Source organism: Photorhabdus heterorhabditis (assembly GCF_001280945.1).
Taxonomy (GTDB): Bacteria; Pseudomonadota; Gammaproteobacteria; order Enterobacterales; family Enterobacteriaceae; genus Photorhabdus; species Photorhabdus heterorhabditis.
Map to the genome: position 1 here is coordinate 1 of NZ_LJCS01000030.1, position 53,651 is coordinate 53,651.

Sequence of the window (53,651 nt, forward strand, 5' to 3'; positions counted from 1 at the left end):
ATTATCATATTCGATTATGAAAAAATGAATTTCTTTATTGAAATCGGGCGAGACTATAATTTAATTAATTGATTTATACCCTTCATCTTTCAGGCTGCTGCTTTGTTGGCTGCGTTCACTTACCCCAGTCACATCGTTATCTATGCTCCTGGGGATGCGTTCTCTTGCCGCCGCACTGCAACTTGAAATCTAATGATGATATTTATAATAAATTGCTTAATTAACCATATAACGCATCATAATTAATGAATATATTAGCCTAATCTTACTATTATGCTGGCAAGTTTTTTACTACATTTTAAATATTTTTATATCAGCCAATACCTTGGTTTTATATAAAAATATCTTATTTTACTTCGACACGTAACTTATCACCCAGATACAACCCAAAAGTAGTGGCTATCTACGAAAATCCTAATTTTTATATTTAAAGGTGGTACTTTGATCTGACTATTACCACCCTTAAAAATTAAATTATACTAAATTGCGTATTCGTCCTGTTCACCAGTACGAATACGGACAACACGGGCAACATCGAATACAAAGATTTTACCATCACCGATTTTTCCGGTCTGTGCTGTCTGCATAATGGTTTCAACACAGGTATCGACAATATCATCTGGCACAACAATTTCAATTTTTACTTTTGGCAGAAAATCTACCATATATTCTGCACCGCGATATAATTCTGTATGCCCTTTTTGACGTCCGAAACCTTTCACCTCTGTGACAGTCATTCCAGTGATACCCACATCAGCCAGAGCTTCACGCACATCATCCAATTTGAAAGGTTTGATAATCGCATCGATCTTTTTCATGAAGTTTTCCTGTTGTTACCAGTTTTTACGACCGAAACCAGAGGTAATCGGGTAGCGTCTGTCTTTACCAAAATTACGTGGCGTAATACGCGGGCCAACCGGAGCCTGACGACGTTTATATTCGTTAATATCAACCAGACGAATAACTTTGCGTACCACCTCTTCATCAAAACCCGCAACCACCAGCTCATCTACCGATTTATCCTGTTCCACATACCCCTCCAGAATAGCATCCAGAATGTCATAGGGTGGTAAACTGTCCTGGTCAAGCTGTCCAGGTGCCAATTCTGCCGATGGTGGACGCTCAATGACTCTTTGAGGTATCGCCAGAGAAACCATATTACGATATTTTGCCAATTCAAATACCAATGTTTTCGGTACATCTTTCAGCGCATTAAAACCACCGGCCATATCACCATATAATGTGGAATATCCCACAGCCGATTCGCTTTTATTACTAGTCGTCAGCACCAAACGATGGCGCTTATTAGACATCGCCATCAGAATAACGGCGCGGCAACGCGCTTGTAAATTTTCTTCGGTGGTATCTTTGGCAGTACCGGCAAACATAGGTTCAAATTGTGTCATAAATGCATCAAATATCGGCTCTATCGACACGACATTAAACTCAACACCCAACATATCAGCCTGTTCTTTGGCATCTTCTATACTCATTTCAGATGTATAGCGGAACGGCATCATCACTGCCTGAACATGCTCTTTACCTAACGCATCAACAGCAATTGCCAACGTCAGGCCAGAATCAATTCCCCCAGATAAGCCTAACAGAACACCTTTAAAGCCATTCTTACGCACATAATCACGTACTGAAAGTACTAATGCTTGATACACCTGCTGCAATGGCGGTAATTCAGGAGCCGGATTAACCATAGGTTCAATCTTTAATTCATCAAAGCAGCATTGCTGGATTTGTTCATTAAATGCAGCCAACCGGTGAGTGATTTCACCATTTGCATTAAAAACTTTAGAACAGCCATCGAAAATCAATTCATCCTGACCACCAACCTGATTGAGATAGATCATGGGTAAATCTGTACGTTGGCAATGTTCTCTAATCAGTTCATAACGTATATAGGGTTTTTCACGGTTATATGGAGAAGCATTAATAGAAAGAATTAAATCCGCACCAGCCTGTTGCAAAGCATCAATCGGTTCATCAAACCATAAATCTTCACAAATCAGCAACCCAAGATTATAGCCCTTAAATGGCACAACGCAGCTTTGATAGCCCGCGTTAAAATAGCGTTTTTCATCGAAAACACCATAATTTGGCAACCGTTGTTTAAAATAACGAGCCAAGATTTCCCCTCGCCAGAACAAGGAAAGCGCGTTGTAAATTTCCCCATCCTGCTCCCAAGGATGACCAACCAAAATAGCCGTTTGGCAACTGGCCGCCTGTAAACGCACCAGTTGCTCACGGCAACGTTGATGAAAATCAGTACGGAATAATAGATCTTCTGGAGAATAACCGGATAATGCCAGTTCAGAGAACATGACCAAATCAGCATTTTGCTGCTGCTGTTCCTGCACTGTCTGCAACATGCGTTCACAGTTGCCTTCAATGTCACCAATCATCCAATTTAGCTGTGCAAGGGCAATATTAAGAGTACGACTCATACAATTTGGCTCTCCCAAGCCATCAATCTTTAACCAGTGTAAAAACTTCCTGAACAGCGGAAAAGTTATTCTTTAAAATCATTTGCATCTAACTCATGACGCGCCAGTAACTTGTAGAATTCAGTCCGGTTACGCCCTGCCATACGCGCTGCATGAGTCACATTACCTTTGGTCATTTGCAGTAATTTACGCAGGTAATTCAGTTCAAACTGATTTCTAGCTTCGGCAAAAGTAGGTAACGCTGTATTCTCCCCTTCCAACGCCTGCGTAACCAGAGCTTCACTAATAACAGGTGCAGTAGTCAACGCAACACATTGTTCAATCACGTTAACAAGTTGGCGCACGTTTCCAGGCCAGCTTGCCGACATCAAACATTTCATTGCATCAGCAGAGAAACTGCGGACAAAAGGTTTATGGCGCTTCGCCGATTCACGTAACAAATGATTCGCCAGCAAAGGAATATCTTCAGCTCTTCCATTCAGGGCAGGAATCTTCAGATTAACCACATTCAGGCGATAATAGAGGTCTTCCCGAAATTCATTTTTTGCCATTGCCTTTGGTAAATCGCGGTGAGTAGCAGAAATAATCCGCACATCAATATCCAAATCACGGTTACTGCCTAGTGGACGTACTTTACGTTCCTGTAATACCCGCAACAATTTAACCTGCAAAGCCAGCGGCATATCACCGATTTCATCAAGAAACAGCGTCCCTCCCTGTGCAGTAAGAAACAACCCTTCACGGCTGCTGACCGCACCGGTAAATGCTCCTTTGGCATGACCAAACAGTTCCGACTCAAGCAGTTGTTCCGGCAAAGCACCACAATTAATGGCAATAAATGGTTTTTTCGCTCGTGGACTGGCACGATGAATTGCCTGAGCTAATACTTCCTTCCCTGTACCACTCTGACCATTTATCAACACACTCACATCAGATTGAGCAACCATCCGCGCCTGTTCCAATAAGCGCAACATAACTGGGCTACGGGTAACTATCTGTTCCCGCCACTGCTCATCACCGGCTGGTATAGATAACGCCAATGCGCCATCAATTGCCTTATAAAGTGCGTCCCGGTCAACAGGTTTAGTCAGAAAACTGAAAACACCTTGCTGAGTTGCTGCAACTGCGTCAGGAATTGAACCATGGGCTGTCAAAATAATGACTGGCATTCCTGGTTGTTGTTTCTGAATTTCAGCGAACAGCGCCATACCATCCATTTCATCCATACGCAGATCACTGATCACCAAATCAGTTTTTTCTTTAGCGAGTAGCTTCAGTGCTTCATAGCCACTCTCTGCCGTTGTGACACGAAAGCCTTCGCTAGTAAGACGCATTCCCAATAATTTCAACAAACTAGGATCATCATCAACTAGGAGAAGATGGGCTGGCTTACGCGCTGTCATTGTGCTGCTCCTTTATCTGATTCAGATGTGTCATCTGGCGTGCTATTTTTGCCAGGTGATGACGTCGCTGGCATTTCAGTATGTTCATTTGAATGACTTGAACTGGCACTATTCTGATTCTGTTTACGGGAAGAGAGCTGGCGCTCAATATCTGTCAAATTTTCCAGTTTACGAGCAGTTTCCTGTAGTTCAAATTCCAGCTGAGCACGACTTTCACGCAAACGGTCAATTTTGTTATCGGTATCCGATTGTAATTTACGGAATTTTTCTCGTTCCTCAGCAACTGCGATTTGCTGAACCTGTTGTTCACGCCATAACTGCAACAATGGTCGCAATGAGTTTGGGAATTTCAATCTGTATTTGTTAAGATTTTCAACCATTTTCCGGCGTTCAGCCAGCGTCGGCCTGGCACTACTCAGTAAGATGCTCTGCTTGAAAGCCAAATCCCAAGTAACTGGAATGATGTGTTTCGCAATATTACGCGCTTCGGCTAACGTCAGGTTATCTGAACAACCTATCAGCCGCAGCCAGTAAAGTGCGTTCTCAATCGATGGCGGTGTCTCTAAATCCCACATTAAATCGCAGTCTGCGATACGGTAATCTGTCACCTGTTGTTCTGGTGTTACTACAGCTGTAATTAAATTATTATTAACCGGACTTTTGACGCAACCCGCCAATAAAAAAGGAGTGAGGATCAGCGGAATCATTCTAAACCCCCAAACTGAAACTCGTGGTAATAATAGTCTGGTGACAAAAACGTTTTTCCCAGGCTGTGCCGCAATACTCTGCCGATCCGTCTTTTGTACAAAACGGTAAGTAGACCTGTTATACATTATTTATTCTCAGCAGTTAATGGCAACTCAATACGAAAACATACGTCAGCAAATTCGCTCTGAATTAATAACAGTTCACCTCCCATACGCTTAATACAATCTTGCGCAATGCTTAGCCCAAGGCCGCTACCTTTCACTGCACCTTTACGCTGGAGCGTTCCCTGGTAGAACGGTTCAAAAATCATACTACGTTCTGATTCAGGAATTGGAGTACCGGTATTAGCAACATCAATTTGAACACATTTGCCGATCTGACGACTAGAAACCCAGATGTTACCGGATTCAGCGCCATAGTGCACCGCATTGGAGTAGAGATTATCAATAACCCGCATTAATAGTGTAGGTTCTGCCCAGCAAATATCAGCATTAAGTTGAATTTCTGTCTGAATATTCTTTGATCTTGCAGGCAAACTGTGTGATAAAACCACTTCATTAACAATTTCCCGTAAAGAAACTTGTTGTTGTTCCGTCGAGCTATCCGCCAGTTTACGATTATAATCTAACAATTGCTCGATCAACTGCTGTAAATGTTTACTACTATTATCAAGAATAGCAACCACTTCTTGCTGATCAACCGTCAATGGCCCTGCAACTTCGTCAGCCAGTAATTCTGTCCCTTCCCGCATACTGGCTAATGGTGTTTTCAATTCATGAGAAATATGACGCAAAAACTCATGGCGTTGTGATTCCAACCAAGCCAATCGCTCACTGAGCCAGACAATCCGCTGTGCCAAAGAGCGAAGTTCTCGCGGCCCCTGAAAAGAATCTATACGAACTCCTAATGATTGCCCTTCTCCCAATCGGTTAATCATCCGTTCAATACCTTTCACTGGCCCGATAATCATACGAGTAAATAACGCAACCAATAATGCACTCAACAAAAACAAAATAAGGCTCTGCCAGCCAAAGAATTGTCCTTTCTCGGCAATATCTTTCTGTAGCTGTTCCCCTCGACTGAAAATAACATCACGGGTAGTCTGTACCATCTGACTATTAACATTAGAAAATTGCTCCAGTAATTGAGCTGCGGATTGTGTGGGTTCGCTATTGAGGCAGGTGATTTTTGTCAATGGTGACAATAAAGCGTTAAGCGTCTTAATATGCTGTTGATCATCAAGTATCGCCATTTGATCTTTCAGCATTTTAGAGTATTGCCGGTATTGCTTCTGATAGAGATTTTCCAGCGTTTTATCCCCCAACACACAATACTGGCGGTAGCTACGTTCCATCTCCAGCGCAATCCCCGTCATGGCTTCACTGCGGCGAGCATCAGCCAACGTAGTACGGTTTATATCAGCCGCTTGTTCACTGAGCTGATCAAGACTCTGATAAGCCTGATATGCTAAAACCAATAATGGCAATAGTACTAGCCAGAAAGCCATCACAACTAATTGGCGCAATGAGCGCGGAAATAAACGCCATTTTTTCAAGGGAATCATCTCGTAACTTGTCAGTACACCAATGTTAGCCGACAAAAGGCAGATAGAAAAACCTGTCGGCTGATAAATTCTGTTGTTACTGATAAATAGCAGATGCAAACATCCAAACAATGAGGCAGGCAGACACCTGAATTATGACGGCGGGACAATAGTTTTAACTATTGTCCCGCCAGTGAGGAGAACACATTCCTGCTGTTTATCTACAGTCAGGATAGGTTGGTGCCTCACTCCACGTGTCGCCCGATGTTTGATAAGGCCGGGAAGCGATATCATTGAGTTGGACGGTAGGCACCTTACTTTGGCATCATTCGATAGTTTATGTGGCATGTCTCCACCAATGTGGGCCAACATAAGAAGCTGAATGAGCAACTAGGCAGATTTAATGCAGGTTACGTGCCAACATTAGAATTAAAATCATAATCAATTGTTTTTATTTGAAAAAAATAAAAACTTAACGTTTCAGCTACCAAATACCTTGTTTCTGGCATCAATAAAATTTGTTTTCTGTCTCCAATTAAAGACACCTAAGATCGCCAAAATAAAAATACATATAAATCAATAAATTAAACGTCTCCTTTTGGAGACACTTATAATGGGCATTTGTCGGGTAATTGAGACAGTGAAAAACAGGGCCTGAACTTCTGGGAATTTCCGATACAAAACTTTCTCATTTGAATCATTAGCACTGCCATCATACTAATGGCCTATATTCGCCCCATATATGGCCTTTATCAGTAAATGATGTATTATTAAAGATAGAAGCAACAAGGTTTCTACTCGGAGGACAATATGTATCAGACCCAAAATTCGCGGATTACGACAGTTTCTGCGTTTAAAAAAGAATTGGCTTCTATGGATGTATCTCAGCCAGTCATAGTAACCCAAAACGGGGAGCCACTATATGTGGTTCAAGATCCTGCTCAATTTGAAATGCAGCAAGAGCAAATGGCATTGCTGCGCTTGCTATCTTTTGCTGAAAAAGACGTAAGATCTGGACGAATCATGTCATCTAATGAACTGCGAAATAACTTACGGAACTTAGCAAGCAGTGATCGTAAATAAAATTGAATATACTCAGACGTTTGAGAACCAGCTTCATGAACGCTTTGACTATTTAACCAGACATATCAGCACAGAAGCATCTTGGAAAATGCTAGAAACCTTTTTAAACAGCGTTGAGGCCCGTGTCCTTAAGCATCCCAAAAGTGCTCCATTATGTGAAGAAACAGCTGATATTGGGTTAATCAGTTACCATGACTATGTGGATACTAAATTGCAACTACGGGTAATCTACAATATAGATGAAGCAAACCATACCGTAATTGCTATGCTGCTCCTAAGTACACGGCAGAACTTACGCCAAGCATTAATCCAATATTGCCTGCGTAGGGACTGAACTTCTGAAACTCCATGAGTAAAAAGGGCAAGCAATTTCTGCTCACCCTTTGCGTATCAGTTGAAATTATTCTCTCACTGCCGTGACTAAAGAACCCTATTTATTCGGTTACAACACTACCCTAACTGCTTACGAGCATTACGGAAAATTCGCATCCATGGGCCATCCTCATCCCATTCCACTGGGTGCCATGAGTTACTGACAGTGCGGAATACCCTTTCTGGATGCGGCATCATCACGGTTGCACGCCCATCAAGGCTAGTAACCGCTGTAATACCATTCACTGAACCATTTGGGTTAGCCGGATAATTTTCAGTGACCTGACCATAGTTGTTCACATAACGCAGAGCCACTAACTGGCTACTTTCAAGCATATGAAGATGTTGACTATCGCGGAATTCCACTTGCCCTTCCCCATGAGAAACAGCAATCGGCAGACGAGAACCCACCATATCTTTCAGGAATAATGATGGGCTGTCAGCAATCTCCACCAAACTGAACCGTGCTTCAAAACGCTCTGAACGGTTACGTACAAAACGCGGCCAATGTTCTGCACCCGGGATCAATTCCCGCAAGTTAGACATCATCTGACAACCATTACAAACACCAAGCGCCAAAGTATCAGGTCGTGTAAAGAAAGCCGCAAATTCATCACGAACACGCTCATTGAACAGAATTGATTTTGCCCAACCTTCACCCGCTCCCAGTACGTCACCATAAGAGAAGCCACCACAGGCAACCAATGTCTGGAACTGGCTCAATCCAATACGTCCAGACAACAAATCACTCATATGAACATCAATAGCCTCGAAACCTGCTCGGTGGAATGCAGCGGCCATTTCAACATGAGAGTTAACGCCTTGTTCACGCAATACCGCCACTTTCGGCCTTACCTGATGCAAAATGTAAGGTGCAGCAATATCTTCTGAATGGTCAAAGGTTAATTTTACATTCAGACCTGGGTCCTGATTATCCTGTTTCGCCTGATGTTCCTGATCTGCACATTCCGGGTTATCGCGCAAACGCTGCATTTGCCATGTGGTTTCAGCCCACCACCGACGCAAAGTACTGCGATTCTGGCGATATACTTCCGTATTACCGCTGAAAATGACAAAATCATCCCCTGCTTTAGCTTTACCCAAATAATGCACGCAATCGGCCAAACCATGTTCTGCCAAAATCTGCTCAACAAACGCCCTTTCAGATGAACGAATCTGAATGACGGCACCCAACTCTTCCGTAAAGAGCGCGGCCAGAATATCTTCATCAAACACACTGATATCAGCTTCAACGCCACAGTGACCAGCAAAAGCCATTTCAGCCAACGTTACCAGCAAACCACCATCAGAACGGTCGTGATAAGCCAGTAATTTCTGCTCCGCGATCAGTTGTTGAACAGCATTGAAGAATCCAGCCAATTGCTCAGCACTACGTACATCTGCGGTTTTATTACCCAACTGACGGTAAACCTGCGCCAATGCTGTAGCGCCCAATGTATTCTGTCCTTGTCCCAGATCGATTAACAACAACGCATTATCTTCATCAATGGAAAGCTCAGGCGTTATTGTACGGCGTACGTCTTCCACTCTGGCAAAAGCAGTAATAACCAACGACAAAGGTGACGTCATTTCACGCTCTTCACCTTTATCATTCCAGCTGGTTTTCATCGACATAGAATCTTTACCCACCGGAATAGTTAGCCCCAATGCCGGACACAATTCCTCCCCCACCGCTTTGACCGCCGCATACAAACCGGCATCCTCACCAGGATGACCGGCAGCAGACATCCAATTAGCTGAAAGTTTAATACGCTTCAAATCTTGGACATAAGCAGAAGCAATGTTGGTCAGAGCTTCACCGACAGCCAGACGAGCAGAGGCGGCAAAATCCAACAAAGCAACTGGAGCACGTTCACCCATAGACATGGCTTCGCCATAGTAACTATCAAGACTGGCGGTAGTCACAGCGCAGTCAGCTACCGGGATCTGCCACGGGCCTACCATCTGATCACGAGAAACCATTCCCGTGACCGTACGATCACCTATAGTTATCAAGAATGTTTTTTCTGCCACAGCAGGCAAATGCATAATGCGCTTAACCGCTTCTGCCAAGTCAATATTCCGACGCTCAAGGTTTTCTCCTCTAGCTTTTAATGTGCTGACATTACGCAACATCTTTGGCGTTTTACCCAGCAACACATCCAGCGGCATATCGATTGGCTGATTATCAAAATGCTCATCATTAAGCCGCAAATGACGTTCTGCTGTTGCCTCACCGATAACAGCATAAGGTGCCCGCTCACGCCGACAAATTTCTTCAAACAAAGGAAGTTGTTCTGGCGCAACAGCCAGTACATAACGCTCCTGAGATTCATTACACCAGACCTCCAGCGGACTCATTCCTGGTTCATCATTAAGAATCTTACGTAGTTCAAACCGACCACCGCGACCACCATCACTCACCAACTCAGGCATAGCGTTGGAAAGCCCGCCAGCACCAACATCATGAATGAACAAAATCGGGTTGTTTTCTCCCAATTGCCAACAACGATCGATAACTTCCTGACAACGGCGTTCCATTTCCGGGTTATCACGTTGCACAGAAGCAAAATCCAGATCAGCATCAGATTGACCAGACGCCATAGAAGAGGCAGCGCCACCACCCAAACCGATGTTCATGGACGGACCACCAAGCACAATCAGTTTCGCGCCAACAGAAATTTCACCCTTCTTGACATGTTCATCACGGATATTACCAATCCCGCCCGCCAACATAATTGGTTTGTGATAACCACGCAGCTCACTGCCGTTATGACTGTTTACTTTTTCTTCATAGGTACGAAAATAACCAAGCAGCGCTGGACGGCCAAATTCGTTATTAAATGCAGCGCCACCCAAAGGACCTTCCGTCATGATATCCAGAGCACTGACGATACGTTCCGGTTTGCCAAAATCCGCTTCCCATGGCTGTTCAAAACCCGGTATCCGCAGATTGGATACAGAGAATCCTACCAACCCGGCTTTTGGCTTGGCACCCCGTCCCGTCGCACCTTCATCACGGATTTCACCACCAGAACCGGTCGCGGCACCCGGCCAAGGCGAGATTGCCGTCGGATGATTATGAGTTTCAACCTTCATCAGGATATGAGCTTGTTCCTGATGATAATCATATGAACCGCCTTCCACTCCAGCAAAGAAACGGCCAACAGAAGACCCTTCCATCACAGCCGCATTATCTTTATAAGCGGACAGCACGTAATCAGGTGTTTGCTCATAGGTATTTTTAATCATTTTAAACAATGATTTTGGCTGTTCCTGACCATCAATAATCCAATCAGCATTAAAGATTTTATGGCGGCAATGTTCTGAGTTAGCTTGAGCAAACATGTAAAGTTCAACATCTGTTGGATTGCGCCCCAATTTCTCGAAAGCGTCCATCAGATAATCAATTTCATCCGGTGCCAATGCCAATCCAAGTTCAGTATTCGCTTTCTCTAGAGCACCGCGCCCTTCTTGCAGAATAGCAATGCGCTTTAATGGAGCGGGTTGCTGATGAGAAAATAATTTTTCCGCCTGTTCCAATTGAGTAAAAACCGTCTCCATCATCTGATCATGCAGCAATGACGACAATATTTGCCACTGTGAACCACTCATTTCATCACACTGGATGTAATAAGCCAGACCACGCTCCAGACGCACAACCTGAGATAGACCACAATTATGAGCAATATCGGTTGCTTTGGAAGACCATGGGGAAATCGTCCCCGGACGGGGAGTCACTAGCAGCAATGTCCCTTTGGGTTCATGCTCAGCCAATGACGGCCCGTATTTTAGTAATTGTTGTAACTTTGCTGAATCAGCCTCACTCAAAGGTGCATTAATCTCTGCAAAATGAACGTATTCCGCATAAATATCATTGACCGGAAGTTGCTGTTCCTGACACACAGAAAGGAGCTTGGTGATACGAAATACTGATAAAGCGGGGGAACCACGCAGAATTTCCATAGTAATAAATTCTCTCATCTTAAGAAGCAAAACCTGACTGATGCCTTCGGGGAAATAAACACATTATAAAGGATTGCAACCAGTGACGAAACCGTTTGCGTGACGATTATTAAGGCTAAGTATTTGGTTGTCAGGTTATGCGAAGAGTATTAATTAAGTTGCGCAGTAAGTTTTTGTTCCGCAAAATGCTCAATCACTGGAAATTTAACCATGATAATATAGCGCGTTTCCACATAGCACCACATCGCGTCACACAGAGATAACCATTTGAATAATATAAAAATAAATTATTTCGTTATCATTGTTATCGCTCTTTTTTCTGCTGCCATAATCAGCCTAAACATCAGTTGGCCGAATAAACAGCAGGAGCAGATTAACAGGATCATTACTAGGGGGGAACTGCGGATCAGCACCATCAGCTCACCTCTGATTTATCTCACAGGTAAGAAAGAACCCAATGGATTCGATTATGAGCTGGTAAAACGCTTCGCTGATTACCTTGGCGTTAAACTGGAAATCAAATTCAGAAAAAATATCAACCAATTATTTAACGATCTAGAAAATGGTGATGCTGATTTTCTAGCCGCAGGTCTGACCTATAACAAGGAGAGGTTGGCACAAACTCACACTGGTCCAGCTTATTATTCTGTTTCCCAACAGTTGATTTATCGCAAAGGTACTCCGCGCCCTCGTTCTTTTAAGGACTTAAAAGGCAAACTCCTCGTCACTGCCGGTTCTTCTCACGTCAGCACACTGAAAAAGATGAAAGAAGAGTCTTACCCGGAACTTGAATGGGATGAAACGCAACAATACAACACCCGGGAATTACTGGAGCGGGTATCAGAGGGCAAACTAGATTACACCTTGGGCGACTCTATCAATGTCGCGTTGCAACAGCGTACTCACCCTAATCTGGCCGTCGCTTTTGATATCAGTGAAGACAATCCTTTAACGTGGTATTTAAAGCGTACTGATGATTACAGCCTTTATGCTGCTATGTTGGATTTTTTCAGTCAAATGACGGAAGAAGATGTGATGCCACGGCTAGAAGAGAAATATTTTGCTCATGTCAGTTCGTTTGATTACTTCGATACCCTCTTTTTTCTTAGTGCCATTGATAATATTCTCCCGATTTATCAACCATTATTTGAAAAATATTCTGGTGATATCAGCTGGCAACTGCTGGCAGCAATTGCCTGGCAGGAATCACATTGGGACCCGCAGGCAACATCTCCAACAGGGGTCCGTGGCCTGATGATGTTAACCCATCCAACCGCTAAAGGGCTTGGTGTCGTTGACCGCCTTGATCCAGAAGAAAGCATTAAGGGAGGTGCAATCTATCTGCAAAATCTGATGAAACGACTACCTGAAAATATCCCTAAAGATGAACGGATATGGTTTGCACTGGCTGCTTACAATATGGGCTACGGTCATATGTTGGATGCCCGGAAATTGACAGCAGCACAAAAAGGCAACCCTGATCGCTGGCTTGATGTGAAAGCCCGAATACCTCTATTAAGTCAAAAAAAATATTATACGAACACCACCTATGGTTATGCCCGTGGACATGAAGCTTATCGCTATGTCGAGAATATCCGCCGTTATCAACTTAGTTTAGTTGGATATTTACAGGCAAAAGAAAACCGGCAAAAATTAGTTTCTCAGGAAGAGAAATCAAAAACAGAGTAAACAATTAGCTATCGCTAAAAATGCAATGATAGTTAATTATATATCCCCAATCATATTATGTTTTACAACAAATTAAACTAACTATACTAAATTTATCAGGATACTATCTTACCTAAAGGATGCATCATGATTAATTTAGATATTAACGAACAAAGTAAGATTATGGTTGTAAGTAGCCACGTATGTAACCCGACGACTGCAAATGGCCGTGCATTTACCGAGCTAATAGATGCATTGAAAAAGAACAATTTTGCCGTTATCCCTGCTGCAACAATTCAAGATGGCATAGCAACGGTTTCTTCTGATTCTTCACTGTGCTGTATTTTTGTTGACTGGACTTCAGGTGACAATAACGCTGAATCACATGAACAAGTATCAGAATTGCTGAGAGAAATACGCAGACACAATATCACTATCCCGGTATTGCTAACCGCCGAAGACTCCAGCATAGATACACTGACACTTGAAGCAATGAGATTAGTAGATGAATTTGTCTGGATGCTTGAAGATACGGTTGGATTTATTGCCTCCCGCGCCAATGCCCTGATTAAAAAATACTATGCTCAGTTATTACCTCCTTTCACCCGAGCATTATTTCAATATACCCAAGAATCACCAGAATATTCCTGGACGACTCCTGGACATCAAGGAGGCGTCGCTTTTACCAAAACAGCGGCAGGAAGGGAATTAATCAACTTTTTTGGGGAAAATCTATTCAGAAGTGATCTTGGGGTAGAAAGGACAGTACTTGGCTCACTTTTAGATCATACAGGTGCAATCAAAGAATCAGAAGAATATGCCGCCACTATTTTTGGTGCTCATCAGAGCTATTGTGTTCTTGGCGGCACTTCTGGTTCCAACCGTATTATCATGAGTGCCGTTATTGGTGAAAAAGAGATTATTATATGCGACCGCAATTGCCATAAATCCATTGAACAAGGTTTAATAATGACAGGGGCTTTGCCCATATACCTTATTCCACAACGCAACCGTTATGGTATTATCGGCCCCATTCCTAAAGATCAATTTCAACCAGAATATATCCAACAAATCATCGACGAACACCCATTAAAAGAGAATGCTACAGACAGCCAACCTGTTTATGCTGTCGTAACCAACAGTACTTACGATGGGATATGTTATCACTCAGAACAAGTAGAAGATTTATTGGCAAAAAGTGTTGATCAAATTCACTTTGATGAAGCCTGGTTTGCTTATGCCCGTTTTAACCCGATGTATAAACATCGTTATTCAATGCGTGGTGAACCAAATGATTTTGATAGTAATAGCCCTACAATATTTGCTACTCAGTCCACGCATAAAATGCTAGCGGCATTATCGCAATCATCCTATATCCATATTCGCAATGGCAGAAAACCCATTGAACACTCCCGTTTCAATGAGTCTTATATGATGCAGTCCACAACTTCACCGCTATATCCGCTAATCGCTACTAATGAAATTGGCGCGGCTATGATGGATGGCCCGCAGGGACAAAGACTGATACAAAGTGCTATCAATGAAGCCGTGGACTTTCGTCTGACTTTGGCAAAGACCCACCATGAATTTAAACAAAAAGATGATTGGTTCTTCTCACCCTGGAATGCCAGAGAGATTATCAGTTCAGACAGCGGTCAATTAATTCCTTTCCATGAAGCAAGCAGAGAACAATTGGCAAATGATCCCTCCTGTTGGGTATTAAAAGAGGGAGAAAAATGGCATGGATTTCACAATCTATCGGAAGAATGGTGCCTACTTGATCCAATGAAAATCGGTATTTTGTGCCCAGGCATGAATGATAATGATGAACTGATGGAAAATGGCATTCCAGCCGAAATTCTTTCCGCTTACCTGAGCCAACACGACATTGTACCTGCACGTACCACTGATTTCATCGTTCTTTGCCAGTTTACTCTCGGAGTCACCAAAGGCAAATGGGGCACGTTGCTCAATGTATTATTAAGCTTTAAGAAGCACTATGACGCTAATACACCACTTAAACAGTGTTTGCCGAAACTCACTAAGCAATATCCTCAAAATTATCAAGATATAGGACTAAAAGATATTTCGGACGAAATGTTCAGATATATGAAAGACTATGAAATGGATATTGAACAAACAAGATCATTTAGCCAATTACCTGACATAGTGAAACTCCCTCGGCAGGCATTCCTTGACCATATGGCAGGCCGTACTGAACATATACCACTCAGTAAACTAGCAGAACGTATATCGGCTGTTGGCGTTATTCCTTATCCACCGGGGATACCCATCATCATGCCGGGGGAATCCTTTGGTGATGAAAATTCTCCCTGGTTACAATATATTCGCCAGATCAATGAGTGGAATAAAAGATTCCCAGGCTTCGAGAAAATTCTGGAAGGCGCAGAGATGATAAACGGCGAGTACCATGTATGGGTGCTAAAAGAGTGAATCAACAATATTTATTAATTTTCTTCCTGCTGTCTTCTGGCTGCTTTTAATGCTTTATGTTGCTCCCGACGTTGTTTGAAAAAAACACTCAACATCGTGGAGCACTCTTCCGCAAGAACTCCACCTGTAATTTCAATTTGATGATTCATGCCAGGATGGCGCAATATATCAATCAAAGAACCGGCTGCACCCGTTTTCATATCGCTAGCGCCATAAACCAGTCGCTGTATCCGGCTATGTATCATAGCACCAGCGCACATAACACAAGGCTCAAGAGTGACATATAAAGTGGTGTTTAACAGACGATAATTTTGCAACTGCTCTCCCCCTTTCCGTAACGCAATAACTTCTGCATGAGCAGAGGGATCATGCGCAATAATAGATTGATTCCAACCTTCAGCAATGATTTCATTATCTGCGACCAATACAGCGCCTACAGGTATTTCCCCCTGCTCCCATGCTTTTATTGCTCGTTTCATCGCCTGCTGCATCCAATATTCATCACTATATATTTTAGTCACTACGGTATCTCACTTCACTATTATCAGGGACAATTATAACGATTTATTTTTCCTATTTTCCAGATATATACCCAATAGATTTCAAGTTGCAGCGCGGCGGCAAGAGAACGCATCCCCAGGAGCATAGATAACGATGTGACTGGGGTAAGTGAACGCAGCCAACAAAGCAGCAGCTTGAAAGATGAAGGGTATATTTACTTATCATTTCGATGAAAATAGACACCGGAGATTATTTAAAATATTTTATGCCACTGCATTATTCCCAAAATCAATTCACATAATATATTTTAAAATAAAAAAATAAAGCCGAAAAATTCGGCTTATTCTTATTATTTTTTTGATATGTTAATTAATAGCCGATTGCGAAATAATCGCCATAGACATAAGTATCATTAGCAGATAACCTGATTTCAGCTCCATAAGCGTTAACAGTTCGCGCAGCAACCCAAGAATCAAAAGTATTCAATGTCCCGTTAGTTGCTGCTGACATCGGAAATATCCAATCACCAACAGGTGACATAAAAACCCGCAGAAAACCATACTTAAAAGGTGTTGGTAAAATAACTTTGTTTCTCGCTAATGGAGTAAAATTATGTCTTCCCCATTGAAGTATTAATCCACCCGGCAGTTGTTGATAACCGTTAGGTGACAGACTACCAAGATATTGTTTTTTCATATGGCACTGTAATGAGTCAGTAAAAGTCTTATTAAGTGTTGCCAAATCTCCATTATCCAGAACATCCTTTTCACACTGCGTTGACATAAAATTAGCGACGACAGAGGCTATTGTAGACGACTGGCGTAATGCCTTATTTAATACATGCGTGGTAAGACCGACTGGGGGAAATCCAGTTTGCAATTCTGGACTATTTTCATATAAATTTTGACTCACTACATTAGCACCATCTTTAATAGAAAACGCTTTAAAATCATTCTTATTACTCATTTAACCTCCTAATAGAAAATAACAAAAATTCTTGATGAAAACTTTATTTACATAAGGACTTTCAAATATAAATTTAACATGAGCATATAATCAATCAACAAATTTATTTTAATGCCGACATTATAAAAAATTAATTTAATTAATAAATTCATGCTAATACAAATAACTCCATTTATAAAAACATACAGACCATATTATTAACATTAGCTTTATAAAGACAATACAATCAGATACATACTAAATAAACCGACACGTATCATGGAAGAACGACATTATTATTCAGCATGATATACATTCACCATAAAATAACACCAACACATTATAAAAACAAATAATTCATGATAACAACCAAACATATCATTACCTTTGAATATAAAACTAATCTTTACTTTTCCCAGTATACCTTTAATTAAAACATGGAATTTTCATATAACAATGGCAATCACCCAACCTTCTCAAACCGCAAATGAAATTAATAAAAATCACTTTCAAACATTAAATACAAATAATTTAGATCTATTTCATATTACAAAACATTAAAATATTTATTACCACCAATTATATAAAAATAGTTAACCCTATAAGTTATAAAAATATTCCATTATTCCTTTTTATAACTAAACTATAGCCGGCGTGAAAAGGGAGAAATTGTTTTTACAAAAATTCACTATATTGCTTATAAAATGCAGTACTTAATTGGAGATAAATACATGAGTCAAAAGAATGATTTTAAGGCTTTTTCTATTAGTGAAAATGCAAATATAGTGAAGCAAGAAATATATGAAAAAGATCAAAACTTGCAAGCTGGATTTCCAACAGGAAATATTACCGCCGAACTATTAAATAAGGCATTACGTCAGTCGTCAACCATATCCACTGTCGTCGCTAATTTTATCGCAACACAATCTGGTGAAGATGTTCTCGATAATGGGGATATAGACAAACTCACCACCCAATTCAAGAAAGCCTTAGAACAACAAAACACAACAGAAGTTCGAGATGCCTCATTAACAGAAAAAGGAATTATTCAGCTCACAGACCAAATAGGCAACAGTAATACACTCGCTGCAACTCAGAAGCTTGTTTCTGATGTAAATGATAATGCTAATAATCGACTAGCAAAAGACCAAAACGGCGCAGACATTCCTAATAAAGCTGAGTTTATAAAGAACCTTGGTTTATCAGATACAACAAAAATAACGATAGGAAATAGTGAAAATCAGGTACCTGATATGTCGTTTTTCACCGCTAACCTGAATCAGGTCGGATGGCAAAAATTACCTTCGGGTTTAATTGAAATGTGGGGAATAGCATCAGTTAAAGGCAATGCTTATGCCGAACCTGGCGCTTTAAATAACTTTCCAATTCCATTCCCGAATACATGTCTCAACGTCACGTTAACTCACGTTGGTAACGCCCCTCAACATGCGGGCACATTTTCAATAATGATGGTCGATAATGCCAAATTCCAATGTTTTAGCAGTATTCCAAATTTACAAATTCCTGTAGCAGCATTTTATAGAGCAATAGGGTATTAATATGAACAATAAAAACTATGTATTCAGTGCATCAAATAAAGCATTTTATCCACTATCATTACAACAGGATTATATTGAAACCGGCTCATGGCCAAATGATCCTGTACCTGTAACTGATGACATATTCAATGAATTTTCGGGAATACCGCCGACAGGAAAAATACGCTCCTCTGGCGAAGATGGCCTGCCTTGTTGGGAAGATATTCCACCCCCAACACAAGAGGAATTGATATCTATTGCAGAAATCCAAAGAAAGCAATTTATATCTCTCGCAAATAAAGAAATAACGCCACTGGCTGATGCGGTAGAACTTGATATAGCAACAGATGAAGAAACGTTATCACTTAAAGAATGGAAAAAATACCGCGTGATGCTTAACCGGGTTGATACTTCGAAAGCACCGGACATTGACTGGCCAATTGCGCCATTATCGTAATTAATAAAAAGGCCGGGATTCAAGAAGAACCCGGTCTTTATCATTTTGTTATTGTATTATTGCCAGAACAACAGCAGTAAATATTCTGTTATCATCCGAACTATTCTCCATGCGATATTAGCGACCTTGTTCGTTATTGAAGTTTACTTTCCAGTCTAAACCTTTCAATATGGAAATTATTTAATATACTCCAGAAAATAAACACTCATTATTTATATACACCTCCAATTAAGACATATTTAATTACTTATTACTAAAAACACACTAAAATAATTAACCTCATAAGTTATAAAGATATTTAATTATTATTTTTTGTCCCTAAAATATAAGAGACAGCAAATCACCCTTACAATAACTCAAAATATCACCTATAAAACACACTATTAAAAATCAGGAAAATATATATGAATACCAAAAATGATTTTAAAACGTTTTCTATTAAAGATGGTGCTAATGTGGTGGATCAAAATTCATATGAAAACAGTCCAGAATTGCAGACTGGATTTCCACCAGACGGTCTTACCACCCATATATTAAATAAGGCATTACGTCAGTCATCAACAATATCATCTGTTGTCGCTGATTTTATTGCAACAGAGTCTGACAGTGATGTTTTGGATGATGGTAATACAACCAAACTCACTGCACAATTAAATAAAGCATTAGAACAAAAAATCACAACAAAAATTCCTGATGCCTCATTAATACAAAAAGGTATTGTTCAACTCACAGATATTATTGGCAATAGTAATACACTCGCTGCAACTCAGAAACTTGTTTCCGATATAAATGATAATGCTAACGGCAGATTGGACAAAAACCAAAATGGTGCAGACATTCCCAATAAAAATGAGTTTGTGAAAAACCTCGGTTTATTTGAATTATTATTGTCAGGTACTCCTCTGTTTACACAAGGGAATAATTTCATGACTTTCAAAATTCCATTTTTCATCGGATCAGAGAGAAAATATCTCTTATTCCAATCTGTATATGCGCAGGCTCCAGATTTAGCTAACGAGGGGCAATTCACTATCACATACCCAATTGCATACTCTTATAAACCTCATGCTATACTTTCAAGTATGAGTGGACATATCAATGGAGGCCAATATTCTGAAGGAGCTGAAATATTAAAAATCAATAAAGAAAATCTAGTAATAATATCACGTTGGTACTCTCGCAACAAAAATTTTCCGCCTGTACGTATATTTGTAGTAGGGGTATCAGATAACTAACTTTCAATGCTAATAGTTATTATCCATCTCAGATTTTAGAATTATCTCGATAAAGAATAGGAATTTTATTAGTTAATTCTACCATTATCGTCATTAACAAAAAGACCGGGATTAGAATAACATCCGGTCTTCATCATTTTATTTACTCTAATACTATAGGTTGTAAATATCCTGTTATACCTGTTATCTTTCAAGTTGCTTCTTTGTTGGCTGCGTTCACTTGCCGCCGCACTGCAACTTGAAATCTATTGGGTATAGAAAAAATTTCATATATTATGGTTTTTGTTGCCAGATTTGGTTTTTCAATGTAATTTATGCCGTATAAAAATACAATAAGTGTGTAATAGTAAGAAATTAAAATTGACGATAACACACTGGTATAAAATGCAAAACAAACTAAGTTATTAAAATGTCTTTACTAATTACTAAATGCTGTATCAATTGTGATATGTGTGAACCTGAATGTCCCAATCAAGCTATATCAATGGGAGATGCAATTTATGAAATCGATGCTGAGCGTTGTACCGAATGTGTCGGTCATTATGATTCCCCAACTTGCCAATCAGTCTGTCCGATAAATAATACTATTATTACCGATCCAGACCGGCAAGAAACAGCAGAGCAACTGTGGGATAAATTTGTATTACTGCATCATGCAGATAAAATCTAAAATTAACTCTCTAAAATAACGGTCGCACAAGCATAACGGCGCTCATCGGCCAATGTCACATGCAAAGATATTGCTCCCAGTTTCTGAGCCAATTCTGCTGCTGCACCATAGAGCCGCAAAGTCGGTTTTCCCAGAGCATCATTAACCACTTCAAACTGGTTAAATGCCAGACCATTACGGATACCCGTTCCCAGCGCTTTTGCCGCCGCTTCTTTTACCGCAAAGCGCTTAGCCAGAAAACGAACCGGTTTTTTATGTTGCTGATATTGTTTCCATTCTGATTCACTGAGAATACGTTTTGCCAAGCGCTCACCTGAGCGCTCAACAACCCCCTCAATACGGGCAATTTCAACAATATCTGTGCCCAAGCCGATAATAGCCATTAACCGCGCGCTTTCCGCATCTGAGTTTTCATATCTGCTACAGCCGCAGTCAAACCACTAAATACCGCCCGTCCAATAATGGCATGACCAATATTCAATTCATAAATTTCCGGCAGAGCCGCAATACGTTGTACATTATGATACGTCAATCCATGACCCGCATTAACGGTAAGACCTATATTCGCAGCATAGGTCACGGCCTTTTTAATCCGCTGAAACTCTTTTTCTTGTTTAATTTCATTTGCTGCCTCAGCATAAGCACCGGTGTGAATCTCAATAAAAGGTGCACCAACTTCTCTGGCTGCATCTATTTGCTGGTGATCTGCATCAATAAACAGAGATACAAGAATACCCGCATCAGATAAACGTTTAACCGCTGCCATAACCTTATCTTTCTGACCGACAACATCTAAACCACCTTCTGTTGTCACTTCCTGCCGTTTTTCAGGCACCAAACAACAAAATTCAGGTTTGATGCGACAGGCAATATCCACCATTTCATCTGTCACAGCCATTTCAAGGTTCATCCGGGTTTGGATAGTTTGACTAAGTAGTTCAACATCCCGATCTGTAATATGACGGCGATCTTCACGCAAATGAATGGTAATCCCATCTGCACCAGCCTGTTCTGCAACAAAAGCGGCCTGAACTGGATCAGGATAATTTGTGCCACGGGCATTACGCACTGTCGCAATATGATCGATATTAACGCCTAATAATATTTCAGCCATATTTATCTCCTGTAGTCATATTGAATGTGACAAGTTGACTCTTGCCATCTTGAAGAGAAACAAATTCATTAGTTTTCTTTCTATTCCAGCTTTTTACGTACAAATTGCCGGAACAGTTCACGACTTTTTAAAGGCTTACCACCAAGGTAGGGTTTCAGTGCAATACGCGTGAAACGCTTCGCTGCTTTCAATGTTGCCGAATCAGGGAATTCACGGGTTGCCAATGATTTTAATTCACGCCCCGTAAAACTATAGTGATCAATGATCAGGCTAGCGATAAAGCCTTTTTCTTCTCTATAACGGTAAGTCATCGTATCGGTCACAGATTCACCACTGCCCGCACAATGAAGATAATCAACGCCATAACCAAGATTTGCCAATAACGCCAGCTCAAACCGGCGTAATGCCTGCTCTGGTGTGTATTCACTGGCAGCAAGAACTTGTAAACATTGGAGGTAATCAAAGAATAGAGCCGGATAAGCCGTTCCTTGTTCAAGCACTCTCGACAGCAATTCATTAACATATAAACCGCTGTACAACACGCTGCCAGTAAGAGGAAGAGTTAAAGAAATAGGATCGGCATCACGTAGCGTTTTAACTCCCCCTCGCCCACTCCAACGAATCAGCAACGGGGTAAATGGCTGCAAGCAGCCTTTCAAATTGGAACGACGGCTGCGCGCACCTTTAGCCAATACACTGACCCTCCCCTCATTTTCAGTAAAAAGATCCAGCAACAAACTGGTTTCACTGTAAGGGCGCCTATGAAGAATAAAAGCACGCTGCCAACCGTCCACAGGCAACGCCTTATTTCAAATCATCGACGTAACCCAGGCTCCGCAGCGCCCGCTCGTCATCAGCCCAACCCGCTTTAACTTTAACCCACAGCTCCAAATGAACCTTAGCATCAAACAGTCTTTCCATATCCTGACGGGCTTCAATACCAATAGTTTTGATTTTACTACCTTTATTACCAATAACCATTTTCTTCTGGCCGTCACGTTCAACCAGAATCAAACCGTGAATATTGTAACCGCCGCGCTCATTCGCTATGAACTGTTCAATTTCAACCGTAACAGAATATGGCAATTCATCACCGAGAAAACGCATAAGTTTTTCGCGGATAATCTCAGAAGCCATAAAACGCTGGGAACGGTCAGTAATATAATCTTCCGGGAAATGGTGAGTTGCTTTCGGCATATGTCCGCGCACAATCTTTGCAATTGTGTCTACGTTCATGCCTTTTTCAGCGCTCATCGGTACAACATCAAGAAAGTTCATCTGTTTACTGAGGAAACCAATATGTGGCAACAGGATAGCCTTATCAGTCAGGTTATCCACTTTATTGATAGCCAATAAAACCGGACAACGCAAGTTGCGCAGTTTATTCAGCACCATCTCGTCATCTGGCGTCCAATGAGTACCTTCAACAACAAAAATGACCAGCTCTACATCACCAATAGAACTGCTGGCTGCACGATTCATCAGACGGTTAATCGCCCGCTTTTCCTCAATATGCAACCCAGGAGTATCTACATAAATAGTCTGATAAGCCCCTTCAGTGTGAATACCCATAATACGGTGACGGGTAGTCTGTGGTTTACGGGAAGTGATAGACACTTTCTGACCCAAAAGCTGATTCAGCAATGTGGATTTCCCCACATTAGGCCGTCCGACTATTGCAACAAATCCGCAATAGGTTTCTTGTTCGCTCATTCAAGCTCCAGTTGTTTCAATGCTTGCTCCGCCGCTGCCTGCTCTGCTTTGCGGCGGCTGGAGCCTGTTCCTTTAACCGGCTGTTCGATACCACTCACCTGACAGTGAATAGTAAATTCCTGGTCGTGGGCTTCACCACGAACCATAACAACCAGATATGACGGCAGGGGTAAATGATGCCCTTGCAGATATTCTTGTAACCGGGTTTTCGGATCTTTCTGTTTGTCACCTGGGCTAATTTCATTCAAGCGAGTTTCGTACCAGCTCAGAATAATTTTCTCAACCGTTTGAATATCGCTATCGAGGAAAATACCACCTATCAGCGCTTCCACAGTATCAGCCAGAATAGATTCACGGCGGTAACCGCCGCTTTTCAGTTCTCCCGGCCCCAGGCGAAGACATTCACCTAATTCAAATTCCCTTGCCAATTCAGCCAAAGTATTACCACGAACTAATGTGGCACGCATCCGGCTCATATCCCCTTCATCTACGCGAGGAAAGCGATGATATAGGGCATTGGCAATAACAAAACTTAGAATTGAATCACCGAGAAATTCCAGCCGCTCATTATGTTTACTGCTGGCACTGCGATGAGTTAATGCCTGTATCAGCAGATCATGCTGATCAAAAGTGTACCCCAGCTTACGCTGCAATCTGTTAATTACGATGGGATTCATGTGCTACCAAATATAGGTCAGAATTCGTCAAATAAAAACGCACACGCAACAGACCTGTACAGGAAGCCCTGACAAAACTGTTGCGTTTGCACTGGCTCCTTATCAGGAGCCAGTCATTAAGTTTGAAAGGATATTCTACACTGTGAGTAAAATTAATGCTTCGCTAATATTAATTAATTCCACCAATACGGCTAAAGCGAACTCCGGTAGGCCATTCCCCTTCCTGTTTCTCAAAACTCATCCAGATTGCTGAAGCGCGACCAACCAGATTTTTCTCAGGAACAAAGCCCCACTCACGGCTATCAGCACTATTATCACGGTTATCACCCATCATGAAATAGTGACCTTCAGGCACAATCCACATTCCCTCAGGCAAACCAGGCTGACGGAAATTCGGCCTCGGCAGTACCCCCGGAATCTCCAAAATATGGTGTGTTGCCACACCCAGATTCTCAATCCGTTCACCCTGCCGCATGCTGTAAGGCGGTAAAGTTTCTTCAACAGGGATTTGGAAAACACCTATCTTTTTCAGGTTCTCACCATGGGAGTTGACACCATACTGTTTCATTGTCCACTCACTTGGGAATAATGAACCATAAGAAACCGGTAGCTCTTCCTTACAACTTTTTGTTTCACCGCAACCAGGAAAAACACGCAGTTCTTTCTTCAGTGGATCATAAATAATTTTATCACCCGGCAAGCCAATCACTCGTTTGATGTAATCAAAACTTGGGTCCAATGGATATTTGAATACGGCAATATCACCACGCTTTGGTTCACCAGTCTTAATCAATGTGGTTTGAGTGATGGGATCTTTCAATCCGTATGAGTATTTCTCCACCAGAATGAAATCACCAATCAATAAAGTTGGCATCATAGAACCCGATGGGATCTGAAATGGCTCATAAACAAAAGAGCGCAAGATCAGAACCACGGCCAGCACTGGGAAAATGGATGAACACGTATCTATCCATGTTGGTTTGTTAATAGTCTCAGCCAGATGCTCCTGATCCATTGTACCTTCAGTTAGCTCCTGCAATCTGGCAAGTTTTTTCTTGCGCGCTGGGGCCCATTTGAAACGATCAATACACCAAATAATGCCGGTGACTAACGTTGCTAGCGTTAGGATCAGGGCAAAAGTGTTAGCCATTTAGACTCCTTACAACCTTATTAATTGTCTTTACCAACATGAAGAATGGCTAAGAAAGCTTCCTGTGGTAACTCAACATTACCAACCTGCTTCATGCGTTTCTTACCTTCTTTCTGTTTCTGCAATAGCTTTTTCTTACGGCTAACGTCACCACCATAACACTTCGCCAAGACGTTTTTACGCAATTGCTTCACTGTTGAGCGAGCAATAATATGATTGCCAATCGCAGCCTGAATCGCGATATCAAACTGCTGACGAGGAATAAGCTCTTTCATCTTCTCGACTAATTCCCGCCCACGATACTGAGCATTGTCACGATGAGTAATCAACGCCAATGCATCAACTCGTTCACCGTTAATCAACACATCCACACGAACCATATCAGAAGCTTGGAAACGAGTGAAATTATAATCCAGTGAAGCATAACCACGAGATGTGGATTTCAATCGGTCGAAGAAATCCAATACGACTTCAGCCATCGGTATTTCGTAAGTCAGTGCAACTTGTTTACCATGGTAAACCATGTTGGTCTGCACCCCACGTTTCTCAATACATAAGGTAATGACATTCCCCAAATATTCTTGAGGTAACAGCATATGACACTCAGCAATAGGTTCACGCAACTCTTCAATATTATTCAATGCCGGCAATTTAGAAGGGCTGTCCACATAGAGAATATCGTGGCTCGTCGTTTCCACTTCATAAACAACCGTTGGTGCAGTTGTAATGAGATCAAGATCGTATTCACGTTCTAGACGCTCCTGAATGATCTCCATATGTAACAAACCAAGGAAACCACAACGGAAACCAAAACCCAGTGCAGTAGAGCTTTCCGGTTCATAGAACAGAGAAGCATCATTCAGACTCAACTTACCCAATGCGTCACGGAATGCTTCATAATCATCAGAACTGATAGGGAATAACCCCGCATAAACCTGTGGTTTTACTTTCTTAAAACCTGGCAATGGTTTTTCCGCAGGTTGACGGGCCAGCGTCAATGTATCGCCAACTGGCGCACCAAGAATGTCTTTAATTGCACAAACCAACCAACCTACTTCGCCGCAATCCAATATATCGCGGTCAACTCGCTTCGGTGTAAAAATTCCAAGACGATCAGCGTTATATACCTGACCGGTACTCATCACTTTGATTTTGTCACCCTTGCGTAAAGTACCATTTTTAATACGAACCAGCGAGACAACACCGAGATAGTTATCAAACCATGAGTCGATAATAAGTGCCTGTAACGGCACATTAGGATCGCCTTCCGGGGCCGGAATCTCTTTAACTAAACGCTCAATGACATCTTGTACGCCTACACCAGTTTTGGCTGAACAACGCACTGCATCAGTAGCATCAATCCCAACAATGTCCTCAATTTCTTCTGCTACGCGCTCAGGCTCCGCAGCGGGTAAATCGATTTTATTCAGAACAGGAACAACTTCAAGATTCATATCCAGAGCGGTATAACAGTTAGCCAATGTCTGCGCTTCCACCCCCTGCCCAGCATCAACCACCAACAATGCCCCTTCACAAGCAGCCAACGAACGGGAGACCTCATATGAGAAGTCAACGTGCCCTGGCGTGTCGATAAAGTTTAATTGATAGAGCTGCCCATCATTGGCTTGGTAATCCAAAGTGACACTCTGTGCCTTGATGGTGATACCGCGCTCACGCTCAAGCTCCATGGAATCCAGCACTTGCTCTGCCATTTCACGATCTGTTAAGCCACCACAAATTTGAATAATACGGTCAGATAACGTCGACTTACCGTGGTCAATGTGAGCAATAATGGAGAAATTTCGTATTTGCTTCATTATAAATATTTTTCTGCCTTGGTATTTCTGAATCATTCGCCTAATGGACACACAGAGGGACATAAAGCGACGGTTTATAGGTCGGCCACTGGCCTGAAAGGCTGTATTCTACATGCCAAACCTGTGAAAACCTAGTCATGCCTGTGGCTTTAAGTATGATCAGTCAATTAAAAGTTCTGTATGATTAAAACAGATTTATTCCGGATGCTGAACACGAATTACATCAGGAGGCAAACCAATTTGTAAAACTGTCGGTTGGTATTCCTGCTGATTATCCCAATAAGTGGCAACTCTGCGGGCAAGGAAAAAACCTGCGATTCCTCCCAAAACGCCGCCACAAAACACCCATAATTGATTGGTCACCCATAATTGAAAAAGTGCACCACCAAGGAATAGTCCAATAAGTGGGGTTAGATAAACCAGCAACGCTGAACGCAATAAGCTTCCTTCAGGGATACCAATTTCCACTTTCTGCCCTGGTTGCAACGGCTGTAAAATCTCAAGTTCGAGTTGATGAATGTCATCAGGCCCTAATTTATTCAGTAAATAAGAGCCACACGCCGCACGAGCCTGACAACTACCACAACCAGAAGAGGAGCCATAACGTAATAATGCTCTACCCTGCTGCCAACGGATTACTGTTGCCCATTCTTTGACCATTAGTCAGTTCCCATAAATGCAACACCTGCGGCAATATACTTGGCAGTTGCCAGTGGCAATTCACCAATAATAGTAACCTCCTTTGCCCCACGTATTACGCTATAAATCGTTGGGTGCCCACGACGAAGAGGATATTCTAATTTACTGGTTTTGTCAGCGTTAGTCACATTCACTGAAAAACTAAATAAACCATCGCTGAACATAATAGACTCGAGCGAATCAGTATTTGATAGTTTACGCCGATTACGCGAAACCTCAGTGAAACCATCCGGCAATTTACCTAATTTCCAATTGAATACCACTTTCTCTGACGATGGAATGACCAGCATTGGTGGCATATTCAGGTGAGTAATAATACTCATTGCACCATAGACATCCCCACCTATTGTAGAAGAAACAACCCGAAATTGCTCAAGTGTTTCACTATCACGATCAAGTAAATCAATACGTAATGGTAAATGGTTTTCTTCATCGATAAGCAAAATGTAATTATAACGTACTTCATCTTTGGAAATGATGCGTACAACCCGGCAAGGTCTGTCACCGATATGAGTACGACCAACGTCGATAAAATTGTAGTATTTTTTCAACTGAGTGAAATCAGCAAAAACAACTGCCGGTAAATAATCAATAATATGATCGCCGCTAAGACTGAAAGCATCCAGTCCAGGTTCAAAATAGCTAATCTCATTACCACGCTGGACAATCTCCCTGCGGGAACCATCCATCTGCATAATTTGAGCAATGGGAATACCATTGATAATGGCATGGCGATAACGAGCTGAGACGATAGCCTGCTGGCTGAGATTAATAAAAGCAAGCTCATAAGTCAGGGACTGAGTGGCATTACCCATCTCCTGTAACAAAGCCTCAGCGCTACTGAGCTGTGCCGAGACTTGTAGAGGAGTAAACAGGCTGCCCGCCAGTAAAGAGACGGAAAACCAGATATGTTTCATTACTACTGTTGTGTTCCTAAAGATTGCGTTCCGGGAACCGGAATGGCAGCCTGTGGTGGAATTTCCTGTCCGTCATTTTGTTCAAAATGCACACGGCGATCAAGTTCATATTGTTGCAACATGATGTTAATGCGTTTATTACGCTCTTGCACCTGAATGCGCTGATCATGACCAAACATATCATCACCAGAAGGCACGCCAAAACTCACTGGGGAAGCCGAACCCATCATCGGCAGTGTATTAAATACTGGTGTATCAGATTGATATTCAAAATTCACAGCATCATGGCTATTGTACTGCTGTACTCCTATCAGTACTGCCAACGAAACACAGGCTGCAACACCCACTTGAGTAATTTGACTTCCCCAAGGGCGAAGTTTCTGCCAAAACGCCATTTTCTGCCAAGTCTCTGGCCGAGGCTGAGATTCAGAAATCAACCCACGGTTAAAATGAACAGGCTCTTTTTCAAGTGCCTGTGCAACCCGGCTCGCAATATCGATATGTAATACTTCAGTCACATCACCGCGCAATGTGTCACGGATCAAGTGGTAATTTTCCCAGTGTTTCTGCATTGCAGAATCTTTAGATAAAATACTAACGACTTCACTATCAAGAGTTTCGCCATCCATCAGTGCGGAAAGTTTTTCTCTTTGCATGCCAAAGTACCCTTCAGTATTATCCCACTATTTTTAGTTTTAAATCAGTGGTTGAATTTTATCATCAATGGCTTCCCTCGCCCGGAAAATACGGGAACGAACCGTACCTACTGGGCAATCCATAACAACAGCTATCTCTTCATAGCTTAGCCCATCTAATTCCCTTAGAGTTATTGCCATTCGCAAATCTTCAGGAAGAGATTCAATGGTTCGGAAAACCACCTGCCTTAACTCTTCTGACAACATTAAATTCTCAGGGTTCGAAATTTCTTTTAGTGCATTTGAAACTTCATAATTTTCGGCGTCACTGACATCCAAATCACTGGATGGTGGACGTCGCCCTTGAGAAACCAAATAGTTTTTTGCCGTGTTTACTGCTATACGATACAACCAGGTATAAAAAGCACTATCGCCACGGAATGAAGCCAGTGCTCGATATGCCTTAATAAATGCCTCCTGCGCAACGTCAGGAACATCACCCTGCGGAATATAGCGAGATACAAGGCTCGCTACTTTATGCTGATATCTGATCACCAGTAAGTTAAACGCTTTTTGGTCACCTTTCTGCACTCGCTCGACCAGCATTTGATCCGTTAACTGCTCGCTCATCCGAGGTTAAATCTCCCGAAGCAAAGCTCCACATTTGTATTTACTGAACCAACCATAGATGTCCTATTTCTCCGAGCAAGCAGGGCTTTGAGTAATAAAATTCTGTGAAGTTCAATTTCTGTCATCATTTTGTTGCAATCATAGCCTTTATCCTATCTGATAGGCTAACATGATTTTTACTCATCTTCTCCACACATCATCAATTATGCAATCATTATTCTCGCAACATTACAGTGATGTACTTATTATCGGCAGTGGTGTGGCTGGTCTATCCTTAGCTTTACGACTGGCTTCGCAATATAAAGTCACTGTATTAAGTAAGAGTATTCTTAGCGAAAGTGCATCCTATTATGCGCAGGGTGGTATCGCCGCTGTATTTGATAAAACAGACAGTATCGCATCTCATGTTGAAGATACCTTGATCGCTGGGGCAGGGCTTTGCGACAAAAGCGCGGTTGAGTTTATTACCAGTAACGCCCGCCATTGTGTAAAATGGCTGATTGATCAGGGTGTTTCATTTGATACAGAAACCCGTGAAGATGGAAAAAAACAATATCATCTGACTCGAGAAGGTGGTCACAGCCATCGACGTATTCTGCATCATGCAGATGCAACGGGTAAAGAAGTAGAAACCACACTAGTTGAAAAAGCCAAGTCTCATCCGAACATTATTGTAAGAGAGCGCTGCAACGCAGTTGATTTAATTACCTCAAATAAAGCCCAACTCAATGGCGATAATCGAGTAATTGGCGCTTATATTTGGAACCGCCAGCAGGAACGAGTAGAAACTTATCGCGCTAAAGTCGTTGTCCTGGCAACCGGTGGCGCTGCCAAAGTTTATCAATACACCACAAATCCCGATATCTCATCCGGTGATGGCATTGCAATGGCATGGCGTGCTGGCTGCCGTATCGCCAATCTGGAATTTAATCAGTTTCACCCGACCTGTCTGTTTCATCTACAAGCACGTAATTTCCTGCTAACTGAAGCTTTAAGAGGTGAAGGCGCTTATCTAAAACGACCAGATGGCAGTCGTTTTATGCCTGATTTTGATGAACGTGCTGAACTGGCCCCACGCGACATCGTAGCGCGGGCTATTGACCATGAAATGAAACGCCTTGGTGCTGATTGCATGTTTCTGGATATTAGCCATAAACCAACCGATTTCATTATCCAGCATTTTCCAATGATTTATGAAAAACTGCTGACATTGGGCTTTGATCTCACAAAAGAACCGATTCCAATCGTGCCTGCCGCGCATTACACCTGCGGCGGTATAGTCGTCGATCATCAGGGACGTACTGACCTAAACAATTTATATGCTATCGGTGAAGTCAGCTACACTGGCCTACATGGTGCAAACCGTATGGCATCCAATTCTCTGCTGGAATGTTTAGTTTACGGCTGGTCTGCTGCGGAAGATATCCAACAACAGATTGAAAAAATCGAAGAGATACCGGAACTCCCCTTTTGGGATGAGAGCCGTGTTGATAATTCAGATGAACAAGTCGTCATTCAGCACAATTGGCACGAATTACGCCTATTCATGTGGGATTACGTTGGCATCGTGCGTACAACCAAACGCCTGGAACGAGCACTACGCCGCATTAATATGCTACAACAGGAGATTCACGCCTACTATTCCAATTTCAGAATCTCTAATAATCTGCTGGAATTACGAAATTTAGTGCAAGTCGCTGAATTAATTGTACGTTGTGCACTGGAAAGGAAAGAGAGCCGAGGTCTGCATTTCACGCTGGATTATCCCAATTTACTGCCAGAGTCAAAACCAACAATTCTGACCCCCTGATCTCTGGCGGCAAAACCTGCTCATAGCTACACCCAGCGTGATTATTTCAATAATAAAGATAGAAATCCGTCACCAGTTGCTGAAATTCCGGCGTATATACACCATCTGGCTGACGGATGGTCAATTCACCGATGAAACTCGTATTTTCTTTACGAGAAAGTGCCAACAACATCCGATGAAATGGTTTACCTTTTCTATCGCGAATATTAACCCGGTCATGGGAAAACCAGCCTTGCTGACACGCCATTGTTTCGAATAACTCACCAATAGCATATGGCAATACCACACAGAACAAGCCATCTGGCGAGACTAACTTTTCTGCGTATTGCAATAACCGCCGATGAGTCAGAGAGCCAGTATAACGAGCCTGCTCCCTTACCTCATTCCGGCAAGCAACAGCTGGCTCAAAATAAGGTGGATTACTAACAATCAGGTCATAACATTGTGAATATCGATCAGCAAAATCACTAATATCCTGATGATAAACATTTACTTTTCTCTGCCATGGAGACTGTTCCACATTCTCTCGTGCTTGAAATACAGCGTTTATATCCAGTTCCACCGCATCAATTTTTGCATTTTCATCGGTGCGTTGTGCCAACATCAGAGCAATCAACCCACTACCACAGCCAATATCCAAAATCGCTTTTTTGTCACTAACTGAAGCCCATGCACCCAATAGAACACCATCAGTCCCCACTTTCATCGCGCACCGATCATGGCCGACAAAAAATTGCTTAAAAGTAAATCCACCCCGACGCAGAGATCGTTTCTGTTTCAAATTAATAACCTACATCTGTCAGTACAAAAAAATTTGCTATTAGGATAAGGGGTATTATGTTCCGATAAAAGCTATCTGTTTCCCTAAAAGCTTTAAATAGATGAACAATACGCCCAACCTGTTTATAATCGGCGGCCCAAACAGAGGTATATGATGACTGCAACAAACTTTTCTGAACTCGATCTTGACGAACGCCTGCTTGATGCCTTAAATAGCAAAGGCTACTCCCGCCCGACGGCAATTCAGGCTGCTGCTATTCCGGCAGCAATGGATGGACGTGACGTTCTGGGTTCCGCGCCGACTGGTACAGGTAAAACTGCGGCTTATTTACTGCCAGTTCTGCAACATTTACTGGATTTTCCACGCAAAAAATCTGGTCCACCACGCGTTCTGATCCTAACACCAACCCGCGAACTGGCAATGCAGGTAGCAGACCAGGCAAAAGAACTTTCTGCCCATACCCATCTGGACATTGCTACGATTACTGGTGGCGTGGCATATATGAACCATGCAGAAGTTTTCAGTGAAAATCAGGATATTGTCGTCGCTACTACAGGCCGTCTACTGCAATATATCAAAGAAGAAAACTTTGATTGCCGGGCAATTGAAACACTGATCCTTGATGAAGCAGATCGTATGCTGGATATGGGTTTCGCCAACGATATTGAAACAATAGCCGGTGAAACCCGTTGGCGTAAACAGACAATGCTGTTTTCTGCCACTCTAGAAGGAGAAGCTATTCGTGATTTTGCTGAACGCTTACTGGAAGATCCGGTTGAAATTGATGCGGAATCATCCCGCCGTGAACGCAAAAAAATCCAACAATTCTACTATCGGGCAGATGATTTAACACACAAAACCGCCCTGCTCTGCCATTTACTGAAACAACCTGATGTCACTAAGTCCATCATTTTTGTTCGCAAGCGTGAACGTGTACATGAGCTCGTAGATGAGTTGCGTCGAGCCGGTATCAAAGCCTGGCTCCTTGAAGGGGAAATGGTACAGGCCAAAAGGACAGAAGCGGTTAAGCGTCTAAATGATGGCAGTGTCAATGTTTTGGTCGCCACTGATGTCGCTTCCCGTGGATTAGATATTGATGATATCAGTCATGTTTTCAATTTCGATTTACCGCGTACCGCTGATGTATACCTACACCGTATTGGCCGCACGGCTCGTGCAGGCCGCAAAGGTACCGCAATTACTTTAGTGGAAGCACATGATCACCTTTTATTAGGCAAAATCAGCCGCTATCTAAACGAACCCCTAAAGTCACGGATTGTTGATGAACTCCGCCCAACAACCAGAGCGCCAAATGAAAAAACCAGTAATAAGCCATCGAAAAAAGTACTGGCTAAGCGCAAACAAAACAAAGAAAAAAAGAAAGCCGAAGAGCTGAAGAAAAAAGTAAAAATACGCCATCGAGATAGCAAGAATATCGGCAAACGCCGTAAACCTGCTGGTAATCCAAAACCTGAAGCCCCAACCCGCAGCGATAGCGATAAGTAAATCTTTAAACGGGCCAATTGGCCCGTTGATTATAATATGCAGTTTCGCATAGTAAGATTATTCTGTGAGTAAATAAGCTCTCAGCAAACGCTTCTTTATTTCTATTAATAATTTATCAGGTATACCGCATGGCTGGGAGAACAGAGAGTATTAGAGCTTCATAAACACTATTTGTAGACGCTCTTGGTCCTGTTTCTGTACCAAGGAATAAAAAGATTTAGCGTTCCGCCCCAGAAAATACCGTCAAGCACACCATTACTAAAGCCAAAAAACAGATTAAAATGTAACGAATGCAACAACGCAGGGTGAATGCTTAACATGGCCGTAATAATAAACTTAACGATAAATGTGATAACAATCAGCGTCAGCGTGTTTCATAAATGACGTTATATATTCCCCAGACCAGGAATACTATTGGTAGTAAGAAAAGACGATCAATTCGCATTTCACGATCATACAAGGCACTAATCCCGCGCCTGATGAGAAAAGCAAAAAGAATCCAAACCCATATTGGGGTATCTTTAATAATGGTGGTCAGTGACATGTTATTTATATGAACGTCCCGCTTGCAAGGACCTCCATCGTTTTAACTCTGACAGATAGGTTGCAGCCTTAAATCCGGCTTTTTTGCAACCTTTCAAAGCTGCTAACCCCTATGTAATCCGCTGACTCACGCCTTATTTCTCCGACAAGCTTTAAGCTCAGAATAACATTCAGGTTTGGTGAGTCCCGGTCTTACCTGTCGTTGTCATCACGCTTGCTGCCAAAGCAACCTTTCTGTATTCACCCTTTTGTTAAGAGTTAATGTTTGTCTGTATCAGTGATTAATATGGTCTGACACTGACGTAATCTTTAGAACCGGACGTACAGAACTACCGCATCCGGCTCCCAACAGATCCGTGTCCCCACACACATATTCAGCAAGAACTGAACATTACGATTGAGCCACCGGTAAAGCATTCTCATACTTTGGTAGATAAACTGCCCAACTCGTCTCTAGTTATCAGATATGCCGTAATAATTTATCCAGCTTCTATCACTCTGATGACGATATTGAGGGCTTACCATTTGTCGGTGCTCAGGTTCTTCCAGAGGAAGTCCCTGAGTCCCTTCAATTTAGCGGCGAGACAGTCTTTTCAGCTGGTTAATTTCAGCCGCCAGTGTCCTTTCTACGACGGGACTTTTACCTACAAGATCAGTACAGCTTTGCCCAGCACACCATTCACTACATTTTTCCTTTGGCGAGAAAGATGTCTGCTATAGCAACTGACCATCAAGACGGTAGCTTATTAGTTAAATCCAAGATTTATTCATACTGACACTAAAACACCTGTAAAAATAATTTTTTCAACAATATCACATTAAGTAATAAAACCATTAAGCAACATATGGAAACACTATTTCATATATATATTCATACAGATTAACTTCATCCAAGATGATAAACGCCTTGATTGAATTACCAAACTCTAAATCAAAATCCCTTTTATCAACAATATTAATCACAATTTCAGCCGTACCGTTTTTTACGCCAAATATAGTCTCAACCTTCCCTTTTATTGCCCCATACTTGAGATAATCATAAGCATCCATTTTTAATTCTACGCTCTGTCCAATTTTAATCTTTCTAATATATTTTTCACTAACAACTCCTTTTGCTATAAAGTGATTACCATCAGGATATATAGTAAAAACCAACTCTCCTTTTTTTACCTGCTTAGGTCTGATGCCATTAATATTATTAAACTCAACCTTACCATCAGCTTTTGCAATTCCTTCTATTCTCAACTTACCATTCTTTATACTCTCTATCCGTGTGTTTTTTACATTCAATTCTGAGACAAGAACAGAGAGTTCACCTCTTAACTGGTTAAGCTCCATATCTAACTCTTTATATTTGGTTGCTCCAATTATGTATCTACTCTGCTCATCATCTAAACTGTATTTTCTTTTCTCCAAGTCTAATATATCAGATTCAAGATTAATCAAGCCACGACGTGATGAAAATAATTCCATTTTATATTTAATAATATCTTTCGTGGATAAATAATTATTATTATGCTTTAACAATTTATCTACAAAACTCATCTGTTCTCTGTAGCTTTGACTAAAAAAATCATAGTCATCTCTATGGTCCTTCAAAATAAAGTCTATATTTTTTAATTCACTTTCATTTTTATTAAACTTAAAATCTTCATAATTTTTTTCAATCTTCATCCGCTCATAGACATTATCTATATACTTTTCCATCGCATTAATTTTTGTATTATCTCGTTTTATATTTTGCAATAAAATAGATTCAGCCTCCTCTAAATCTGGATTAATCGCATTATAAATAGAATCTCCTTTTTTAACCACATCACCATCAAGAACATTATAATTTTTAATGTCTATATCCTTTTCTGCATAAAATAATACAGGTTCCGGTGCGGTTTTAATAAAAGCATTTTCTAAAACAACTCGCCTCTTTATAGTCACAACAAAAGATAAAGCAAAACATATAATCAGCAAAAAAACTGTTATACTTATAATCAATTTATATTCTTTATGCAGTTCTGACTTAACTTCATTATTAGAGTTTAATTTATTCATTAAAAGCCTCTAGTTTGAAGAAATCATAGTCTTTTTCACTTTTCAACTCTAACACTTCATGATTTTCACAATCAATAGTAAAATCATGAGCGACATAGAATATAATACAACCTTCTTTTTCTGAAATTAATTTACTTACGACTTTAGCATTTTCATTATCAACTCCTCTAAATATTTCATCAAATATCAATACCGATTTATCTGACAGATAACCTCGTAAAAAGAGTAATACTTGTCTTTGTCCTTCAGAAAAAGGGTTAACCTTATCACTAATAACGGTATCTAGTTTTTCAGGCAGGCTATCTATTGTCTGCCATAAATTTAATTTTTTAAGCATACTCTCAACTTTATTCCTATCAACGTCTCTTCCTAATGTAATATTTTCAATAATACTTGTAGTAAAGAGTATATCTTGTGGGAAGTATGCAGCGCATTGATTTATATGAATTTCAGGCTTAATAGTTTTATCAGAAACATAAAAATTCACAGATCCATTTACAGGTGGAATCAAACCAATCAAAGTCTTACATAAAGTTGTCTTACCAATACCATTCTGTCCTATTATTTTATATATCTTATTACTTTGAAAGGTAAGATCCGGAATTTTACAGACGATATTTCCATTAGTACCAATATGAAGATTCCTTACTGTAATTTCGTCTACACTAACAATATTATCATCTAATTCAGTATTCAATAAACTCTCATCTACAACATTATTCCCCATAAATTCTTTATACCTTTCAAGAGTAATGCTTGATCTTTTCAACTCCATAAAAGAAACTAAAATCTGCATTGTATGTTTTAGAGACATTTCTGTAAAAGCAATTAACGTCAACATTATACCTAGTGAAAAACTACTATATCTAATAATGCTAATAACCATGACACATCTAATAACAGTACCAATGATTGTGTTAACTGTTAGAGTTTTACTTTTCACACCAGCAACAAGTAATGCAACATTTTTCTCCCTATTCAAAAAATCATTCATCCTGTCAACACATCTATTCAGAATCCTGTTTCGATAATTATTGCCTCGTATCGTTTCCCTTCCTCCAATAATATCATCCATAATTGAAAGAAAATTTGATTTTATTTTAAAACGCTGCTCTTCTAAAATAATCATTTTCTTGACAGACAAAAAATAAACAACCACCAGCATAATTATTCCTAAGATCAAAAAGCTGACAACTAGAGGACTAACATATAGCACTATGATTGATAATATTAAAATCGTAATAAGCTTAACAACAATATCTATTAGCAGAGTCAAATAATACTTTTTAATATTTTGAGCATCATAAATCCTTTGAATCAATCCACCTTTATTATAATCATTCAATATAGATAATCTTGTAGTAATCAAAGCAAGTAAATATTTATCTAAATAATAATAGTCCAAATATTTTTCCAGTGATGCTCTAAAGCGAGCAGTCAAATAAGTTAGTATCATATTGAATGATTCATATAATAGATAAGATATCATAAAGATAAATAAAAAACGCAAGTCACCTGATGGTATAACCGCGTCAATCAGATACTGCATAAAAAATGCAGCAAAAGAACTAATGACACTTAATAGTAAAGAGTATAGTAATAAAGATTTTATATAACCTGTCGCAAAGTTATCCTTCAATGCCACATCCATTTTCATGCTAAATTCCTGGATAATATTAATATAATTTACAACAATGAAATAACCGTGAATTCAGCAACAAGTTAGTTCATTACCCAATTAGAAAACCTAATTAAAATACATATAGCACTATTTTGGAACATTATTTAGTTATCAACCACATTCAGTATGTTCATAATGCCCTGACTCACAAATTTTTCATCAGAATTTGTTTCACCACCAAGAAGCATAATAACCTCTCTATAAAGAAAATCTATTTCCTTAACTCTTGTTTCTATATGATTAGGGCTCATTGCCAGTGAGAAATGCTCAGCAAAACTTTCATCAATATCTTTGAGCTGGCTAATCATTTTGCGAAAACCTTGCAGTCCCCAATGACGATGAAGTCTGATATAAGAATCTGCAATATTGAGCAAAAACTTAGAACATGCAAATTCGAAAAATCCAAGGTCATCTTTCACTTGATGTACCTTCCGGTATAGGCTTTCAATTAGCAATGCACTTTTCCTTCTATTTTCTATAGAAAATGTTTCTACAATAGGCGACTCGACTATAGAATAGGTTTTTAGTTTCAATTCTCTTACTATATTTTTATTATCAAAAATAATCTCTGAATCCAACATATGCTTTATTGTTGGTCCATGCTTATAAGATAAAAGTTTTACTAAAGATTTTTCTGCCATATACCTAAGTTCAAATTCTACTTCACGATAGACTATCTTCTTTCTAAATAAATCAATTTCACTTCCATGTATAATAAGCAAGTCAATATCACTGCTTCCATTTTTATATTTACCTGTAAAATATGATCCATATCCAAGAATAGCTAAGACTTTTTCTTCTCTCTTTATTTTTTCTACAATTTCTTTTAAGCATTCTTTAATGTCGTCCATACTACCTCGCTTAGAGTATCTATCACGAAAAATATAAAAATCATTCACTGTAAACTACAACATATTTCACATCAAAACATTTCAACTATTTTAACTCGATTTCATTCAGGTGAAATCGAACATCGTTGGGTTTGTTCATATACTCTGATAATGGTAAGTTACTCTTTATTGTATTTCGTAATTGATCTAGCTTCTTAATATAATTTAATCTAGTTTCTGATTGGAATCCAGTAACAGACGATGTGGTAAGAGAGCTTTCTCTTTCTATCTTTACATAGAGGGGACGGTTAATATTCCTGACCTTTACACAATGAATAGCCCTAAGTAAAAAATCATCATCAGCAGCAATTCTAGTTGTACCATCAAAACCACCAAGGGTACGAAATATACTAAATCTAATTAACTGAGAAGGTTGAAAACTCAGATACTTCTTACCAAGTTGATGTGCAATATAAGGGATTCTATAAAATTTCTTAATACGAAATGAGTTAACCGTATGGAAATTTTGGTAGAAATCTATATATGAAGTACCTAATATATCAATATGACTATTTTTGTTCATCAGATCATACAGGCAATCCAGTCTCATTGGTACAGAATAGTCATCTGCATCATGAAAGGTTAAAAATTCAGTATCAATTCTATTGATGATATCATTTTTCAATCGATAAGTCCCGACATTAACATCACTCCTAAACAACCTAATATTTAAATTAGTTTTACTTGCTAAATATTCTAAAACATGTTGGAGCTGTATATAGTTGTCTTCTGATGAATGATCATCAGCAACTAAAATCTGCACATCACTCAAACAAGTTCTCATTATAGACTCAATAGCACTAACAATAAGTATAGGCTGATTATAATGGGGGATTAGTACAGAAACTCTACTCATGTGAGCTACTCATTCAAAATAATTATTAATTATTCAAATTACAATGAACACCTTCAACTACAACTCCAAATTGGCGAAATATCTTTATTAAATAATGTATGTACAGGTTTGGATGCCAAAAGAAAAAACCAAGCCTCACAATAGTAAATGGAATAATGAGAGCAGTAATCCATACCTTACTCAGGTCATTATTATTAAATATCCTATAATTTGTTCTTCCTACTCTAAAACTTCTTTTTAATACCCAAAAAATATTTGCACGATTTTGGTCATAGAATTCATAGGCCAGTGCATCATGGCAATAGAAACAGCTGATCCCAATTTGCTTTGCTCTATGGAAAAAATCCGTATCCTCTCCTCCTGTAACACCAAAATTCAAGTCAAACAACTGCTCTTTCATCGATTCATATACTCGGCGTACAATAAATACATTACAAGTGCTGACATTTATATCTTTAGAATCTGATACTAATAAGTCTCGGTAATAAAATGAAACTTTTTCCATCCATTTTCTTTTTTTATCCAAAAAAATAGGATAAGTGTTACCTTGTATCACATCAGCATTTGTCTGTATCTGGCATTCAATAAGCGCATCTAACCACCGAGAACTAACAATCTCATCATCATCAATCATAGCAACTGCATCGCACTTATATGTTTCAAAGGCCAAAGTTAACAGCATATTTCTAACTAATGAGATATTTTTATCTTCAACAAGAATGACATCAATATGGAAATTAAAATCATCTTTGATTTCATTGATCATGTTAAAAGACTCTTGCTGAGAAGAATCGTTATCTGCCACAATGGCAGTATAGTTATTTGATGTCTCTAATTTTTCAATGGATTTCAATAAACGTAATAATGATGAACTACGTTTATAAGTAGGAATAAGAATTGCTACTTGCCGTAACATCCATTACCTCCTAATAAATTTAACGATAATGAAGTCATCATGCTCTATCTTTCTGAATGTATTTTAAATTAAACGTATCTCTTAACCATTTAAAATCATTAATGGTTGATAACAAGAATTCCATATTTTCAATGTTTTCCTCATAAAAATGAGCAGCATCATTAGCTCCTTTTGATATCCAATCACCAAATTCTATCTGAGTATCAATTAAACTCCATGCCGTTAATCTTTCTTTACATATAATATCTTCTTTAGGATTTTTCCTTGGTATACTGAGTTTTATACATTCTCGAAAAGCAGCTCTCCAGGAATGGAAACTGCTTGTGTTAATGACTGTATCTGAAGCAACAATATTGACTACACGATAATCAGGGCTAAGAGATATGGTCATATCTCCAGAAAAATTTTTAACATCCTGAAACAACCTTTTATTAAATAATTTCACACCTCCATTCCCGTAGCATAAACGATTAACTGAGTTAACACTTCTCCATACATAAGTCGCAGTTGAGCATAAAGGTTCCACTGGTAACTCAAAGTTAAATTCATCTCTAATTTTACTGTCTCCGTCTACAACAAAGAACCATTTAGCCGTTACAGAATCAGAAGCAACTTTATGAGCGTTTAAGATACCATTAACACCATGAATTCTTTTTGCATCAGGAAATCTATTTTTCAAATGATTCCAATTAGATTCAGCACATGGTTCATCATAAGATATAAAGACAATGTCATATTTCATCTGTATTCATCCTTCAGAAAATTCCTCATTAAGTATTATGTTAGCTAAATGTTTACTTTGAATATTAATATTGAATTCATTCATTATTTTTTTATGTGCATTCTCCCTCATAATATTTTTATCTTTTTTACTCAACTCGTCTATATATGATATTTTTTCTGATAAAGCTACAATATCTCCTTCATTGACAAGAAATCCATTAACATTATTTTCAATTAACTCGGTAATCCCGCTATGGTAGGTAGACAAAACTATCTTTTTCATAGCCATTGCCTCCATTAATACCACTGGTATCCCTTCCATGTCACCAGAGTTAGATGTTTTGGATGGAAGTATTAAAACATCTGCGTCTTTCATAAAATTTAAGACTATGTGATGGGGTTGAAAACCATGCATTTTTATATGTTCATTCAAATTAAGTTTTAATATTAATTCATAACAATAATCATTGAGCTCCCCATCGCCAACAATGTCTAAAGTAAATGACACTTCACTGCTTATTCGTGCTAGAGATAACAATAAATCAGGCAATCCTTTTTTTTCTGTCAAACGGCCGACAAAAATTATCTTCATTTTTTCTTTATTAGATTCATTTGGATATAAACATGAAAGAGCATCAATATCGATCCCCAGATGTAGCACCTCAACATTGGTAGGATGACATCCTAGATTGATGATTCTATTACGCATATATTCACAAACTGAAAAAATTTTATTTGCTTGCTCAAATAAAATTCCGTAATGATTTCCCAGATCATTAAGACTCTTTTCTTTAGTCATTTCATATGCATGTAATACACTATATAGTGCACTCTTAATACATCCATATTTTTTCAATTGTGCCGCCATGATACTCGCCATACCAAAATGGCTTATAACGATATCATTAGGTTTTATTTGTGATGGATTGGATAGAAATTTAAATAACAAGCGTTTACGGTAACAATTTCGTTTAAACAAACTCATTCGAGAAAATAAATAACCAGAGATTATAGAAAAATAAATAAATTTAAATATTGCATATATAGGATGAACGTTTTTTATATCTTCTAGACAAACATAGGGAATTGTAGAATCATTGGCACAGATTGTATCACTAGATTTAGAAACAGATACAACTCTTACATTAAATCCTTCTTTCTTCAAACTGATAATCTGTTGATGTACAAAAGTTTGTGTTAAGACTGGATATTCTTCAAGAAAAAAAACTATATCACGCATAGAAGATCCTTTTCTTTTTCTACTCGTTATCTTTCAAGTTGCCTCTTTGTTGGCTGCACTCACTCACCCCGGTCACAGAATTATCTATGCTCCCAAGGATTCGCCCCCTTGCCGTCGCGATGCATCTTGAAATCCATTGGGTATATATGGTTAAACAGAGCCACATTAACATAGAAATTATACTGTAATCTATTCCTTTAATTTTTATCACAGCGGGTTTCATAGAAAATCCTCACATTGTCAGTTTATTCGTGGATAATTATTATTTTCAAATAGCAACATTATCAAAATAAGATTTATTTTTCCTATAGAAAAACAAACTCATTGTAAGCCCAATACAAATAGAAAGAACATGGCCTGGCTTCGGGTAGTGAGCATAAATAAAATCTAGAACTATTGCCGGCAGCATGGAAAAAACAACAGCAAACTTTAATATACTAGAGGTATGCTCTTTGACAAAAACCAACAGCAATGCAAAGGAGGATACACCCAAAACAGCTTGTGATGCTCCCGTACCAATATTCCAAGGGTAACTAACAAAGTTAGTGCTATAAAGAGTTCCCAAAGCACCAGAAGTAAACCATAAAACTAATAAAAATTTAGATCCAAGATGTTTTTCTAATAAAATTCCCAGTATGGAAAGTGATAGCACATTGTAGACCATATGCAGTTGTTTAACATGTATGAACTGAGAAACCAGAAGTCGCCAATACTCAAATTCATATAATCTATTTGGTGTTAACCCTCCATATTTCTCTAGATCTATAATACTCATTTTACCGATAAAGCTATCTGTTAATGAATATGAAACAAATGTGGAATAAACAATTGTCACACATACTATAAATACTGTTGTTATAGGAACTTTTTTAATTTGGAACATTCAATACTTCCTTCATAATCATTACATGACATCATAAATTATATCAGATAAATCTTTAAGTGTAACATCTATATCATCAATTTTACTTGATTCTATGTTACGCTTAAAGTTAGTAACAATCTCAGGATTGTCCAACCATCTTTTTATTAAGCTAGGCCCATTAGATTGATTTTCAAAACAAAAACCAAATTTTCTTTTGTTTGTCAACTCCACTATCCACCTTTCCATTGGTAACCCAGAGAAATGTACTAAAACTGGTAAGTTGAATCTAATTGATTCCAATACTGTGTTCGGACCAGATTTAGAGTATAGAAATGATCCGTTGTTTGTTGAAGCCTCTAGTGCCAACTTTAGATAATCCTTATTAGCTAATGTATTATAAATATATGCTCTATCTGCATATTTCCTATTTAAATCTATGCATTCATCATACAATTTCTTATTCGAAACAATAACCATGAAAATTTTAGGTTTCGAAGGATGTTCGAAAGAAGTTTTTAATACATCAAAGTAACCTTCTTCACATCCATTGCAGAGAATTAAAATAGAAGGAATATCCTTCTGCTCGATTTGATAGTTTGAAACTGGCTTAAATAATGGAACAGTCTCTAATCTATGAAATTTTTTAATCATATCAGAATTTGGGTAATAACTTGTAGTTCTAATCGTCAAATCACTACTAAAATGTTGATGTATTTTAATATCTAACAAACCAGGATTAGTTATGAAGTTCACAGTTTTGAAATCAAAGTCGAATTTTTTTTTGAATGCATGGACTACTTTTGCAATAACGCCTTTTGTCGATATAATTAACGATGGAAAATCATTTTCAATGACACTCGATAATGATTCATTTAATACCTTCTCATTATTGAAATTACTAATCCATGAATCAATATCATCTATCAACTCATCATATAACTTCAATTTAATGTGAGGGTCATAGTAACTTGCAGCAATCTCTTGCATCCTTAATCCAAACTTGCTGAACACAGGCACTAATTCATCAAAACAGATTAGCTCTGCAGAAAAAATCTCTTTACTGGCTAGTTCTGACTCAATTTTTTTTGCTGCTTCATAATTTCCCATTCTCCCCCAAGTTCTCATGCAAATAATCAATATCTTCTTCATTTAAGTAATACCCCCACAGTAACTCATTAAATAACGTTTCATAATTTTGCTACACATGGCCTTCTTCAACCCACTGTTATACATAGAATTATGGGTGGTATAAGATGTAGCACTATTTTGGAATCTTATTTAAGATAAACTCAAAATCTAATATAAATTCATAACTTTCACCTGATTGAGTTTTAATATATTTTCTAGGCAGGTTTCACTATCTAATAGTATTATTATATATATATGCTACAAAATTTTATCTAATTATCTAGTTGAACAACACGCACGATTAGCAACTAAAAAATAAAGTTTCTTGTTGTATGAATGATAAGTGCTCAAGAGAAATTAATTGCAAATGGTCGCCGTAACCCTCCAATCAAGTCTTTAATTCATACTTCCTTATCGCACGAGCAAGTCCGTCCTTCGTGTACGGACTTCCCGGTACTGGTGATTCAAAGCAAGTTGTTGCAACATGATTCATTCAAGCTCAGAAAGGACTATCTTCGATTTCATAAAAACAAGTGGAAAGTCAGATTATCGTATTACCCATTATAACAAGAATGCAGATAATTTATCTGATTAACTTAGTTCATTTCTATACTAAAAAAATCATAATTATTTACGATCCCTTTAGGATCTAGACGTTTCTTGAGTGCTAAAATTTTTATATAATCATCTCCATATGTTTTTATTTTATCTTCATATTTCATTTCATGCCATCCCGCAAGATAAGGCCGACCTTCATTTAAAATACACTCTTCTAATATTTGACTATGCAATAACTTTAATTTTTCATATTCTTCGCTTTCGCTTCTAGGAAACGTAAAGTACACCCCGACCCCGAATACAATTCCACTCATTTTTTTTGATATGGGTTCGAAAGGAAAGAACTTACTTAAACTAGGACTTTTCTTTAAAATTATAAGAAGCCTACCTTTATTATTTATAAAAACGTTATTGTTAATTACTTTATTTAATAGGAAATTAGCAAAAGCCATAATATTATTCTGATCAACACAATAATCTCCCCAAAGATTAACATGGTCTCTATTCCAGAGATCATGCCTATAGGCACCAAATGTTCTTCCTCTATAATCTCTTACTGAATGGTATTTGTAGCCAATACACCCTGTCACTTGACATTCTAATACCTTATTAACAATATTAATCTGATCAGAATTATTGCTGAGAACCATATTAACATAGTATTTTCCTCGGTATAATTGACATGTGACAGCTTCAATATTCAGATTGGAATATTCAGATATCAATATCAGAAAACTCAGTAAATGAAGAATTCCATCAAACTCTATCACATAAAGTATGTTCTCTACTCTTAATGGAATTGCTTCAAAAGTCACATCTTCAATAATACCAAGTATTCCTAATGATGCGAGTCCAAAATTATAAAGTTCGGAATTTGAATCTTCTGAACATCTATGCCTTTTTCCATCAGGTGTTATTAGAGTATACGATTGAATACATGATGCCTGACTGCCATATAGATATGAATCTTCTCCATATCCACCAACAGAAAGTGTTCCTCCAACAGTCGTATCAGGATGCCTAGTCAAGATAGGAAATGATAAGCCATTTTTTCTCAAAAAACACTCAACAGACAACCATGTTTCAAAAGCTGAAACTTTAAACTTATATTCATCTATTTTTTCAAATACCGGATTTTCGACTGATACTACTAATACAATTCCCTTTGAAAGCGATTGTGTACCAAAAGAATGCCCAACACCACGTATATTTATTGGTATCTCATTTATATTACAATAGTGAATTATATCTATTATTGAATCTGTATTTTTCACACAGACAACAGCAAGCGGTGGTATTGAATACATTCCACCAAAGTTTGTACAAAATGTTGATAAATATTCTTCCATCAATATGACATAAACTCCATGCAATTGATTAAGATCATTATAAATTGTCTTTTTTTCATGCCAAGTAGTATTCATTATTCCAGAACCTGATTTTATTCCATAGTTAGAAACCAAGGTATACTTTTATAAAAACCTATCAAAATAGAGGATATTTCGTATCATGCAGACTTATAGTATATTCTTGATTAAATGCTTTATACATACTAATTAGCACAATTTATCAAAGTGGTTCTGTAATATATCTGCCCACTCTTTCTTGAACCAAGGCGTACAAAACTCTTCATTATTATGAATATATTCTTGGACATCTTTAATATTAATAAAAAATCCTGCTGATACTTCTTTTGGGTTTTCCGTTGGTGGTGTATCAGTAAAAACAACAAAGACATGACATAATTCATGTTCATATCCTACATCTTTATATTTTTCTTTATATTGGAACTTATATAAAAATTTTGGCTCTTCATTTATTACAATACCGAGTTCTTCTTCCGCACGTCTCATCACGGCATGATAAATTTCTTCATCCGGTCTCGGATGACTGCAATATGAGTTAGACCAATATCCAGGCCAGAGTAATTTAGACTGTGCTCTCTGCTGAATGTATACCTCATTTTTTGAATTAATAATAAAGCAGGAAAAGGCACGGTGAAGATGATCACCGTTTAAATGAGCGTCTATCTTATTAATGCATCCGACTCTGTTATCATTCTCATCGACTAAAACCACATTTTCCATATTAGAGACTCCTCATTAATATATTCTTTCTTTATTTAATATGTTTATAGCATTGTTACTCCAATTGACTTCTTCAAATGTAGTTCCAATTGAAATAAAATCAGCACCAGAATATAACAGGTTATTTACCTGCTCAGTGTTTGATATTCCTCCACTAACAAACAACAGTGTATTATCGCCAACAATAAATTTTACAAAACTGCATATTTCATTAGAAATAACGCTGTTTCTTGAGTAAAGGTAAAAAACCTTCAATAAATTGAAATCTATACCTTCCAATGCTTTAGCAATACTTTCTGTTGAGTGATCTACAGTTTTTGAATAAACAAATTTTTGAGACTTTTTATCATTACCTAGAACAAGAGCAGCAGAACTGATTAAACAGTTGTCACCATACTTTTCAATACTCTGCTTGATGGACTCTCTCTCTAATGATAAAGAGCTATAGTATTCCACATTGGAATTTATCACTGATGTGGCAAAAAATGCATCTGCGTGAGGTGATGAAGGAAATCCGTTTGGTTTCTGAGGAGGAAAATGCGTTATGATCGGGATGGTTTTAATCTTTGATGCGGCAGCTATAAAGGGAGACACTTTCATCTCAAAGTTTTCACAATCCGTACTAGCTATTATACAAAAAGGAGCATATTTTTGAAAAGTTAATAATCTATTTATATTTATTTCATAATTAAACTTAAATGGATCGAGGATAGGGATTATTGACTTTCTACATGAAGACATATATTTACAAATATCCATAGTAAACCCTATTTTGACGTTATTAATTTAATGACCTAAATAGCTTTTCATAATACCGATACAGTTGGTCTATTTGATTAATATTCAAGCAGTGCAAGTCTGGTGCCTGATAGGCTGCAACAATTACGCCTATTGAGATAGGCTCTAACTCATCGCTCTGCTATGCATACAACTCCTGCTACACAAGGTGTTATACGAAGTGGAGCCCTATTTTGGAAAGTTATTTAGTTTGACAAAACAATTTTATTAATCAAATAAAGATTTTTTTTCCTTCAAACTTTCAGTTTTTTCCCAAGAATATGCAGACCATGCTATTTCTCTTAACGGATTTCCTAAAAATCTTCTAAAAAACAACTCAATCAATATGATTACATGCCATATTAAGAATATAAATTTAAGTATACTTTTTATAATCTTATCTTTAATAGGTACATTGATAAACATGGCAGGGAACAACCCATTGAACTGAACTTCTTTTAAATAATACAAGCACTTATCCAATGGATAATCAGCACAATAAACTATAGTGCTAATAATGGATCTACGTATACGAAAATATGTATCTTTGACATTCCCTCCAACATAATGTTGACATATAGACTCTTCCACGATCCTCATATTATTTTGAGGATTTTCTAATTTCATGTCTAATAATTCAAAAAAGAAAAAACCATCATCACAAATATATCTGGCAGGAATCAAGTTTTTTATTGATGAGACACCTACCATCATACAACAGCCATGTGGATATTTTGTTTTCTTTGTAGACATTTTATTTTTGGCAAAATTCAAAAATTTTGAAGTAGGATATTTTTTCGGTGTCGGGCATTTCAATGCACCAGAACTCCCTATAAACCCTCTGCGACGAAGATCTTCATACAATTGTAAAAATGCATCATCAGATAGAATAACATCATCATCCATCCATCCAACTGCTGAACAGTTTATCCTTCTTGCTAAAAGAACAGTTTGATTTATTGAATATGCTTTGCTCCTGATATCTGTAAGAAACAATATCAACTTGTCGTAAACCTCATTTTCATTCAAAAGCTTTTGAACACTATCAATAATATCTTCTCTATGACTATAGTTAGATTGAATACTAACCATTAATACAGAATTAAATTTGATGCATTGTTCTATTCCTCTTTGAATTGCTTCTAAGATCTCAGATTTATCACATCGTCCCCATAGTGTCGGCAACAATATGATACTATCTGCATTCTTTATATAAAATAATTGTGCACATTCCTTCAATTCTACTTCATAACAACGCTCATCACTAAAATATAAATATACATCTTTATGTTTCGAATAATTCCAGTCATTCCCTTTTACATAACATTTGGATAATTGCTTCTGCATTCTCTCAAATATATTCATCATCTTATACCCCAACAAAATCACAATATTCACATATTCCGACTCTATTTCTATTCTTTAATTGTTCTCTAATTTCATTTAAATTATTTGAATTCCATATCTCAAGAATGCTTTGGTGGTTAAGATCTCCTATAATGGCTTCTTCCATCCAATCCTGACAGCACAAAACAACAGTACCACTGAATGTTATTGTGAGTTCAGTAAATGGTTTTACACATGAATTATTTAGAAATACCTTCTTTTTTTCACCAATATTTCCAGCACGATTTGTCAAGCTTTCAGAATTATCTCGTGTTACAAATATTAAATTATCAGTAATATTCTCCTCCCATTTTTTTATTTTCTTCAATACTATTTTATCATCAGTATAGTCATTCACTATTAACTCAGCATATTGACCAAGCTCCTTAGCAATTGTTTCATTTAATAAGGAACCATTTGTCTGAATAATTATTTTTGCATTTGTTTCGTTTTTTATTTTTTGAGCCCAATCTATAATTCTCTTATCCATCAATGGCTCATTTCTAAAAAACAAACTGATATAACCATTAAAGTCTTTTAACTGCTCCACTATTTTATCAAATAGTTCTTGCTGCATTTTCCCTTGTTTCATTTTGACTTTATTTGTGGGACAAAATGAGCAGGAATAGTTACAGCCACTTCTTGTTTCTATTTGTATAATCTTAGGGAAATCTGGCACATCTAATTTACTACTTATTAATTTAGATAAAAATGACTCTATGAATTTTGATTTTATATACTTCCTATTTATACCACTAATTGTGTTTAGAACACCTTTTCTTTTTATTCGACTAAAAACATAGCGGATTTTTTCTTTATTTATAAGATTCATCTCAGTAAAATATCCTCTTTATAAATTTCGACTCAATATATTAAGTTAATAAGATAAATTATCTGCATTCTTGTTATAATGGGTAATACAATAATCTGACTTTTCGCCTGTTTTTATAAAATCGAAGATAGTCCTTTCTGAGCCTGAACACAACTGTAGGTATAGGAATAAAATCATGACATACGCTACCGCTCATGGATTACAGGCTCCAAAATCCTAGACAGTCCCAATAGTTATTCATGATAAATGTATCTACCTAGTCAATTTTGGCGCGCTACCGCTCCTAGACAGTTACCCAGTAGTTATAGAATTCGTTTTTCCTCTAAATAACTAATTAATGGAAATTTAAAGAAACATTCCATTAATCCAGAAATCAGCGTAGGGTAGATCACGAATAACTAACATTTATACTTAATTATTAAGATTAGTTTAAGATTTTTAAAATGCAAACGTGATGAAAAATAAATTTATGTGAGAACCTCTAAATACTTCCCTTAGTCGCGAAATTGAGCAAAATACAAACAATGTCGTTCCTGACAAGGTAACTTCATCATGATGACTCGCTGTTCTCAGCAAAAATATCCTGGTGCAGGTAATTTACCTAAGCGCTATGCTTACTTATTGGAAACATTAAGCATGTTTGAATTACCAGCGAAACTTCCTGACAGAAAATATCCGAGAGTAGTGAGGCGTAAACCACAAAAATACCCGGTAAAAGGGGAAGCCAGCCAGCTTAACTGACTGGCATTAGGCCAAATGGCCCGTTTTTATCTTACTTCAAATAATACCGGCTGACTTGCTGAGCTTTCAACCAATTATTTACTTTGTCATATTCAGCCTGCATCTCACGACTACGAATTTCTAACGGCGTGAGATTGAGATACATCTGGAATGTTAACTGCTGCTTGTTTTGCAATTTAGGATCAGCTCCTGACTTCAACAATATCAACACCAGTTCCGGTGAATTAATTTTAGCTGCAATATGTAACGGAGTATCCCCAATCCGATTAGCCAGATTTGGGTTAGCGCCTGCCGCTAGCAATAATTCAACCTGCATTTTTCTCCCTACCTGAACTGCAACATGTAAGGGGGTTGCTAAAGTAACAGAATGAATAACATCCACATCATGCGCTACTGATAATAAGGATTGGAGATAATCAGGATTACTAACTTTCGCCGCACTATGTAAAGCACTTTCTCGTTGTAAACCTGGTTGAGCAGGATCAGCCCCCTCTTTCAGCAAAGTATTAACATCATCCATTCGTTGATTGAATATCGCCCATTGCAACGGATTTATATTTTCGTCATTCCACTGACAATCCGATTCCGACTCAAGCTCAACTACTTCGCCGATTTTCATCATACCCCTTTTCAATTATACAGAAACATTCACAGCCGATTCGTTCAACATCGCCAGAGATTCTTCTTGCTGTTCATCATCTAAAGATAACCAAGGTTTGTATATCGTTAATAATTCCAACACCTTTTTAAGAGAATGTGCATTTAATCCACGCATCAGAGAAGGCAACCATTTGCTCGATTCTTCCAAGTCACCATTATATTTCAGTAAAATTTTATGCCCTATTGGCTGGGATACTGGCAGTTTCTGTTGTAATGTATCAAGCAAGTCATACTCCGCAACATAATGCCGTATCAATCCATTTTCAGCTATATTTCGGCCTTCTTGTGGTGAAAGCCCCAGATTTTTCATCATATTGTCGGAAACACCGGCTGAATTAAATATCACCGCAGGCTTTCCAACGGATAATGCAGCTGTTGCTGCTAATCCGCCCCCCAAAGAATGCCCAGTAAATAACATATTTTCCCCAAATGCCATTCTGGCAGTACGGGCTAAATCAACAGCCTGATGGTATTGTGCTTCATCAAACCCAAAACCTTGCCGTAAATTAGTCAGTATATCCTTTAAATCATTAGTACCTACAAAAGCAACGATATAGAGATCGTCATTACGATAAATACCCGCCTGAAAACCCGTTGTGTCATCCCTCAGATTTTTCGGTTCTATTCCTGCTTTTAATAATTCTTCATCAGAAAGACGAACATAATCACCAATTCCCATAGTGGTTCTTATATAGACATCATCAGAAATCAAGGCCAACATATAATCAATTTCATGAGATTGCTGACCACTAATCTGCTCAGCTTTAATTTCTGTCATTAATTTTAAATTGATGTTAATACTCTGCTCATTAACTAATGACTGGTAGATTCGATTATTCTGGCTAGTTGTTGCTGAAACAGAAGAAACTTCAATAGTTGCTTTCTTAATATTTTGGGTTAAAACAGCAGGTGGTGTAACAAGTTCAAGCTTATTCGAAACAGGCAAACCTGAATCGACTGAGAGTCCTATACCAATTGATAAACTCATAAACTTCCCCTAAGGATAGTTGAAAATAATTAGCTATTTAATTGGTGCAATTAATCTATCGGCAGGGAAGTAATATTAAGCCAACCAAATTATTACATTACATTAACAATGGTGATGAATTGTGATTTCCATCTCTGATATCAGCTCAGTTTCTACCTAGTACTACAGCCGTACTTATCCTGAGGGTGGGCTCCCGCCTCTGCGCCGGTAGTGACACTGCTGAGCACGGTACTGGTGCCTTCGCCTCCATATAGACCAATGCAGAATGTGTTCAACGACATCT

The 53,651-nt window shown here is 38.7% G+C and carries 48 protein-coding genes and 1 pseudogene; 11 read left to right on the forward strand and 38 right to left on the reverse strand.

From position 1 onward, the window contains the following. Nucleotides 1-479: 479 nt before the first annotated feature. From glnB to AM629_RS11670, 5 genes are all read right to left on the reverse strand, one after another. Nucleotides 480-818 carry a nitrogen regulatory protein P-II gene (glnB, locus tag AM629_RS11650; RefSeq protein ID WP_054479111.1) on the reverse strand — a complete coding sequence of 113 codons (339 nt, stop codon included), beginning with the start codon at nucleotides 816-818 and terminating at the stop codon, nucleotides 480-482. A gap of 15 nt (nucleotides 819-833) precedes the next feature. After that, nucleotides 834-2,456, reverse strand: a complete 1,623-nt coding sequence (locus AM629_RS11655; protein WP_054479113.1) for an NAD+ synthase — start codon at nucleotides 2,454-2,456, stop codon at nucleotides 834-836. 65 nt (nucleotides 2,457-2,521) lie between these two features. Next, complete coding sequence (gene glrR, locus AM629_RS11660; RefSeq protein ID WP_054479115.1) at nucleotides 2,522-3,859, reverse strand: two-component system response regulator GlrR; 1,338 nt, start codon at nucleotides 3,857-3,859, stop codon at nucleotides 2,522-2,524. Continuing rightward, nucleotides 3,856-4,692, reverse strand: a complete 837-nt coding sequence (gene qseG / locus AM629_RS11665; protein ID WP_054479117.1) for a two-component system QseEF-associated lipoprotein QseG — start codon at nucleotides 4,690-4,692, stop codon at nucleotides 3,856-3,858. Before qseG ends, glrR begins: the two co-directional genes overlap by 4 nt. Next, nucleotides 4,692-6,131, reverse strand: a complete 1,440-nt coding sequence (locus tag AM629_RS11670; RefSeq protein WP_054479183.1) for a sensor histidine kinase — start codon at nucleotides 6,129-6,131, stop codon at nucleotides 4,692-4,694. Before AM629_RS11670 ends, qseG begins: the two co-directional genes overlap by 1 nt. Before the next feature lie 789 nt (nucleotides 6,132-6,920). On the opposite strand from AM629_RS11670, the gene AM629_RS11675 reads away from it, so the two are divergent. Further along, nucleotides 6,921-7,193 carry a type II toxin-antitoxin system prevent-host-death family antitoxin gene (locus AM629_RS11675; RefSeq protein WP_054479118.1) on the forward strand — a complete coding sequence of 91 codons (273 nt, stop codon included), beginning with the start codon at nucleotides 6,921-6,923 and terminating at the stop codon, nucleotides 7,191-7,193. Further along, complete coding sequence (locus AM629_RS11680; RefSeq protein WP_054479119.1) at nucleotides 7,180-7,527, forward strand: hypothetical protein; 348 nt, start codon at nucleotides 7,180-7,182, stop codon at nucleotides 7,525-7,527. Before AM629_RS11675 ends, AM629_RS11680 begins: the two co-directional genes overlap by 14 nt. Nucleotides 7,528-7,643: 116 nt before the next feature. Here AM629_RS11680 and purL read toward each other — a convergent pair whose 3' ends face one another. Then, nucleotides 7,644-11,531, reverse strand: coding sequence for a phosphoribosylformylglycinamidine synthase (purL, locus tag AM629_RS11685; protein WP_054479184.1), 3,888 nt, complete (start codon nucleotides 11,529-11,531; stop codon nucleotides 7,644-7,646). Nucleotides 11,532-11,798: 267 nt separating this feature from the next. Between purL and mltF the strand changes: the two genes are divergently transcribed. Both mltF and AM629_RS11695 read left to right on the forward strand, forming a co-directional pair. After that, nucleotides 11,799-13,220, forward strand: coding sequence for a membrane-bound lytic murein transglycosylase MltF (gene mltF / locus AM629_RS11690; RefSeq protein ID WP_054479123.1), 1,422 nt, complete (start codon nucleotides 11,799-11,801; stop codon nucleotides 13,218-13,220). Nucleotides 13,221-13,346: 126 nt separating this feature from the next. After that, nucleotides 13,347-15,653: an Orn/Lys/Arg family decarboxylase gene (locus AM629_RS11695; RefSeq protein ID WP_054479124.1), complete on the forward strand. Its 2,307-nt coding sequence runs from the start codon at nucleotides 13,347-13,349 to the stop codon at nucleotides 15,651-15,653. A 14-nt stretch (nucleotides 15,654-15,667) separates the two neighbouring features. Here the strand turns inward: AM629_RS11695 and tadA are convergent, their stop codons facing one another. Beyond that, nucleotides 15,668-16,174 carry a tRNA adenosine(34) deaminase TadA gene (tadA, locus tag AM629_RS11700; protein WP_072161876.1) on the reverse strand — a complete coding sequence of 169 codons (507 nt, stop codon included), beginning with the start codon at nucleotides 16,172-16,174 and terminating at the stop codon, nucleotides 15,668-15,670. A 349-nt stretch (nucleotides 16,175-16,523) separates the two neighbouring features. Continuing rightward, nucleotides 16,524-17,120 carry a gp53-like domain-containing protein gene (locus tag AM629_RS24610; protein WP_072161877.1) on the reverse strand — a complete coding sequence of 199 codons (597 nt, stop codon included), beginning with the start codon at nucleotides 17,118-17,120 and terminating at the stop codon, nucleotides 16,524-16,526. 710 nt (nucleotides 17,121-17,830) lie between these two features. Between AM629_RS24610 and AM629_RS11710 the strand changes: the two genes are divergently transcribed. The 4 genes from AM629_RS11710 to AM629_RS11725 all read left to right on the forward strand — a co-directional run bounded on the left by AM629_RS11710 (nucleotide 17,831) and on the right by AM629_RS11725 (nucleotide 20,999). Next, nucleotides 17,831-18,658, forward strand: coding sequence for a phage tail protein (locus AM629_RS11710; protein ID WP_054479127.1), 828 nt, complete (start codon nucleotides 17,831-17,833; stop codon nucleotides 18,656-18,658). Between the two features lies 1 nt (nucleotide 18,659). Then, nucleotides 18,660-19,094, forward strand: coding sequence for a tail fiber assembly protein (locus AM629_RS11715; protein ID WP_054479128.1), 435 nt, complete (start codon nucleotides 18,660-18,662; stop codon nucleotides 19,092-19,094). A gap of 404 nt (nucleotides 19,095-19,498) precedes the next feature. Then, nucleotides 19,499-20,329 (forward strand): phage tail protein, encoded by an 831-nt coding sequence (locus tag AM629_RS24615; protein WP_235525461.1) that lies wholly within the window; start codon nucleotides 19,499-19,501, stop codon nucleotides 20,327-20,329. A 409-nt stretch (nucleotides 20,330-20,738) separates the two neighbouring features. After that, nucleotides 20,739-20,999 (forward strand): YfhL family 4Fe-4S dicluster ferredoxin, encoded by a 261-nt coding sequence (locus tag AM629_RS11725; RefSeq protein WP_054479130.1) that lies wholly within the window; start codon nucleotides 20,739-20,741, stop codon nucleotides 20,997-20,999. Between the two features lie 2 nt (nucleotides 21,000-21,001). Here AM629_RS11725 and acpS read toward each other — a convergent pair whose 3' ends face one another. The 11 genes from acpS to rpoE all read right to left on the reverse strand — a co-directional run bounded on the left by acpS (nucleotide 21,002) and on the right by rpoE (nucleotide 30,351). Continuing rightward, nucleotides 21,002-21,382 (reverse strand): holo-ACP synthase, encoded by a 381-nt coding sequence (gene acpS, locus AM629_RS11730; RefSeq protein WP_054479133.1) that lies wholly within the window; start codon nucleotides 21,380-21,382, stop codon nucleotides 21,002-21,004. Continuing rightward, nucleotides 21,382-22,113 (reverse strand): pyridoxine 5'-phosphate synthase, encoded by a 732-nt coding sequence (gene pdxJ, locus AM629_RS11735; RefSeq protein ID WP_054479135.1) that lies wholly within the window; start codon nucleotides 22,111-22,113, stop codon nucleotides 21,382-21,384. Before pdxJ ends, acpS begins: the two co-directional genes overlap by 1 nt. An 80-nt stretch (nucleotides 22,114-22,193) precedes the next feature. Beyond that, a complete protein-coding gene (recO, locus tag AM629_RS11740) occupies nucleotides 22,194-22,907 on the reverse strand; it encodes a DNA repair protein RecO (RefSeq protein ID WP_054479136.1) in 714 nt (237 codons plus the stop codon). A gap of 10 nt (nucleotides 22,908-22,917) precedes the next feature. Continuing rightward, a complete protein-coding gene (gene era, locus AM629_RS11745; protein ID WP_054479139.1) occupies nucleotides 22,918-23,826 on the reverse strand; it encodes a GTPase Era in 909 nt (302 codons plus the stop codon). Beyond that, nucleotides 23,823-24,503, reverse strand: a complete 681-nt coding sequence (gene rnc / locus AM629_RS11750) for a ribonuclease III (protein WP_054479141.1) — start codon at nucleotides 24,501-24,503, stop codon at nucleotides 23,823-23,825. Before rnc ends, era begins: the two co-directional genes overlap by 4 nt. A 169-nt stretch (nucleotides 24,504-24,672) precedes the next feature. Continuing rightward, nucleotides 24,673-25,653 (reverse strand): signal peptidase I, encoded by a 981-nt coding sequence (lepB, locus tag AM629_RS11755; protein ID WP_054479143.1) that lies wholly within the window; start codon nucleotides 25,651-25,653, stop codon nucleotides 24,673-24,675. A gap of 20 nt (nucleotides 25,654-25,673) precedes the next feature. Further along, a complete protein-coding gene (gene lepA / locus AM629_RS11760; RefSeq protein ID WP_054479145.1) occupies nucleotides 25,674-27,470 on the reverse strand; it encodes a translation elongation factor 4 in 1,797 nt (598 codons plus the stop codon). Between the two features lie 195 nt (nucleotides 27,471-27,665). Next, a complete protein-coding gene (gene rseC, locus AM629_RS11765; protein ID WP_054479147.1) occupies nucleotides 27,666-28,130 on the reverse strand; it encodes a SoxR-reducing system protein RseC in 465 nt (154 codons plus the stop codon). Beyond that, nucleotides 28,130-29,086 (reverse strand): sigma-E factor regulatory protein RseB, encoded by a 957-nt coding sequence (gene rseB, locus AM629_RS11770; protein WP_054479149.1) that lies wholly within the window; start codon nucleotides 29,084-29,086, stop codon nucleotides 28,130-28,132. The genes rseC and rseB overlap by 1 nt, the downstream gene beginning before the upstream one ends. Before the next feature lie 2 nt (nucleotides 29,087-29,088). Next, nucleotides 29,089-29,742 (reverse strand): anti-sigma-E factor RseA, encoded by a 654-nt coding sequence (rseA, locus tag AM629_RS11775; protein ID WP_054479150.1) that lies wholly within the window; start codon nucleotides 29,740-29,742, stop codon nucleotides 29,089-29,091. A gap of 39 nt (nucleotides 29,743-29,781) precedes the next feature. After that, on the reverse strand, nucleotides 29,782-30,351 hold the full coding sequence (gene rpoE / locus AM629_RS11780) for an RNA polymerase sigma factor RpoE (RefSeq protein WP_054479153.1): 570 nt from the start codon (nucleotides 30,349-30,351) through the stop codon (nucleotides 29,782-29,784). A gap of 169 nt (nucleotides 30,352-30,520) precedes the next feature. On the opposite strand from rpoE, the gene nadB reads away from it, so the two are divergent. Then, the gene (gene nadB, locus AM629_RS11785; protein WP_054479154.1) at nucleotides 30,521-32,161 is read left to right on the forward strand and encodes an L-aspartate oxidase; all 1,641 of its coding nucleotides are present in this window, start codon (nucleotides 30,521-30,523) and stop codon (nucleotides 32,159-32,161) included. 46 nt (nucleotides 32,162-32,207) lie between these two features. On the opposite strand, the gene trmN is transcribed toward nadB, so the two are convergent. Next, the gene (gene trmN, locus AM629_RS11790; protein WP_149617397.1) at nucleotides 32,208-32,942 is read right to left on the reverse strand and encodes a tRNA(1)(Val) (adenine(37)-N(6))-methyltransferase TrmN; all 735 of its coding nucleotides are present in this window, start codon (nucleotides 32,940-32,942) and stop codon (nucleotides 32,208-32,210) included. A gap of 153 nt (nucleotides 32,943-33,095) precedes the next feature. Between trmN and srmB the strand changes: the two genes are divergently transcribed. Continuing rightward, nucleotides 33,096-34,448, forward strand: coding sequence for an ATP-dependent RNA helicase SrmB (gene srmB, locus AM629_RS11795; protein WP_054479156.1), 1,353 nt, complete (start codon nucleotides 33,096-33,098; stop codon nucleotides 34,446-34,448). Nucleotides 34,449-34,812: 364 nt separating this feature from the next. Here srmB and AM629_RS25130 read toward each other — a convergent pair whose 3' ends face one another. From AM629_RS25130 to AM629_RS11875, 16 genes and pseudogenes are all read right to left on the reverse strand, one after another. Continuing rightward, nucleotides 34,813-34,992, reverse strand: a complete 180-nt coding sequence (locus AM629_RS25130; protein WP_338049386.1) for a DUF6622 family protein — start codon at nucleotides 34,990-34,992, stop codon at nucleotides 34,813-34,815. A 392-nt stretch (nucleotides 34,993-35,384) separates the two neighbouring features. Beyond that, a pseudogene (locus AM629_RS24620) lies at nucleotides 35,385-35,617 on the reverse strand (group II intron reverse transcriptase/maturase); the annotation flags it as partial. 208 nt (nucleotides 35,618-35,825) lie between these two features. Continuing rightward, nucleotides 35,826-37,040 carry an HlyD family secretion protein gene (locus AM629_RS11805; protein WP_054479157.1) on the reverse strand — a complete coding sequence of 405 codons (1,215 nt, stop codon included), beginning with the start codon at nucleotides 37,038-37,040 and terminating at the stop codon, nucleotides 35,826-35,828. Continuing rightward, entirely contained in the window at nucleotides 37,033-38,697 is a 1,665-nt protein-coding gene (locus tag AM629_RS11810; RefSeq protein WP_054479158.1) for an ATP-binding cassette domain-containing protein, read from the reverse strand. The genes AM629_RS11805 and AM629_RS11810 overlap by 8 nt, the downstream gene beginning before the upstream one ends. A 128-nt stretch (nucleotides 38,698-38,825) precedes the next feature. Further along, nucleotides 38,826-39,572 (reverse strand): nucleotidyltransferase domain-containing protein, encoded by a 747-nt coding sequence (locus AM629_RS11815; protein ID WP_054479160.1) that lies wholly within the window; start codon nucleotides 39,570-39,572, stop codon nucleotides 38,826-38,828. An 85-nt stretch (nucleotides 39,573-39,657) separates the two neighbouring features. Further along, complete coding sequence (locus AM629_RS11820; RefSeq protein ID WP_054479162.1) at nucleotides 39,658-40,467, reverse strand: glycosyltransferase family 2 protein; 810 nt, start codon at nucleotides 40,465-40,467, stop codon at nucleotides 39,658-39,660. Between the two features lie 25 nt (nucleotides 40,468-40,492). Beyond that, nucleotides 40,493-41,383 carry a glycosyltransferase family 2 protein gene (locus AM629_RS11825; protein WP_054479164.1) on the reverse strand — a complete coding sequence of 297 codons (891 nt, stop codon included), beginning with the start codon at nucleotides 41,381-41,383 and terminating at the stop codon, nucleotides 40,493-40,495. A gap of 37 nt (nucleotides 41,384-41,420) precedes the next feature. Further along, nucleotides 41,421-42,125, reverse strand: a complete 705-nt coding sequence (locus AM629_RS11830; RefSeq protein ID WP_011147544.1) for a hypothetical protein — start codon at nucleotides 42,123-42,125, stop codon at nucleotides 41,421-41,423. 6 nt (nucleotides 42,126-42,131) lie between these two features. Then, on the reverse strand, nucleotides 42,132-43,346 hold the full coding sequence (locus AM629_RS11835; protein WP_054479165.1) for a glycosyltransferase: 1,215 nt from the start codon (nucleotides 43,344-43,346) through the stop codon (nucleotides 42,132-42,134). 268 nt (nucleotides 43,347-43,614) lie between these two features. After that, a complete protein-coding gene (locus AM629_RS11845) occupies nucleotides 43,615-44,229 on the reverse strand; it encodes a rhomboid family intramembrane serine protease (protein ID WP_054479167.1) in 615 nt (204 codons plus the stop codon). Nucleotides 44,230-44,250: 21 nt separating this feature from the next. After that, nucleotides 44,251-45,360 (reverse strand): hypothetical protein, encoded by a 1,110-nt coding sequence (locus AM629_RS11850; protein ID WP_054479169.1) that lies wholly within the window; start codon nucleotides 45,358-45,360, stop codon nucleotides 44,251-44,253. 575 nt (nucleotides 45,361-45,935) lie between these two features. Next, a complete protein-coding gene (locus tag AM629_RS11855) occupies nucleotides 45,936-47,321 on the reverse strand; it encodes an FAD-binding oxidoreductase (RefSeq protein ID WP_235525462.1) in 1,386 nt (461 codons plus the stop codon). 132 nt (nucleotides 47,322-47,453) lie between these two features. Continuing rightward, on the reverse strand, nucleotides 47,454-47,984 hold the full coding sequence (gene idi, locus AM629_RS11860) for an isopentenyl-diphosphate Delta-isomerase (RefSeq protein WP_054479172.1): 531 nt from the start codon (nucleotides 47,982-47,984) through the stop codon (nucleotides 47,454-47,456). A 15-nt stretch (nucleotides 47,985-47,999) separates the two neighbouring features. After that, nucleotides 48,000-48,743, reverse strand: coding sequence for a geranylgeranylglyceryl/heptaprenylglyceryl phosphate synthase (locus AM629_RS11865; RefSeq protein ID WP_054479173.1), 744 nt, complete (start codon nucleotides 48,741-48,743; stop codon nucleotides 48,000-48,002). 246 nt (nucleotides 48,744-48,989) lie between these two features. Further along, complete coding sequence (locus AM629_RS11870; RefSeq protein WP_054479174.1) at nucleotides 48,990-50,129, reverse strand: hypothetical protein; 1,140 nt, start codon at nucleotides 50,127-50,129, stop codon at nucleotides 48,990-48,992. 1 nt (nucleotide 50,130) lies between these two features. Next, a complete protein-coding gene (locus tag AM629_RS11875) occupies nucleotides 50,131-50,979 on the reverse strand; it encodes a radical SAM/SPASM domain-containing protein (protein ID WP_054479176.1) in 849 nt (282 codons plus the stop codon). A gap of 552 nt (nucleotides 50,980-51,531) precedes the next feature. Here AM629_RS11875 and AM629_RS11880 point away from each other — a divergent pair. Beyond that, the gene (locus AM629_RS11880) at nucleotides 51,532-51,720 is read left to right on the forward strand and encodes a hypothetical protein (protein WP_054479178.1); all 189 of its coding nucleotides are present in this window, start codon (nucleotides 51,532-51,534) and stop codon (nucleotides 51,718-51,720) included. Nucleotides 51,721-51,751: 31 nt separating this feature from the next. On the opposite strand, the gene AM629_RS11885 is transcribed toward AM629_RS11880, so the two are convergent. Together AM629_RS11885 and AM629_RS11890 are read right to left on the reverse strand one after the other, a co-directional pair. Continuing rightward, nucleotides 51,752-52,339 carry an ankyrin repeat domain-containing protein gene (locus AM629_RS11885; protein WP_054479180.1) on the reverse strand — a complete coding sequence of 196 codons (588 nt, stop codon included), beginning with the start codon at nucleotides 52,337-52,339 and terminating at the stop codon, nucleotides 51,752-51,754. A gap of 15 nt (nucleotides 52,340-52,354) precedes the next feature. Then, nucleotides 52,355-53,368, reverse strand: coding sequence for a Tle-like phospholipase domain-containing protein (locus AM629_RS11890; protein WP_054479182.1), 1,014 nt, complete (start codon nucleotides 53,366-53,368; stop codon nucleotides 52,355-52,357). Between the last annotated feature and the right edge of the window lie 283 nt (nucleotides 53,369-53,651).

Excerpts from the sequence above, each read along its gene's own strand:
- glnB (WP_054479111.1), bottom strand. The coding sequence starts at position 818 with ATGAAAAAGATCGATGCGATTATCAAACCTTTCAAATTGGATGATGTG.
- AM629_RS11655 (WP_054479113.1), bottom strand. The coding sequence starts at position 2,456 with ATGAGTCGTACTCTTAATATTGCCCTTGCACAGCTAAATTGGATGATT.
- glrR (WP_054479115.1), bottom strand. The coding sequence starts at position 3,859 with ATGACAGCGCGTAAGCCAGCCCATCTTCTCCTAGTTGATGATGATCCT.
- qseG (WP_054479117.1), bottom strand. The coding sequence starts at position 4,692 with ATGTATAACAGGTCTACTTACCGTTTTGTACAAAAGACGGATCGGCAG.
- AM629_RS11670 (WP_054479183.1), bottom strand. The coding sequence starts at position 6,131 with ATGATTCCCTTGAAAAAATGGCGTTTATTTCCGCGCTCATTGCGCCAA.
- AM629_RS11675 (WP_054479118.1), top strand. The coding sequence starts at position 6,921 with ATGTATCAGACCCAAAATTCGCGGATTACGACAGTTTCTGCGTTTAAA.
- purL (WP_054479184.1), bottom strand. The coding sequence starts at position 11,531 with ATGGAAATTCTGCGTGGTTCCCCCGCTTTATCAGTATTTCGTATCACC.
- AM629_RS11695 (WP_054479124.1), top strand. The coding sequence starts at position 13,347 with ATGATTAATTTAGATATTAACGAACAAAGTAAGATTATGGTTGTAAGT.
- AM629_RS24610 (WP_072161877.1), bottom strand. The coding sequence starts at position 17,120 with ATGAGTAATAAGAATGATTTTAAAGCGTTTTCTATTAAAGATGGTGCT.
- AM629_RS11710 (WP_054479127.1), top strand. The coding sequence starts at position 17,831 with ATGAGTCAAAAGAATGATTTTAAGGCTTTTTCTATTAGTGAAAATGCA.
- AM629_RS11715 (WP_054479128.1), top strand. The coding sequence starts at position 18,660 with ATGAACAATAAAAACTATGTATTCAGTGCATCAAATAAAGCATTTTAT.
- AM629_RS24615 (WP_235525461.1), top strand. The coding sequence starts at position 19,499 with ATGAATACCAAAAATGATTTTAAAACGTTTTCTATTAAAGATGGTGCT.
- AM629_RS11725 (WP_054479130.1), top strand. The coding sequence starts at position 20,739 with ATGTCTTTACTAATTACTAAATGCTGTATCAATTGTGATATGTGTGAA.
- acpS (WP_054479133.1), bottom strand. The coding sequence starts at position 21,382 with ATGGCTATTATCGGCTTGGGCACAGATATTGTTGAAATTGCCCGTATT.
- pdxJ (WP_054479135.1), bottom strand. The coding sequence starts at position 22,113 with ATGGCTGAAATATTATTAGGCGTTAATATCGATCATATTGCGACAGTG.
- era (WP_054479139.1), bottom strand. The coding sequence starts at position 23,826 with ATGAGCGAACAAGAAACCTATTGCGGATTTGTTGCAATAGTCGGACGG.
- rnc (WP_054479141.1), bottom strand. The coding sequence starts at position 24,503 with ATGAATCCCATCGTAATTAACAGATTGCAGCGTAAGCTGGGGTACACT.
- lepB (WP_054479143.1), bottom strand. The coding sequence starts at position 25,653 with ATGGCTAACACTTTTGCCCTGATCCTAACGCTAGCAACGTTAGTCACC.
- lepA (WP_054479145.1), bottom strand. The coding sequence starts at position 27,470 with ATGAAGCAAATACGAAATTTCTCCATTATTGCTCACATTGACCACGGT.
- rseC (WP_054479147.1), bottom strand. The coding sequence starts at position 28,130 with ATGGTCAAAGAATGGGCAACAGTAATCCGTTGGCAGCAGGGTAGAGCA.
- rseB (WP_054479149.1), bottom strand. The coding sequence starts at position 29,086 with ATGAAACATATCTGGTTTTCCGTCTCTTTACTGGCGGGCAGCCTGTTT.
- rseA (WP_054479150.1), bottom strand. The coding sequence starts at position 29,742 with ATGCAAAGAGAAAAACTTTCCGCACTGATGGATGGCGAAACTCTTGAT.
- rpoE (WP_054479153.1), bottom strand. The coding sequence starts at position 30,351 with ATGAGCGAGCAGTTAACGGATCAAATGCTGGTCGAGCGAGTGCAGAAA.
- nadB (WP_054479154.1), top strand. The coding sequence starts at position 30,521 with ATGATTTTTACTCATCTTCTCCACACATCATCAATTATGCAATCATTA.
- srmB (WP_054479156.1), top strand. The coding sequence starts at position 33,096 with ATGACTGCAACAAACTTTTCTGAACTCGATCTTGACGAACGCCTGCTT.
- AM629_RS25130 (WP_338049386.1), bottom strand. The coding sequence starts at position 34,992 with ATGTCACTGACCACCATTATTAAAGATACCCCAATATGGGTTTGGATT.
- AM629_RS11805 (WP_054479157.1), bottom strand. The coding sequence starts at position 37,040 with ATGAATAAATTAAACTCTAATAATGAAGTTAAGTCAGAACTGCATAAA.
- AM629_RS11810 (WP_054479158.1), bottom strand. The coding sequence starts at position 38,697 with ATGAAAATGGATGTGGCATTGAAGGATAACTTTGCGACAGGTTATATA.
- AM629_RS11815 (WP_054479160.1), bottom strand. The coding sequence starts at position 39,572 with ATGGACGACATTAAAGAATGCTTAAAAGAAATTGTAGAAAAAATAAAG.
- AM629_RS11820 (WP_054479162.1), bottom strand. The coding sequence starts at position 40,467 with ATGAGTAGAGTTTCTGTACTAATCCCCCATTATAATCAGCCTATACTT.
- AM629_RS11825 (WP_054479164.1), bottom strand. The coding sequence starts at position 41,383 with ATGTTACGGCAAGTAGCAATTCTTATTCCTACTTATAAACGTAGTTCA.
- AM629_RS11830 (WP_011147544.1), bottom strand. The coding sequence starts at position 42,125 with ATGAAATATGACATTGTCTTTATATCTTATGATGAACCATGTGCTGAA.
- AM629_RS11835 (WP_054479165.1), bottom strand. The coding sequence starts at position 43,346 with ATGCGTGATATAGTTTTTTTTCTTGAAGAATATCCAGTCTTAACACAA.
- AM629_RS11845 (WP_054479167.1), bottom strand. The coding sequence starts at position 44,229 with ATGTTCCAAATTAAAAAAGTTCCTATAACAACAGTATTTATAGTATGT.
- AM629_RS11850 (WP_054479169.1), bottom strand. The coding sequence starts at position 45,360 with ATGAAGAAGATATTGATTATTTGCATGAGAACTTGGGGGAGAATGGGA.
- AM629_RS11855 (WP_235525462.1), bottom strand. The coding sequence starts at position 47,321 with ATGAATACTACTTGGCATGAAAAAAAGACAATTTATAATGATCTTAAT.
- idi (WP_054479172.1), bottom strand. The coding sequence starts at position 47,984 with ATGGAAAATGTGGTTTTAGTCGATGAGAATGATAACAGAGTCGGATGC.
- AM629_RS11865 (WP_054479173.1), bottom strand. The coding sequence starts at position 48,743 with ATGGATATTTGTAAATATATGTCTTCATGTAGAAAGTCAATAATCCCT.
- AM629_RS11870 (WP_054479174.1), bottom strand. The coding sequence starts at position 50,129 with ATGATGAATATATTTGAGAGAATGCAGAAGCAATTATCCAAATGTTAT.
- AM629_RS11875 (WP_054479176.1), bottom strand. The coding sequence starts at position 50,979 with ATGAATCTTATAAATAAAGAAAAAATCCGCTATGTTTTTAGTCGAATA.
- AM629_RS11880 (WP_054479178.1), top strand. The coding sequence starts at position 51,532 with ATGATGACTCGCTGTTCTCAGCAAAAATATCCTGGTGCAGGTAATTTA.
- AM629_RS11885 (WP_054479180.1), bottom strand. The coding sequence starts at position 52,339 with ATGAAAATCGGCGAAGTAGTTGAGCTTGAGTCGGAATCGGATTGTCAG.
- AM629_RS11890 (WP_054479182.1), bottom strand. The coding sequence starts at position 53,368 with ATGAGTTTATCAATTGGTATAGGACTCTCAGTCGATTCAGGTTTGCCT.